At 39.0% G+C, this 57,671-nt stretch carries 59 protein-coding genes, 5 tRNA genes and 1 pseudogene (1 of these 65 running past the window's edge); 35 read left to right on the forward strand and 30 right to left on the reverse strand.

Translation table 11 applies throughout. The features are described from left to right. The 9 genes from LS69_RS06210 to LS69_RS06250 form a co-directional block, all read left to right on the forward strand. Window positions 1-718, forward strand: a 718-nt coding sequence (locus LS69_RS06210; RefSeq protein WP_138123236.1) for a DUF2972 domain-containing protein, incomplete at its 5' end; no start/stop codon positions are given. A 132-nt stretch (window positions 719-850) separates the two neighbouring features. After that, on the forward strand, window positions 851-1,090 hold the full coding sequence (locus LS69_RS06215; RefSeq protein WP_138123238.1) for a helix-hairpin-helix domain-containing protein: 240 nt from the start codon (window positions 851-853) through the stop codon (window positions 1,088-1,090). A gap of 247 nt (window positions 1,091-1,337) precedes the next feature. Further along, window positions 1,338-1,520, forward strand: a complete 183-nt coding sequence (locus tag LS69_RS06220; RefSeq protein WP_138123240.1) for a hypothetical protein — start codon at window positions 1,338-1,340, stop codon at window positions 1,518-1,520. Between the two features lie 452 nt (window positions 1,521-1,972). Then, window positions 1,973-2,401 carry a 50S ribosomal protein L13 gene (rplM, locus tag LS69_RS06230; protein ID WP_138123244.1) on the forward strand — a complete coding sequence of 143 codons (429 nt, stop codon included), beginning with the start codon at window positions 1,973-1,975 and terminating at the stop codon, window positions 2,399-2,401. A gap of 10 nt (window positions 2,402-2,411) precedes the next feature. After that, window positions 2,412-2,801 (forward strand): 30S ribosomal protein S9, encoded by a 390-nt coding sequence (gene rpsI / locus LS69_RS06235; RefSeq protein WP_138123245.1) that lies wholly within the window; start codon window positions 2,412-2,414, stop codon window positions 2,799-2,801. Window positions 2,802-2,832: 31 nt separating this feature from the next. Next, window positions 2,833-2,976 (forward strand): hypothetical protein, encoded by a 144-nt coding sequence (locus LS69_RS10445; RefSeq protein ID WP_194145443.1) that lies wholly within the window; start codon window positions 2,833-2,835, stop codon window positions 2,974-2,976. Window positions 2,977-3,014: 38 nt separating this feature from the next. Further along, window positions 3,015-5,261: an STT3 domain-containing protein gene (locus LS69_RS06240; protein ID WP_138123247.1), complete on the forward strand. Its 2,247-nt coding sequence runs from the start codon at window positions 3,015-3,017 to the stop codon at window positions 5,259-5,261. A gap of 9 nt (window positions 5,262-5,270) precedes the next feature. Further along, window positions 5,271-7,130: an asparagine synthase (glutamine-hydrolyzing) gene (gene asnB / locus LS69_RS06245; RefSeq protein ID WP_138123249.1), complete on the forward strand. Its 1,860-nt coding sequence runs from the start codon at window positions 5,271-5,273 to the stop codon at window positions 7,128-7,130. Continuing rightward, window positions 7,121-7,918, forward strand: coding sequence for a HesA/MoeB/ThiF family protein (locus LS69_RS06250; protein ID WP_138123251.1), 798 nt, complete (start codon window positions 7,121-7,123; stop codon window positions 7,916-7,918). The genes asnB and LS69_RS06250 overlap by 10 nt, the downstream gene beginning before the upstream one ends. 346 nt (window positions 7,919-8,264) lie before the next feature. On the opposite strand, the gene LS69_RS06255 is transcribed toward LS69_RS06250, so the two are convergent. After that, window positions 8,265-8,807: a DUF6033 family protein gene (locus LS69_RS06255; protein WP_138123253.1), complete on the reverse strand. Its 543-nt coding sequence runs from the start codon at window positions 8,805-8,807 to the stop codon at window positions 8,265-8,267. Between the two features lie 181 nt (window positions 8,808-8,988). Here LS69_RS06255 and LS69_RS06260 point away from each other — a divergent pair, with 181 nt between their 5' ends. Beyond that, on the forward strand, window positions 8,989-10,017 hold the full coding sequence (locus LS69_RS06260; RefSeq protein ID WP_138123255.1) for an SAM-dependent methyltransferase: 1,029 nt from the start codon (window positions 8,989-8,991) through the stop codon (window positions 10,015-10,017). 388 nt (window positions 10,018-10,405) lie between these two features. On the opposite strand, the gene LS69_RS06265 is transcribed toward LS69_RS06260, so the two are convergent. The 14 genes from LS69_RS06265 to LS69_RS06330 all read right to left on the reverse strand — a co-directional run bounded on the left by LS69_RS06265 (window position 10,406) and on the right by LS69_RS06330 (window position 25,208). Further along, on the reverse strand, window positions 10,406-10,963 hold the full coding sequence (locus LS69_RS06265; protein ID WP_138123257.1) for a methyltransferase: 558 nt from the start codon (window positions 10,961-10,963) through the stop codon (window positions 10,406-10,408). A 25-nt stretch (window positions 10,964-10,988) separates the two neighbouring features. Beyond that, complete coding sequence (locus LS69_RS06270) at window positions 10,989-11,456, reverse strand: PepSY-like domain-containing protein (protein ID WP_138123259.1); 468 nt, start codon at window positions 11,454-11,456, stop codon at window positions 10,989-10,991. A gap of 431 nt (window positions 11,457-11,887) precedes the next feature. Next, on the reverse strand, window positions 11,888-14,104 hold the full coding sequence (locus LS69_RS06275) for an endonuclease MutS2 (RefSeq protein WP_138123261.1): 2,217 nt from the start codon (window positions 14,102-14,104) through the stop codon (window positions 11,888-11,890). Continuing rightward, a complete protein-coding gene (locus LS69_RS06280; protein ID WP_138123263.1) occupies window positions 14,088-14,465 on the reverse strand; it encodes a hypothetical protein in 378 nt (125 codons plus the stop codon). Before LS69_RS06280 ends, LS69_RS06275 begins: the two co-directional genes overlap by 17 nt. After that, the gene (gene murC / locus LS69_RS06285) at window positions 14,465-15,805 is read right to left on the reverse strand and encodes a UDP-N-acetylmuramate--L-alanine ligase (protein WP_138123265.1); all 1,341 of its coding nucleotides are present in this window, start codon (window positions 15,803-15,805) and stop codon (window positions 14,465-14,467) included. The genes LS69_RS06280 and murC overlap by 1 nt, the downstream gene beginning before the upstream one ends. Continuing rightward, window positions 15,796-16,938 (reverse strand): succinyldiaminopimelate transaminase, encoded by a 1,143-nt coding sequence (locus LS69_RS06290; RefSeq protein WP_138123267.1) that lies wholly within the window; start codon window positions 16,936-16,938, stop codon window positions 15,796-15,798. The genes murC and LS69_RS06290 overlap by 10 nt, the downstream gene beginning before the upstream one ends. After that, complete coding sequence (locus LS69_RS06295) at window positions 16,938-18,620, reverse strand: DEAD/DEAH box helicase (RefSeq protein WP_138123269.1); 1,683 nt, start codon at window positions 18,618-18,620, stop codon at window positions 16,938-16,940. The genes LS69_RS06290 and LS69_RS06295 overlap by 1 nt, the downstream gene beginning before the upstream one ends. Window positions 18,621-18,673: 53 nt before the next feature. Beyond that, window positions 18,674-20,146: a hypothetical protein gene (locus LS69_RS06300; RefSeq protein WP_138123271.1), complete on the reverse strand. Its 1,473-nt coding sequence runs from the start codon at window positions 20,144-20,146 to the stop codon at window positions 18,674-18,676. 2 nt (window positions 20,147-20,148) lie between these two features. Continuing rightward, window positions 20,149-20,862: a lysophospholipid acyltransferase family protein gene (locus tag LS69_RS06305; RefSeq protein WP_138123273.1), complete on the reverse strand. Its 714-nt coding sequence runs from the start codon at window positions 20,860-20,862 to the stop codon at window positions 20,149-20,151. Further along, window positions 20,846-22,297: an SH3 domain-containing protein gene (locus LS69_RS06310; RefSeq protein WP_238699205.1), complete on the reverse strand. Its 1,452-nt coding sequence runs from the start codon at window positions 22,295-22,297 to the stop codon at window positions 20,846-20,848. The genes LS69_RS06305 and LS69_RS06310 overlap by 17 nt, the downstream gene beginning before the upstream one ends. Next, window positions 22,294-22,950, reverse strand: coding sequence for a phosphoribosylformylglycinamidine synthase subunit PurQ (gene purQ / locus LS69_RS06315; RefSeq protein WP_138123275.1), 657 nt, complete (start codon window positions 22,948-22,950; stop codon window positions 22,294-22,296). The genes LS69_RS06310 and purQ overlap by 4 nt, the downstream gene beginning before the upstream one ends. Window positions 22,951-22,953: 3 nt before the next feature. Next, window positions 22,954-23,190 carry a phosphoribosylformylglycinamidine synthase subunit PurS gene (gene purS, locus LS69_RS06320; RefSeq protein ID WP_138123277.1) on the reverse strand — a complete coding sequence of 79 codons (237 nt, stop codon included), beginning with the start codon at window positions 23,188-23,190 and terminating at the stop codon, window positions 22,954-22,956. A gap of 9 nt (window positions 23,191-23,199) precedes the next feature. After that, window positions 23,200-23,916, reverse strand: coding sequence for a phosphoribosylaminoimidazolesuccinocarboxamide synthase (gene purC / locus LS69_RS06325; protein ID WP_138123278.1), 717 nt, complete (start codon window positions 23,914-23,916; stop codon window positions 23,200-23,202). A gap of 11 nt (window positions 23,917-23,927) precedes the next feature. Beyond that, window positions 23,928-25,208, reverse strand: coding sequence for a S41 family peptidase (locus tag LS69_RS06330; protein WP_138123280.1), 1,281 nt, complete (start codon window positions 25,206-25,208; stop codon window positions 23,928-23,930). A 169-nt stretch (window positions 25,209-25,377) separates the two neighbouring features. Here LS69_RS06330 and LS69_RS10450 point away from each other — a divergent pair, with 169 nt between their 5' ends. Next, on the forward strand, window positions 25,378-25,518 hold the full coding sequence (locus tag LS69_RS10450; protein ID WP_194145444.1) for a hypothetical protein: 141 nt from the start codon (window positions 25,378-25,380) through the stop codon (window positions 25,516-25,518). Between the two features lies 1 nt (window position 25,519). Continuing rightward, window positions 25,520-25,699, forward strand: a complete 180-nt coding sequence (locus tag LS69_RS06335; RefSeq protein ID WP_138123282.1) for a hypothetical protein — start codon at window positions 25,520-25,522, stop codon at window positions 25,697-25,699. Here LS69_RS06335 and mnmG read toward each other — a convergent pair. From mnmG to LS69_RS06365, 6 genes are all read right to left on the reverse strand, one after another. Then, window positions 25,646-27,562: a tRNA uridine-5-carboxymethylaminomethyl(34) synthesis enzyme MnmG gene (mnmG, locus tag LS69_RS06340; RefSeq protein WP_138123284.1), complete on the reverse strand. Its 1,917-nt coding sequence runs from the start codon at window positions 27,560-27,562 to the stop codon at window positions 25,646-25,648. The two genes, LS69_RS06335 and mnmG, sit on opposite strands and share 54 nt — an antisense overlap. A 180-nt stretch (window positions 27,563-27,742) precedes the next feature. After that, a complete protein-coding gene (locus LS69_RS11095; protein WP_275050964.1) occupies window positions 27,743-29,860 on the reverse strand; it encodes a methyl-accepting chemotaxis protein in 2,118 nt (705 codons plus the stop codon). Between the two features lie 497 nt (window positions 29,861-30,357). After that, complete coding sequence (locus LS69_RS06350; protein WP_138123286.1) at window positions 30,358-31,104, reverse strand: phosphate ABC transporter ATP-binding protein; 747 nt, start codon at window positions 31,102-31,104, stop codon at window positions 30,358-30,360. Continuing rightward, the gene (locus LS69_RS06355) at window positions 31,082-31,972 is read right to left on the reverse strand and encodes an ABC transporter permease subunit (protein WP_138123288.1); all 891 of its coding nucleotides are present in this window, start codon (window positions 31,970-31,972) and stop codon (window positions 31,082-31,084) included. The genes LS69_RS06350 and LS69_RS06355 overlap by 23 nt, the downstream gene beginning before the upstream one ends. Before the next feature lie 9 nt (window positions 31,973-31,981). Further along, complete coding sequence (locus LS69_RS06360; RefSeq protein WP_194145446.1) at window positions 31,982-32,818, reverse strand: ABC transporter permease subunit; 837 nt, start codon at window positions 32,816-32,818, stop codon at window positions 31,982-31,984. Between the two features lie 2 nt (window positions 32,819-32,820). Continuing rightward, window positions 32,821-33,708, reverse strand: a complete 888-nt coding sequence (locus LS69_RS06365; RefSeq protein WP_138123292.1) for a phosphate ABC transporter substrate-binding protein — start codon at window positions 33,706-33,708, stop codon at window positions 32,821-32,823. Between the two features lie 104 nt (window positions 33,709-33,812). Between LS69_RS06365 and LS69_RS11100 the strand changes: the two genes are divergently transcribed. From LS69_RS11100 to LS69_RS06390, 6 genes are all read left to right on the forward strand, one after another. Beyond that, window positions 33,813-33,935, forward strand: a complete 123-nt coding sequence (locus LS69_RS11100; protein ID WP_275050965.1) for a hypothetical protein — start codon at window positions 33,813-33,815, stop codon at window positions 33,933-33,935. Window positions 33,936-33,962: 27 nt separating this feature from the next. Next, window positions 33,963-34,952 carry a cation transporter gene (locus LS69_RS06370; RefSeq protein ID WP_138123294.1) on the forward strand — a complete coding sequence of 330 codons (990 nt, stop codon included), beginning with the start codon at window positions 33,963-33,965 and terminating at the stop codon, window positions 34,950-34,952. A gap of 290 nt (window positions 34,953-35,242) precedes the next feature. After that, entirely contained in the window at window positions 35,243-35,656 is a 414-nt protein-coding gene (locus tag LS69_RS06375) for a hypothetical protein (protein WP_138123296.1), read from the forward strand. An 8-nt stretch (window positions 35,657-35,664) separates the two neighbouring features. Continuing rightward, window positions 35,665-36,024 (forward strand): flagellar motor switch protein FliN, encoded by a 360-nt coding sequence (gene fliN / locus LS69_RS06380; protein WP_138123298.1) that lies wholly within the window; start codon window positions 35,665-35,667, stop codon window positions 36,022-36,024. Further along, entirely contained in the window at window positions 36,021-36,605 is a 585-nt protein-coding gene (locus LS69_RS06385) for a hypothetical protein (RefSeq protein WP_138123300.1), read from the forward strand. The genes fliN and LS69_RS06385 overlap by 4 nt, the downstream gene beginning before the upstream one ends. Next, window positions 36,592-37,410, forward strand: a complete 819-nt coding sequence (locus LS69_RS06390; protein WP_238699207.1) for an energy transducer TonB — start codon at window positions 36,592-36,594, stop codon at window positions 37,408-37,410. The genes LS69_RS06385 and LS69_RS06390 overlap by 14 nt, the downstream gene beginning before the upstream one ends. 147 nt (window positions 37,411-37,557) lie before the next feature. On the opposite strand, the gene LS69_RS06395 is transcribed toward LS69_RS06390, so the two are convergent. From LS69_RS06395 to LS69_RS06405, 4 genes and pseudogenes are all read right to left on the reverse strand, one after another. Then, a complete protein-coding gene (locus LS69_RS06395) occupies window positions 37,558-38,469 on the reverse strand; it encodes a beta-1,4-N-acetylgalactosaminyltransferase (protein WP_342747945.1) in 912 nt (303 codons plus the stop codon). A 123-nt stretch (window positions 38,470-38,592) separates the two neighbouring features. Further along, window positions 38,593-38,784 (reverse strand): annotated as a pseudogene (locus LS69_RS11155) (hypothetical protein); the annotation flags it as partial. Further along, window positions 38,781-39,908 carry a glycosyltransferase family 4 protein gene (locus tag LS69_RS06400; RefSeq protein WP_138123306.1) on the reverse strand — a complete coding sequence of 376 codons (1,128 nt, stop codon included), beginning with the start codon at window positions 39,906-39,908 and terminating at the stop codon, window positions 38,781-38,783. The gene LS69_RS06400 and the pseudogene LS69_RS11155, both read right to left, overlap by 4 nt. Beyond that, window positions 39,905-40,969 carry a glycosyltransferase family 4 protein gene (locus LS69_RS06405; protein WP_138123308.1) on the reverse strand — a complete coding sequence of 355 codons (1,065 nt, stop codon included), beginning with the start codon at window positions 40,967-40,969 and terminating at the stop codon, window positions 39,905-39,907. The genes LS69_RS06400 and LS69_RS06405 overlap by 4 nt, the downstream gene beginning before the upstream one ends. 423 nt (window positions 40,970-41,392) lie before the next feature. On the opposite strand from LS69_RS06405, the gene LS69_RS06410 reads away from it, so the two are divergent. The 3 genes from LS69_RS06410 to LS69_RS06420 are packed head-to-tail and all read left to right on the forward strand — an operon-like array spanning window position 41,393 to window position 45,077. Continuing rightward, window positions 41,393-42,349, forward strand: a complete 957-nt coding sequence (locus LS69_RS06410; RefSeq protein WP_194145447.1) for a glycosyltransferase family 2 protein — start codon at window positions 41,393-41,395, stop codon at window positions 42,347-42,349. Window positions 42,350-42,365: 16 nt separating this feature from the next. Next, window positions 42,366-43,919 carry a class I SAM-dependent methyltransferase gene (locus LS69_RS10850; protein WP_238699209.1) on the forward strand — a complete coding sequence of 518 codons (1,554 nt, stop codon included), beginning with the start codon at window positions 42,366-42,368 and terminating at the stop codon, window positions 43,917-43,919. Then, on the forward strand, window positions 43,920-45,077 hold the full coding sequence (locus LS69_RS06420) for an FkbM family methyltransferase (RefSeq protein WP_238699212.1): 1,158 nt from the start codon (window positions 43,920-43,922) through the stop codon (window positions 45,075-45,077). Window positions 45,078-45,247: 170 nt separating this feature from the next. Here the strand turns inward: LS69_RS06420 and rny are convergent, their stop codons facing one another. From rny to LS69_RS06445, 5 genes are all read right to left on the reverse strand, one after another. After that, entirely contained in the window at window positions 45,248-46,819 is a 1,572-nt protein-coding gene (gene rny / locus LS69_RS06425) for a ribonuclease Y (protein ID WP_138123312.1), read from the reverse strand. Between the two features lie 181 nt (window positions 46,820-47,000). Continuing rightward, window positions 47,001-47,636: a 5-formyltetrahydrofolate cyclo-ligase gene (locus LS69_RS06430; RefSeq protein WP_194145448.1), complete on the reverse strand. Its 636-nt coding sequence runs from the start codon at window positions 47,634-47,636 to the stop codon at window positions 47,001-47,003. After that, a complete protein-coding gene (locus LS69_RS06435) occupies window positions 47,618-48,223 on the reverse strand; it encodes a hypothetical protein (protein WP_138123316.1) in 606 nt (201 codons plus the stop codon). The genes LS69_RS06430 and LS69_RS06435 overlap by 19 nt, the downstream gene beginning before the upstream one ends. 64 nt (window positions 48,224-48,287) lie before the next feature. Beyond that, complete coding sequence (locus tag LS69_RS06440) at window positions 48,288-50,240, reverse strand: TonB-dependent receptor (protein WP_138123318.1); 1,953 nt, start codon at window positions 50,238-50,240, stop codon at window positions 48,288-48,290. Continuing rightward, window positions 50,237-50,488: a hypothetical protein gene (locus LS69_RS06445; protein ID WP_138123320.1), complete on the reverse strand. Its 252-nt coding sequence runs from the start codon at window positions 50,486-50,488 to the stop codon at window positions 50,237-50,239. Before LS69_RS06445 ends, LS69_RS06440 begins: the two co-directional genes overlap by 4 nt. Window positions 50,489-50,637: 149 nt before the next feature. Here LS69_RS06445 and LS69_RS06450 point away from each other — a divergent pair. From LS69_RS06450 to LS69_RS06515, 14 genes are all read left to right on the forward strand, one after another. Next, window positions 50,638-50,713 (forward strand) — tRNA-Thr (locus LS69_RS06450). A 51-nt stretch (window positions 50,714-50,764) separates the two neighbouring features. Beyond that, window positions 50,765-50,849: transfer RNA gene (locus tag LS69_RS06455), tRNA-Tyr, on the forward strand. 8 nt (window positions 50,850-50,857) lie between these two features. Next, window positions 50,858-50,934 (forward strand) — tRNA-Gly (locus LS69_RS06460). A 62-nt stretch (window positions 50,935-50,996) separates the two neighbouring features. After that, window positions 50,997-51,071, forward strand: a tRNA-Thr gene (locus LS69_RS06465). A 111-nt stretch (window positions 51,072-51,182) separates the two neighbouring features. Further along, the gene (gene tuf / locus LS69_RS06470; protein WP_138123322.1) at window positions 51,183-52,382 is read left to right on the forward strand and encodes an elongation factor Tu; all 1,200 of its coding nucleotides are present in this window, start codon (window positions 51,183-51,185) and stop codon (window positions 52,380-52,382) included. Window positions 52,383-52,390: 8 nt separating this feature from the next. Beyond that, window positions 52,391-52,561 (forward strand): 50S ribosomal protein L33, encoded by a 171-nt coding sequence (gene rpmG / locus LS69_RS06475; RefSeq protein ID WP_034290214.1) that lies wholly within the window; start codon window positions 52,391-52,393, stop codon window positions 52,559-52,561. 22 nt (window positions 52,562-52,583) lie between these two features. Further along, window positions 52,584-52,659: transfer RNA gene (locus LS69_RS06480), tRNA-Trp, on the forward strand. A gap of 31 nt (window positions 52,660-52,690) precedes the next feature. Next, entirely contained in the window at window positions 52,691-52,870 is a 180-nt protein-coding gene (gene secE / locus LS69_RS06485) for a preprotein translocase subunit SecE (RefSeq protein ID WP_138123324.1), read from the forward strand. A gap of 24 nt (window positions 52,871-52,894) precedes the next feature. Beyond that, a complete protein-coding gene (gene nusG / locus LS69_RS06490) occupies window positions 52,895-53,419 on the forward strand; it encodes a transcription termination/antitermination protein NusG (RefSeq protein ID WP_194145452.1) in 525 nt (174 codons plus the stop codon). 22 nt (window positions 53,420-53,441) lie between these two features. Then, entirely contained in the window at window positions 53,442-53,867 is a 426-nt protein-coding gene (rplK, locus tag LS69_RS06495; RefSeq protein WP_138123328.1) for a 50S ribosomal protein L11, read from the forward strand. Window positions 53,868-53,891: 24 nt separating this feature from the next. After that, on the forward strand, window positions 53,892-54,596 hold the full coding sequence (gene rplA / locus LS69_RS06500; RefSeq protein WP_138123330.1) for a 50S ribosomal protein L1: 705 nt from the start codon (window positions 53,892-53,894) through the stop codon (window positions 54,594-54,596). 92 nt (window positions 54,597-54,688) lie between these two features. After that, a complete protein-coding gene (gene rplJ, locus LS69_RS06505; protein WP_138123332.1) occupies window positions 54,689-55,171 on the forward strand; it encodes a 50S ribosomal protein L10 in 483 nt (160 codons plus the stop codon). Window positions 55,172-55,188: 17 nt separating this feature from the next. Continuing rightward, window positions 55,189-55,563 (forward strand): 50S ribosomal protein L7/L12, encoded by a 375-nt coding sequence (gene rplL, locus LS69_RS06510; protein WP_138123334.1) that lies wholly within the window; start codon window positions 55,189-55,191, stop codon window positions 55,561-55,563. Window positions 55,564-55,634: 71 nt separating this feature from the next. Further along, window positions 55,635-57,671, forward strand: partial view of a DNA-directed RNA polymerase subunit beta/beta' gene (locus LS69_RS06515; protein ID WP_194145449.1) — the 5' portion only. Its footprint extends 6,609 nt past the window's final position; 2,037 of the gene's 8,646 nt are visible here — the first part of the coding sequence; the start codon lies at window positions 55,635-55,637; its stop codon lies off the right edge, out of view.

A 57,671-nucleotide genomic window follows, 5' to 3' on the forward strand; every position in this document is an offset into this window, starting at 1 on the left:
TTGGAGAGGTGCAAGCATACAATTTTATAAGCGACTAGAATATCTTAAGAATCTTACACACATAGAATATATAGATATGAGTGAAATCTCTAAAGACAAAGCTTTTGAGACTTGGACAAGGCTTGCCAATCAGTTTGGCTTTACTCCACCTAATGAAGCGGATAGAGATATTTTTGAGGAGAGGATTAATAGCAACACGGGAGAATTTATGCACTTTCCTGTAACTCTATACGCACATTCTAACGATGTAGATAAAACCGCACAAGATTTGATGAGCTTAAACTTAAAGGGTGGGATTAAAATCGCTCTCACTTTAAAGCAAAGAATTACGCGAAATAGAGACGACTTTACAGATATTACCTCTCTAATATTTGAGATTCCATTAAAATACGATGAAATCAGAATCTTAGTAAAGACAAAAAACTACTCTCAACTTATAGAAAATCATAAGCTATTTTTGCGCGTTAAAAATTTTCTTATCGGATATATGAAAGCCTACGAAAAAGAGCTTGAAAAAATCAAAAACGCTCACATCACACCCAAACAGATTATCGAATATCTTGCGAAAAAAGAGCATACGCAGTTGCGCAATGTAATTAGAGATTCTCTAAAAAAATCACTTTTAGATGTGCAAAATAAGCGTCCCGACATTGTAGCATCTTGGAAATACTATCAAGCGTTTGAAAAAATGTGTGAGGAGATGGATAAAGAAGTGTAGAGTAGGCGGATTCTTCTTGTTGTGTTATAAAATGTAACAAAAGAAGTAATTTTATCTCTTATATTTGCTAAAAGCATTGGAATCTTTGGGGAATTAGATACAATGAAAAATCTTTAAAATTAAGGAGAAAAGATGAAGTTTCTAGTAGGTCTGTTCTTAATGGCTTCCTTGCTGTTTGGAGCAGTGAATCTTAATACTGCAAGTAAAGAAGAATTAATGAGTGTTAAAGGAATCGGAGAAGCAAAAGCGCAAGCGATTATAGAATATCGCTCCAATAAGCCTTTTAAATCTGTTGATGAATTAAAGCAAGTTAAAGGGTTTGGAGAAAAGACTTTAGAAAAACTCAAAGGAGAGTTTGTTGTAGAGGAGTGAGGGCAAGGATAGCTTGGCAAGAAAGAGGTGAAAAAGGGAATTTGAATAAAAATCTAGAGGCATAGGAATCTGCTAGAATCCTTTTTTTGGGGGGGGGGTGAAATTTATCTCTTTGATGATAAAAGCCAACAAGCAAAAACCTGAAAGGGTGGAATCATTAATCTGAATGAAATATTGGATAAAACTTCACAAAAAATTGACAAAACAACCATGAAATTTCGCACAATTTACAACACAAGGAAATCCAATGCGATACAAAATGTTTATTGCTGTCTTAGCTGCAGGTTTTATGGTCTTAGCCAATCTAGATTCCACTCCGACAGAAGAAAAAATTGATTTGCCACAACAAGTGCAAACAAACAATTCTAATACCACCCAACCTGCACAAAATATTCCAATACAAAATCAGCCCACTCTGCAATCTGTGTAGAATCCACAAACACAGAGTATGTCTTATCCGAATAATTCAGAAATTAACCCCAATGTTTCTTTGTAAACCATTTTTGATAAAGTGCATCAAATGTATCCCGGAGCGTTTATCACCGATATAGGTTATAAAGGTTTTGGCTATGAGATTGAGATTAATGATAATTTGGAATTATATTTTGACGGGAGTGGTCGTTTGATTGGGTAAAAGTGGGATTATAAAGGATTGAAATTTAGGCGGATTCAACAATAGAACGCAAGAGAGATTTTATCAAGTCGCACGATAATTTTGCCTTTATTCCAAATGATTCGGGGCGGTTGGTTGTTTTTGCTACATTATTTTTATTAAATATCACTTAATTTAAGAAAAATTTTATAAAGTTGCGCTATAATCTCACCTTTATTCCAAAAGAAATTTTGGATTCTAAGAAGTAAATTATTATGAAAGGTAAAGTTATGAATATTACCAAAATGGCAAAAGCCAATGAAATTAAACGCGATTGGGTTGTTTTGGACGCCGAGGGCAAAACATTTGGTCGTCTCATTACTGAAATTGCTACACTTCTAAGGGGTAAGCATAAACCATGCTATACACCAAATGTTGATTGTGGTGATTTCGTAGTTGTGATAAATGCTCCTAAAGTCAAATTTAGTGGAATGAAACTAGAGGATAAAGAATACTTTACGCATTCCGGATATTTTGGTAGCACAAAGTCAAAAACACTTCAAGAAATGTTGGAAAAACACCCAGAAAAACTCTACAAACTCGCTGTTCGTGGTATGCTTCCAAAGACAAAATTAGGTCGCGCAATGATTAAAAAGTTAAAAGTCTATTGCGATGCAAATCACCCACACAGTGCGCAAGTTTCCAAAGAATCAAAATAAGGATTAACAAATGGCAAAAATTTATGCAACAGGAAAGAGAAAGACAGCAATCGCAAAAGTATGGCTAACTCCCGGAAGCGGTAAGTTGAGCATTAACCAAACAAGCCTTAATGATTGGTTGGGCGGTCATGAAGCAATTAAGATGAAAGTTATGCAGCCTTTGCTTTTGACAAAGCAAGAAAAAAGCGTTGATATTATCGCAGTTGCTTTTGGTAGTGGCTATTCTGCACAAGCAGAGGCACTAAGACACGGAATCTCTAAGGCTTTGGCACTTTATGATACGAATTTCAGAGCTATCTTGAAGCCTAAAGGTTTATTGACTCGTGATTCTAGAGTGGTAGAGCGTAAGAAATACGGAAAACGCAAAGCAAGAAGAAGCCCACAATTCTCAAAAAGATAATTCCAAAAGACTTCATTTCCAAAAGCTTATTTTGCTTTTTGGAAATTGTTTTGGGGAAGTTCCCCCTTATTTTTGGGTTGTTTTCAGCCTTTTGTTGGTATATGGCATTCGTGCGATTCTATCCAAATATCCAACAAATGCTGAAATCACGACCGAGAGAATCTTGCGAATCTAAGATTTGCTTTTATGAATCTTTCTCCAAAAGAATCCTAAATGACTATCCGACCCTTTTGTGAAGCACCTTTAAAACTTAAGTTTTTAAAAGCCCAACAAAGTCTTTTCCATTTCTTTTTTATCCTCACTCTATGTTGTGTGCATTGGGGATTGCATTTTGTGGATTTTATTTTTCTCCAATCCCCTCAAAACTTCTTTGAAGGCGCATTGATTCTTACTTCAATGGACGCTTATTATTATGCCAAAGGTGTGCGTGAATTTCTTTCTCTACTTGGCTTAGGCTGGGATTGGAGAGGAGTTTTTGACGCATTTTTATCTTTGCACCCTTTGGCGATACTTGGTGGAATCCTTGCCAAAATGACAAGTTTAGATTTTGCCCTAAGTTGGAGTAGTGTGATTTTTAGCACAACTACGGCAGTTGCATTGTATTGGCTAGTCTATCAAATCCTTGCACTTTTAAACTTCGCAATATTTAAAAAAAAGCAATCCCAAAACACAAGCCAATATCCGCTGGATTCTCCATTTCTAGCACCGCTCATTTTAGCGTTTTTAGCATTTGTGGGAAGTTTGGTTGCGATTTTGTCGCCTAGTTTTTATCAACGCGTGGGTGTTGGATATTTTGATACTGATATGTTATTGCTCACTTTTCCTCTGTTGGCTTTAGTGTGTTTGTTACGATTTTTGGGGCAAAAGCGTCTTTCTTTGGCGTGGCTTGTATGGTTTGGAATCTTTAGTTATTTGGCGGTTATTTGGCATAACGGCATTCAGAATCTTTTGCTTTTGGGGTTTTTGTTGTTTGTGTGTTTGGAGGTGGTGAGATTTGTTCAGTTGCGCACAATCTCGCCCAAAGCCCTTATACTTGCTTCCACATTTTTGATTCTTTTGACGCCTGCGCCCTTTAGTTTGTGGGTGTTTTTTGTGGTTTTGTTTGGAATCTCAAAACGCCCTAAAAATCTGTGGATTTGGCTCATTTTCACTTTGATTTATGCGGCGATTTTTGGGCTTTTGAATCCTGTGTTTGCTCAAATTAACGCCTATCTCTTTGGTGCGACACAACACGCAAACACTTATATCTACGCTTCTGTTGTTAAGACAATCTTAGAAACTAGCCCTACAAGTTGGGAGATATTCATCAATCGAAGTGGGGGAATCGTGCTTTTTGGAATCGCATTTTTTGGCTTTGTGTGTTTTGGGGTTTATGGGTTTTGCGTGAAGTTTTGTTTGCGCTGTGTTGTTTTGTCTCGCAAAAAACCAAAATCCGATTCCCTTGCAGATTCCACAGAAGATATGCAGATGGATTCCAAAGAATCCGAAAGTGTTGAATGTTTTTTTGAAATCTTCCTTTTTCTTCTGCCTTTTTGTGTTTTAGGCTTTGGTTCGCTTATGCTTGGTGCGCGTTTTAGTCTGTTTTTGATTCCAATGATTGCTTTAGGATTCGCTGTTTTTTGCTTTGGAATCCTAAAATTATATGGGAGATTTTTTAGTCCAATTTTGATTGCAAATAGCCTAATTGTCGCGCTTTTAATCGCAAGTTTGCATTATCAGATTCCTCAACCCATTTTGACACAAGCGGAAATTAAAGCCTTTAAGGAGTTGGATTCTAAGTTGAATCCCCAAGACATTCTTTTATCGTGGTGGGATTATGGATATGCGTTGCGGTATTTTACTAAAGGGCAAGTTTTGCTTGATGGGGCACGACATTCTGGTGTGGTAAATTTCCCAATCGCTAAGATTCTAATGAGTTCTTCGCCTACTTTGTTTTATAGTTTTTCTTCTCACCTTGCCCAAGCAATGCAAACGCTGCCCACCAAACAATGGAATCAAATCTTTGAAGTCTTATCGTTGCCTTTGGGAGCGAATGCGTATTTACAGAGTTTAGAAGTGGAATCTCCAAAATTTGAATTAGTAAATGGGGCAAAAGTTTATTGGGTTTTACCTTTGCGTATTTTGCCATTATTGGCAAATGTTAATGTTTTTGCAAATGTGGATTTGGAAAATGGAAAAGTCTTGCAAAAAGATTTTTTTATGTTTTGGGATTCTACGAAAAATGCGCCCAATATCGTGCCACAAGCGACGATTGATTTTTATAATGACTTTTATATAATGCAAAGCAATGCACAAAATCCAACAAATTTAACACAAGTTAATTTTGGTAAAAATTCATTCTTGTTAAGCAATCATTATCTAAAAAGCAATATGATTCAAATATTGCTTTTTCAAAATTATCCTAATGGGATAAGTGGAATCAACAATGGCAATATTGTGCGTATTTTGCAATTGAATTAAGGAGTAAAAATGTGTGGAATTGCGGGAGCGTTAAACTATCCCAAATTTTCTTTAGATGAAATTTACGCGTTAATGCGCCATCGCGGACCCGATAGCAAGGGTGCATTTTGGGATTCTACTCTGCGGGGATTGTTGCAGTTTTTCCACGCGCGTCTTAGTATTCAAGACTTGAGCACTTTGGCGCACCAGCCTATGATCTTTGAAGATTTATGCCTTGCTTTTAATGGGGAGATTTACAATCATCTAAGTTTGCGTGAAGGATTGGATTTTGCATTTCAGACGCATAGTGATACAGAAACGCTTTTAGGGCTTTTTTGGCAGCATGGCGAAAGTTTTTTGGAGCGTTTGAATACATTGGACGGTATGTTTGCTTTCGCACTCTATGATAAAAAAAATCAAAAGATTTATTTCGGGCGCGATAGAATGGGCAAAAAACCGCTTTTTTATTACAAAAAAGATTCTAAATTTGCCTTTGCGAGTGAGCTAAATACCTTGTGCGGAATCCTAAAGCGCACCAATGATTTGCAAGTGGATTTTGGCGCACTAGGATTCTATCTGCAAAGTGGATTTTTTTATCAAGATGGCGCACCTTATAAGGAAGTGTTTTCTGTCCCAAATGGACATTATGGAATCCTAGATTTAAGCACTTTTGCACTTGTTTTTAAGCCTTATTTTTCTTTGGAATCCTTGTATCAGTCGCCTAAGATTACTGATGAACAGGAGGCTGTGAGGATTTGTGAATCTCTCTTGAAGCAAAGCATTCAAAACCGCATAGAATCTTCGGATTTGGAAGTGGGAGCATTTTTGAGCGGGGGGATTGATAGCTCTTTGATTGTGGCACTTGCTTCAGAGATTAAGCCCAATCTGCGCACTTTCACGATTAGTTTTGAGGGGACGCATTTTGATGAAACACCTCTTGCGGAGAAAACCGCATCACGCTACCATACGCGGCATTCTACGCTAAAAATCTGCACAAACCTAGTCCAAGATGTGCCTAAGATTTTGCAATCTTATGGGCGTCCTTTCTTTGATAGCTCCGCGATTCCGAGCTTTTATGTCGCAAAAGCAGCGAAAGAACATTTAAGCGTCGTGCTAAATGGAGATGGGGCAGATGAGCTTTTTGGCGGTTATCGTCGTTATGTTGGGCATTTATTGCTACCCAAAGTCGTGCCTTTTGGCTTTTTGCAAGACTTCTTGCCAAATCCAAAATCCAAACAATCTCTTTATAATTATCTGTATCGCTTGTTGCAAATGGCAAACGCCTATAAGCGGAATCTCGCGGAGTATTATCTAGCAGCCAGCACAGATATTTTTGTGGGATTTTATTCTTTTGAAAGTGTGTATTGGCAGGGATTCCAACAAGATATAGAAAGGGTTTTTAAGGGCGAATCTTCGCCGCTTTCTCAAATGTTGCTTTTAGACGCTAAAAACTTGCTTTTGTGCGATTTGTTGCCTAAAATGGATATTGCAACAATGGCGCATTCGCTAGAGGCGCGTTCGCCTTTTATGTCAAAAATGCTTGTAGAGTTTGCGCCAAAGCTTAGCGATTCTTTAAAAGTGCATGGTATGACGACGAAGTATTTGCTGCGACGCTTAGCGCAAAAGTATTTGGACGATGAAGTCGTCAATGCGCCTAAAAGAGGCTTTGAAGTGCCGCTTGTTAGTTGGGTTGAGGGTGAGCTAAGGGAGCTGATTTGGGATTCGTTGCATTCCTCGCAAATCGCACAAGAATTTCTGCCCAAAAGCAAGATAGAATCGCTTTTGAACGCGCCACAAAAATATAGTTGCGAGAAACGAGCAAAAATGCTATGGAGCTTGTTTGCGCTAGAAATTTGGAATCAAAAACTTAAGGAAAAAGAATGGAATTAACAAAAGAAGAATTGGAACGATACAATCGCAATATTTTGCTAAGTGGAATCGGACAAGAGGGGCAGAAGAAGCTAAAAAATGCGCGTGTGTTTGTCGCTGGAGCTGGAGGGCTTGGCTCGGGCGTGTTGTATTATCTTGCCGCAGCGGGTGTAGGCGCGGGTGAGCGGGGATTGCTTGGGATTTGCGACGGAGATGTCGTGGATTTGAGTAATTTGCAGCGACAAGTGTTGCATAATATGCAGGATTTGGGAAAAAACAAGGCGGATTCTGCCTATCAAAAGTTAATGGCTTTGAATCCAAATCTGAATTTGCAAGTTTTCCGTGAGAGGCTAAATGTGCAAAATATCCGACAAGCCATTGCGGAGTATGATTTGGTGATTGAAGCGACCGATGCGTTTAGTTCTAAGTTTTTGCTTAATGATGCGTGTGTGTTGGAGGAAAAAACTCTCATACGCGCAAGTGCCTTGCATTTTAGTGGGCAAGTGATGAGCATTCAGCCTAAAGTGAGTGCGTGTTATGCTTGTTTGTTTGATTCTCCGCCAAAACACGAAATGCCAACAGGGGCAAGTGTCGGAATCTTGGGAGCTGTGGCAGGTTTGTTTGGTGTGATAGAAGCAAGTGAAGCGATTAAAATCATTACCGGCGTAGGGGAGCCATTGTTTGACAAAATGCTTATTTGCGATGTGCGCTCACTAGACTTTCGCAAGATTGCCATTAAGCGCAATCCACATTGTCCTATTTGTGGCGAAAATGGAATCGTGAGTTTGGATTCTGCGCGGTATGAATGAGGAAATCGGCAAGAGGTATCTTTATGAGGTGCACGAAGCGCAACGAAGCAATCCATAATTTAAACTAAAAGCAGATTCTACTGCTTGTCATTGCGAGAGTTTTGTAAAAACTCGTGGCAATCTACACTTTAATTTCTCTATTGTAGAATCCACTTTATTTGAGATTATGGATTTACGCTGAAGCGGGTGAAATTCGTTTCACAAATTGCACACCCGAAGTCTTGCGACTTCTCATAATGGCGGCTGGTTGCTAACATTGTGGATTGCCACGCTCGTTTTATTCATTCGCAATGACGATAAGAAATTAAGAAGCGATGTAGAATCTCAAAATCAAGGATTTGTAGTATCACGATTCAATATCAAGCAATGATTTGCTTTTGATTTCTATAGAGATTTTTTCTTTCTCCTTTGCTTTTTCTTTCATCTCTTCTTCTTTGGCTTTTTTCGCCTTAGTTTCTTGTTCTTTTTGTATTTCTTTTAGGCTTTCCATAAGCTTTTCTACAAATGACTTTTCTTCTTTTTTGCTTCCGCTTTCTGATATTGCCCAGCTACTTAATCCGCCATCTTCGTCGATAATAAATCCACTTGCTTTGATTTTGCCTCCTGTTAGTGTGGTGATTGGTTGGCTTTTTATTGTTTCGTTAATGTCGTAGATGAGGGCTTCATACTTCTCTCTCGCCTCTTTGTTTGTCGCCATTTGCTGCAAAATATTTGGAGCAATGGTTAGGTTATTTGTCCCTTGCCCTCCGCCTCCATTAATGTTTAAGTCTTTGAATTTACTTTGCAAATCACTTAAAACCTCCGCCGCATTTGTGCTTTCAAACTTCTGTGCTTTGGCGAAATCTAATGCCGCACTAGATACCCATTCACCATGAAATGAAACTGCCATTTTATTTCCTTAAATTAATTTAAGTAATAATTATACCCCCCCCCCCCCCCATAAAATTTCCTTAATTGCAGTCAATAGGCATAAATTCTAATCGCCTCTTGAAACGCAAAATTATCTACGATTTTCAGTAAATTTTAAGTATGTATTGCTATAAAGGACGCAAAAAATCAGGAATCTTTTAATGGAATCGCAAAGCTTTGGTTGTTTTATGCAGGATTGGTTGTATGGGGAGAGGGGCTATTATCGCAAAGTGCGCGTGGGAAAAGCAGGGGATTTTTATACTAATGTCAGCGTGGGGAAGTTTTTTGGCTATGTGTTGGGATTTTATTTGCAGGGGATTTTAGAATCCTTAAAGGGCAGAATCGCGATTGTGGAAATTGGGAGTGAAAAGGGCGATTTGATAGCGGATATCGCGGAATTTTTGACTTTAAGAGAAGTGGAAAATGTAGAGTTTTGGACGCTAGAGCCTTTAAGTGAGTTGCAAGGAATCCAAAAGGCAAATTTTAGGGAAAGAATCCAAAAAGAGCTTAAGAGTGCTACGCAATTTAGTGATTTAGAAGATTTTGGCGCAGTATTGTTTGTGAGCAATGAATTGCTTGATGCGTTTGCGTGTGAATTGGTGTTTGGTGAGGAAATGGCGTTTGTAGAGGAAAGTGCGCTAGATATGGAGGGAGGGCGTAAAGAAGTGCGATTCAAAAGGGCAAGTGCAGAGATTTTGGAAATCGCTAGAAGTGCGAATATAGAGATTGGTGAAATTCCGCTCGGCGCGACAGAATTTGTAGAAAGCCTTGCAAAATGCGCCAAAAAATGGCTGTTTCTAGGCTTTGATTATGGAGAAATGAATGCGCGGAATGCCTTTTCTTTGCGCACATTTTCTAAGCACCAAACGCAAAACTTCTTTCCTAATCCTTATGTCAAAACTTGCGATTCCAAACTTTTGGGATTGTTTGGCGAGGCGGATTTGACTTATGATGTGAATTTTGCGTTTTGGCGGGAGGTGTTCTCGCGTTTTGGGGGCGTGGAGTGGTTTATCTCTAGGCAGAATCGCGCGTTAGTGGATATGGGGCTAGATAAAATGTGCGAATGGTATATCGCACATTTTGGATTAGAGCATTATATGGCACAAAGTGCAAGTTTGCGCACTTTGATAGCTCCGGGTGCAATGGGTGAGCGATTCTTTGGATTCTGCTTTGCTAATTTTGAGGCTTGAAAGATTGTATCTCTTTTGCCTTGCGGATGCAATTCTTCTAAAACTTGCGTCATTAACAATTCAAACTCACTACGAGATTCATCAATGCAAGATTGTATGGAATCTACTCAATTGACATTACTTCCCCTATTTTCAAGGGATTTAATGGCTTCAAAACTATTTTTAGTGTTAATGCAAGATTCCATTGCTAACTCATTTGATATAAATTTTTGTGCTTAGCGTGGGTCCCTGGTTGATTGAGCGAGAAGTAAAGTTGTTTCGCTTTTGCCAAATACATATTCATATTCTCCATCGCTAGATTGGATTTCAAGAATTTGCACTTCGCTAACAGCTAGAACAGGTGCTTTAGCCAATCACACCATTATGTTGTTATTGTGAGGAATGAATTTTATTTCTTGCAATAGTACACAAAAGCTGGTGGGAGATTGTCCCATACAACTTCTGATTTTTTAGTCTCACTAAACATTCGTTGTTTGTAAATTTGCTTGTAAAATCTATGCGCACCCATCGTTGGCAAAAGATAAGCAAAAGTAGCAAAATAGCCTTTAGGTTTCAATGCGCGATAGATATTTTGCAAAAATTTTCTTTGCGCTACTTGATTCAAAAGTGCCCACGGAATCCCAGAAACAATAACATCAGCTTGAAAGATATTTCTTTCTTGCATAATAGATGGTAAGAACTCTACAGAATCTACGACAATATTAAGGTTTGGGAATCTTGCTTGGAGTTTGTTTGCAGCTTTTGGATTAATTTCAATAGCAAGAAAATGTGCGTAAGGATTTTTGCGCAAAATCACTTCTGTAAAAGCCCCCGTGCCCGGTCCAATTTCAATTATATTAGTAGCATTTTCAAGATCAATATTTCTCGTGATAACTTCAGCTAAATGCCTAGAGCTAGAGCATAAAGCACCTGTATGTTTGAGATTTTTTAAATAATGAAATAGCAAGTTTATTCTCCAAGATTAGAATGTTTTAATCCCATTTTTGTCCAATGAAATTGCCATTATGATCAAAAAACAATTCCAAATTATCATTGATTTCAACTTCATAGCCAAAACCCTTATAATCTATATCGGTGATAAATGCGCCGGGATACATTTGACGCGCTTTATTTAAAATAGTCTGCAAAGAAGCGCCATAATTTCCTCCTGTGTAGGAAGCATTTGGCATTGGCTGATTATGAGGATTTTGTGTTTGTTGCGGTTGTATCACATCGGGTTGGTTTGGCACTAAGGTATTATGGGATTGGATTGGCACTTGTGTTACGACAGAATCTTGGTTTGGAGTCTGCGGCTGCGTTTGTGGGTTTTGCGCGGGTGAATTTTGTATTTGTGCGTTTTGGTGTGTTGTTTGTGGCATATTGATAACCTCTTCTGTTGGGAGAGAGTTAGCAGATAAGATAGTGCTTAAAATAAGCGGGATAAAAGCTTTTTGTTTCATTGTTATTTCCTTGCATTTCAAGATTATTTTGCGATGATTCTAAATAATTTTTGTTAATTTTTTATGAAGATTTGTCAAGCATTTTGTTAAGTTGTTTATGTTTCGGTAAAGAATTTAGAGACTAGCGTTAATCAAGACAACTTTAGCTATTAGTTTAGTCTTTTAAATCAATATTTTCCAGACAAGAGATTTGAATTTTGTTAATGCCTATTTTTTACCACACATTTCAAGGACTTTTCTTATATTATCAGAGTAACAAACCATAGAGTTGCTTATCTACAAGTAAGGAAGCATTTAGGTTTGTAAGATAGTTTTATTTATCTTGAATCTCTTATCGGATAGATTCCCCGAGTAGATTCCATTTTGTGCGCAATTATGGATTGCCCATTAAAAAATACTTGTCTGAAAGAATGTAAAGATGCAAATAAGAGTTAAAGCTTGACGATTTTTGCGCCAAATCCTCCGGCTTTGGGTGGTGCGTCGGTAAATGCAACTACTTTGGGGTGGGATTTGAGAAAATCTCGCACGACTACAGATAGCCGCCCTGTGCCGATTCCATGATAAACTAACACTTCATCAAATCCGGCAATCAAGCTATTGGAGATAAATTCATCAAGCTTTTCTATCGCTTCTTCTGCGCGTAAGCCGTGCAAATCCAACACAACACTTGCATTTTGTGGCGTTTGGACTTCAATCTTGGAGCTAGGCGGTTTAGGAATGTTGCCATAAGGCTTGATTTCTTTTAGTGAGACTTGAATCTTCATTCCATCATCTAGTTGAATACGCGCCTTGTCCTTGTGTAAGCTTAGCACGATTCCCCGATGATTGCGGTATTTTATGCGCGAGTTAATCGCAAAAGTTTGCGCTTCTTGTGCAGGTTGTGTGGGTGCGGGATTCTTTTCTCGTGCTTCTTTTAAAAGCTTATGGGCAAAGTTGATTTGGCGATGAATCGCCTCTTGGGATTGTTCTTTAATTGCTTTTTTAGCGGCATTGATTGCCTCGGCGAAGTTGGATTCTAGTTTTTCTTGTGCTGTGGCGTAGGTTTGTTCTAATGCCTCTTCTTTGTTTTTTAAATGGGTGATTTTTTGCTTCAAGTTCGCATTGTTTTGTTGTGCTTCTAAAATCTCATTTTGCAATTTCATCTCTAAGCGGGAAGAATTTTCAATCAACGCATTAAGCTTTTCTTTATCTTCTCCATAAAGGGCTTTTGCCTCTTTGACGAGAGATTTTGGGATTCCATAACGCAAGGCAGTTTCAAAGGCATAGCTTTTGCCAATCGTCCCGCTTAGGAAGCTGAAAGTCGGCATTTCGCGTTCCTCATCAAAGAGTGCCGCGAGAAGTTGCACACGAGAATCTCCTGCCATAAGGGCAGCGAGGCGTTTATGGTGTGTTGTGATGATGATTTTGTTACCCTTTTGCATAAGGTTTTCTAGCAATACCTTAAACAGACTTGCCGCCTCATCACTATCTGTGCCAAGCTCAATCTCATCAACGCCCAAAATCCCGCCGCTATCTCTTAGGATTTGGCTAAACTGCAACATACGCCCACCAAAGGTAGAAATATCATTCTTGCTGTTTTGTGGGTCTTCTAAGATAAGATTTAGGTGTTTGAAGCTACCAATGCTAGATTGGTGTGCATTAATCGGAAGCGGGATTAGGTGTTTTGATAGAAAAACCGCACTTAAAATAGATTTTAGGAGCATTGTTTTGCCTCCTGCATTGACGCCGGTTATCATCAAGACTTGCTCTCTAAAGTCAAGGCTAATGGATTTGGGATTCTTTAGTGCGGGGTGGCGAAATTCGCTTAGAATAATCGCAGAATCGTTGGGCTTAGGTGCTAAAAATTCCAAGCCTAAAGAACGCGCAAAATATAGTCGTGCTTGATAGCTATCAAAGCGGTCAAATTCTTTGTTGATGAATCCTAAAAAAAGCAAATGTTTCGTAAGAACGCTAGAGATTTCGCGTGTGATATGGAGGAGTTGCTCTTCTTTTCTGTTGTTGAGTGCGTTGTATTGGTCTTTTAGATTCGCAATGCTTTGGGGCAAAACATAAAAGAATCCTGTCGCAGAACGATGAATGATTTGCCCCTTTAAAATATGGTGGAATCCCGCTTTAAGAAGTAGGCATTCTTCGTCGTTGATAAGGTGGATTTGTCTATCTACAAGGTAGGCTGTGAGTTTGTTTTGGTTTAGGATTTGATTTAATGCCGATGCGATTTCTTTTTTGACACGCTCCATTCCTGCATTAATGGAATCCAATTCTAAATAAATTCCTGTTTTGAGGTTGCCATTTTCCAAGAAAGATTTAGAGATTTCTAAAATCGTATCGGGGATTAGGATTTGATTCCACCACTCATAGAGGATTCCCTCGCATTTAAGGGTTTTAAGATAGCTAAAATAGCGGATAATTTTGACAAATTCAAAGATTTCATCAAGCTTTAAAAATCCGAATTTCTTTAGTAGTGCAAGTTGCGAATCTAGGTTTTGCACGGGTTTTGGAGGCGTAAATTCTAAGTCTTCTAGGGCTTGAATGTAACGCAGGTGGATTTTGCTATCTCCTTGCAAAAACAATTCTTTTGGACGCGCCAAAAAGCCTTCAAAACTCTTGAAAAACTCTTCTAAATCTAGTTGTTTAATGAGAGGTAGCATTTTTTAATTGACACGCTTTGAGTGGAATCGTTACGCGGTAATAATCGCTTTCTTCTTTGCCCATTAGCGTGAGTGTGCCGCTAATAAAGTTGAAGCTTTTATTGTTTGCTTCAATCGTGTGTGTGCCAACTTGGCAAATCAGACTTTTGCCCTGCAAAAAAGAATGCGCCAAATCATTAAGAGTATCTTCTCGTTTCTCTTGGAAAAAGTTAAAAATACCAATACCTAGGGCAAGTAGCAACAACAAAATCCCAAAATACACGCGCATTTTGCGACTGATAATATCAAACTTGGAAAGGAGTTGTGCTAAAAACGCCAAAAGCGCAATCACAACAATAAAAAGAATCCAAAAACGCACCATTAGATTCCGCCTCTAAGTGCGTAAGTAAGATTCCCTGCATTAAATCCAACAACGATTCCATTGTCCAAGCGTTCTAGGGTTTGGTTGTCTTTTTTGAGTAAAAGCGTCTCGCCCTCACGCACGACACAATCCGCAAAAATAGGCGTATAACGCGCAAAAAGACTTTCAAAATCAAGAGGAATCGCATTTTCTCCCACAGCATATACAGGCAAAATCACTAATTTATCCACACCTGTAAAGCATTCCACAAAACCTTGTAAATTGTCAATCACGCGCGAATATTTGTGGGGTTGCCAAATCGCAGTGAGAGGCTTAATGGAGTTGAGATTCTGATAGGTTTTGAGTGCTTTAAGCGTTGTGGCAATTTCGGTTGGGTGGTGCGCATAATCATCAATAATGGTGCATTTGCCATGTGTTAAGAAATCAAATCGTTTCTTGATTCCGCAATAGTTTTGAATGTTTTTAGAAATTTCTTCTAAAGGAATCACTTGCGCGGCTGCAAGCACAGCAAGTGCCGCGTCAATTGCGATATGTTCGCCCAAACCATACACTTGAAAAGTTCCATAGTCTTTGCCCTCGCAGACTAAATGGAATCGCGTTTTTGGGATTCCATTTTCGCAAAAGTAAGAAATCTCACGCAAATCTTGGCTTGGATAAAGCCGAATGCAAGGCTTTTTTAGGTCTTTTAATGTGCCCAAAAAGGAATCTTCCGCGTTAAAAATGCAAATTCTAGCAAGATTTAAAAAATCCTTGTAAGCCTTGTGGAATTGTCGCAAATCGTGCGCATAAGTCTCCATATGTTCTGGTTCTGCATTGGTAACGATTGCGCAGGAGGGATTGCATTCTAGGAAGCTTTTATCGGATTCATCAGCTTCAAATACGACACGATTGCTTTTGAGCGCACGCGTGTTGGAATGAAATTCTTTGCTCTCCGCGCCAATGAGCGCACTTGCGTCCTTTAAAATTGCGCTTAAAATCGCAGTTGTGGTACTTTTGCCATGCGCACCTGCAACAGCAAAAACTTCTTTGTCTCCTAATATCATTTTTAGGGATTCCTTGCGCGAAAGCACGGGGATTCCTTGTTCGTGCGCGGTTTGTAATTCAATATTGTCAGGCTTAATAATAGCAGAATGAATCACCAAATCTTGTTTGCAAATGGCTTCCTTTGTGTGGGGAATGCTGACTTTGATTCCCATTTGCTTTAATTCTTTGGTAACGCAACCCTCTGCAATATCTGAACCGCTGACTTCTGCACCTTGTGCGCGTAGAAACTTCGCAAGGGCGGAGATTCCAATCCCGCCAATCCCAATGAAGTGAATTTTTTTAGCCCCTAAAGCCACTTTTGCAACCTTAAAAGAGAATCTTGAATAATGGATTCTTCATAAACCAAAGCAAGGCGAACGAAATTTCGCCCCGGATTTTCTCCATTTTTATCTGTTCTTGAAAGAAAGCTTCCCGGCAAGACTAGGATATTTTCTTTGGCTAGAAGATTCTTCGTCCATTCTAAATCGTTTGAGACGGGAAGCCATACATAAAAAGTCTCTTCTGGAATGCGTAAATTTGGAATCTTAGAGCTTAGAATCTCATATGCTAAGCGGAGATTTTTGGCATATTGGGCGCGTGAAAATTCCGTGTGTGTTTCCTCGTTCCAAGCAAGCGTGGCTGCCGCTTGTAAGGGCAGAGGAGAAGCGCAACCTACATAAGTGCGGTATTGCAAATAAGGCTTCAAAATCGTAGAATCTCCGGCGATAAATCCGCTTCTAAGTCCGGGTGCGCTGGAGCGTTTGGAGATGGAATTGAGAGCTAAGATGTTTTTGAAATTCTCATTTCCCACTTCAAGAGAGGCTTGGAGTATGGAAGCGGGTTTTTGGTTGCTATAAATTTCGCTGTAACATTCATCGTTAAGAAGCAAGAAGTCAAATTCAAGCGCATTTTGAACCCAAACTTTTAATTCTTCTAGGCTTAAAGTCGCGCCTGTTGGGTTGTTAGGAGAGTTTAGAATCACCAAATCACAAGTTTGCATTTGCTCCTTTGTAAGGCTGGGCTTGAAGTTGTTTTGGGGGGTGAGATTCATATAAATGCTTTTTGCCCTACAAGCAAGTGCTGCGCCCTCGTAGATTTGATAGAAAGGATTAGGGTGCGCTAGGGTTGGGTTGGGTTTGTCAAAGAGGTAAAATTGCGGGAAGTTAAACAATGCTTCGCGCGTCCCAAAAGTTGGAATCAGCTCATTGGGCTTGAGTGCGATATTGAATCTACGCTGCATAAAGCCTCGCATAGAATCTTTGAGGGATTCTTCCCCTGCGGTTTTTGGGTATTTGTTTAAGGATTCCACATTTTCTTTTAAGGCTTCACAAATACATGCTGGAGTTTCAAACTGCGGTTCGCCAATCGTCAAGGAAATGCGTCTGCCTTCGGTTTGGATTCCGCTAATGAGCAAATTTAGCTTTTCAAAAGGATAGGGTTGAAATTCCATTATGATTTCCCGTTGTGGTTTTTGGAATTTTTAGATTTTTGGCTTGGTGCGCGGTTTTTTGAGGAATTACGATGATTTTTAGACTGGGATTTTTGGCGCGATTCTTTGTGAAATTCTTGAAAATTCCAATCCTCTGAATCTCTTTTGGAGCTTTTTGGTTTCTTGTTATGATTCCAATCTTTCCCATAGTTTTTGTTGTTTCTTCTGTTTTTTGCGCTGTCTTTATCGTTGTTTTGTCGTTCTCTGCGAGGATTCCCCTCTAATTGCATTTGCATGGTTTTCAAATCCTTTTTGTTAAGTCCGATTTTGTTAGGTCCTAAGACTTTGGAATCTTGCAATACCATAGAAAGCAGTTTGCAAACTAATTGCGTCATATCTGCGTGTGAGCGGATTTGCTCATAGATTCGCAATGCGTCGTCGCTGATAGTGTGTTTGAGGATTTTGTCTAGCAAATTGGAATCTTGCTTGTCCATTGCGTCTTGAATACTTGGAATCTCGTATAGTTCAATACTTGCTTTGGTGTTTTCTTTGATTCTGCGAATCTCTTTAAACTCTAAAGGTGTCGCAAGTGTGATTGCAATGCCCTTTTTCCCGGCTCTTCCGGTGCGTCCAATACGATGCACATAGGATTCGGGATTGAGCGGGATATGGAAATTAAACACATGGCTTACACCGCTGATGTCTAGCCCACGCGCGGCAATATCGGTCGCGACAAGAATATTAATGCTAGAATTTTTAAAAGCGTTAATGGATTTGAGGCGTTCTCTTTGTTCCATATCTCCGTGCAATGCTCCTGCTTTGTAACCGCGAGAAAGTAGGCGTTCGGATAAAATATCCGCTTCTTTTTTCATACGCGTAAAAATGATTGCCTTGCTTGGAGTTTCGCTATCAATGAGGCGCACAATCGCATCTTCGCGCTCACTTTCGTTAATAATATAATAGCGTTGGGCGATGTCTTGATTAGTCGCATCTTCGGGCGTTACTTTGATGAGCTTTGGATTATTAAGAATCTTTTGAGCTAAATGTTTAATAGGAATTGGCATTGTAGCAGAGAAAAGGAGAGTTTGACGCGCATTAGAAAGATAGGTGAAAATCTCTTCTATATCATCTAAGAATCCCATATCCAGCATTTCATCGGATTCGTCTAATACAACCACGCTTGGGGAGAAGTTTTTAAGCCGTTCGTTGCGCAAATGATCTAGCAATCTTCCGGGTGTCGCGATGATGATTTGTGGGCGTTTTTCTAGTAATTCAAGTTGTCTGCGAATAGGCTGTCCGCCAAAAAGCGAGACGGTGCGCACTTTGTTGTATTTGCCAAGTTTAAAGATTTCATCGCCTACTTGCATTGCAAGTTCTCTTGTGGGCGTTACGACAAGCACTTCAATTTCGCCATTGTGTTTGAGGCTGTTGATGAGAGGCAATCCAAAAGCGGCTGTTTTGCCCGTCCCTGTTTGCGCTTGTGCAATCACATCTAAGCCATCTAAGATGATTGGAATTGCCTCTTGTTGGATTGGGCTTGGTTCGCTAAAACCCGCTTCTTTAATGCCGCGCAAAATGCTTTTTTTCAAGCCAAAGGATTCAAAGCCCTTAGCAGAATAAGAGTTTGGGGCAAGAGTTTGGGAATCTTGCGCTTGTTGTGTCTGTCTTTTGGCGGGATTTTGTTGTTTTGTTGTTTTGTTCATTGTGTTACTTTAATTTAAATTCATTTGTGATTATAGCATTAAAACGCGCAATATCACTCTAAAAAGCCGAAGCGATTTCCGCTAACTTGTTTGGAGATGATTTCAAAGGAAGTTTGCGCATTGGCTTTAAAGGCTTTTGCTTCTTGAATCAGTCCTTCGGGATTCTCCCAAATATGCGCACTATCAATGTAGATTTTTTCAAAGGTGATTTCATTAATCAAAGAGAAATACAAAGTGCGCTTATAGGCGGTTTTAACAGAATAAAGCTCATTTTGGCATAGAATCTTAAGTTTTAGATTCGTAGATTCTTGCTCATCAGTGGTTACGATGAGGAAATATTTTCTTTGCTTCTTTTTGATTTTGTTGATATAGTGATAAAGCAATGTGTCTAGCTCGTTAAGCTTGTCTTTATTGAGGTGTTCTAAATATTGTTCAATAAAATAAGTCATCGTAGGCACGCGGTCGTTGTTGGCATTTTTGAAAAAGTTTTTCTGCAAACTCACGGATTTTAGGATTTTGTGATAGATTTTATCGTTTAGAATCGTGATACAAATATCCAACCCGCTTTTGATTTTTTTGTAGATTCTCTCATGTGTTTTTTGGTAAAGCTCGGTGTAGATTTTGAGATAATGCTCTTCAAATTGTTCTTTTAAATGCAGAAGTCTTTTGCAAAGATTGCTATTGAAGTTTTCGCTTTCCCCCATTTTTTTTAGCTCTAATTGCACTTTTTCTAGTTTTTGTGAGTTTTTCTCTAAATCTACTTTGGATTGGATTCTGCGCTGAAGCAAGAGAATATCGCTTTTTAAGGCGTTGATTCGTTTTTGGCATAGATTGGCGGTGTCTTTTGCATTATTAATCGCTACGATAAGGGCTTGATAATGGCATTGTTGAGCTAAAAAATGCTCTTTGAAGACATTTTCAACATTGACTTTTTGGTAGCGCGTAAGACCTGAAAATGCGGATTCTAAACGCGTCATAATTCCGAGTTCTTCAATAAAATCGTCTTTGGGAATCGTTTTGTCGCTATAAAGTAGGTTATCTAGCGTTTTGGCACTGAATCGCTTGAGGTGCGTGTAGTCATAGAGGAATTTGTCTTTTGGCAAGTGCAAATCGTTTAAAAATGCGATGGCGGAAAACTCTTGAGAAAAGTATTTTTTGAGGGATTCCATAGGCTTTATATCTACGGCAATTTCTCTGATTTTTTGGTAGTCAGTTGTTTTGTAGATTTTTTGAACGATTGCGTCGCGTTTGTTGCTAAGGAGTGTGTCGAGTTGTTCATCTGTTTCGTGATGCCAAAACTCGGATTCTGAAATCATAGAATGGTTGCCAAAGTCTTGGTATCTTGACGCTTTGCAGTCTGTAACTTGTCCTGCTTCATTGCAGCGAAATTCTACAAACATATCTACAGCGGGAATCACTTTTTTATCATGCCAAGTTTCTTTGGTAAATTCAAAGAGTTTTCTTGAGAGATTGATCACAGCACCTTTGCCATTGCTGCTTAGGTAACGAACGATTTTTCCGTGCATTGCTAACCTTTGGAATCTTGATTGGGGATATTTTGGGATTGTGCATACATTTTAGAATATTCTGTTTGCATTTGTGTTTTGAGGTCTTCAAACCAATGTTCGCCTTGTGGTATAAAAGCCGGTAGATATTGCACACTAAAAGGTGTGTTTTGGAATTTTAATGCACCAATATCAAGGCATTTGCGTGTGCCACAAACTACAACGGGCTGGACTTTGAGGTTGAAGCGTTCGATGAGAATCTTCGCTCCACTTTTAAAGGGCAAAAACTTCTCTCCTCCAAGACTGCGTGTGCCTTCTGGAAAGATACATAGGGTGCGGTTGTTTTCTAATCTATCCTTTGCTTCTTTGAGCAAAAATACAAGCTCCTTTTTGCTCTCACGATTGATAAGAATCATTTTGGGGGCTTTGAGTGCGTGTCCGTATAAGAAGGGCTTTCCAAGCTCTTTTTTGGCAATCCAACAAAGATTATTAGGGTGGATTGCTTCTAGGAAAATCACATCCATAAAGCTTTGGTGGTTGAGAACTAGAATCTGCGCACTAGAGTCTAACGCACCTTGAATGTTTGTGTGCACACCAAAGAGTTTGAGGAATCCTCTAGCGGTGATTTGCCTCAATTTGCGTTGTGCGTTTGGGAAAAGATACATCAAAGCAATCGTGCAAGGAATGAAAAGCAGCGTGTAAAGAACCGCGCTAATAGCTCTAATTTTGGAGATCATCGCGTTTTACCCACCCTATACGATCGTCTTGCAAAAGCACTTTGTAATAATTGCTCCGTTGTCCCAAAATCTCTACTTTTATTGGCTCTTGCGTGGTGAGAATGATGGTGGAATTAAAGGTTGGTTGGATTCTAAGAGAAGCGTTTGCTTTAAGCGTAGCGGAGGTTTTGAGTGTGAGGAAATAAAACAACACTCCAAGTGCAATAATACCAAGCAAAACAAAAATCAACTTTCTTTTATACAAATACAAACCAAAAAACAAAATAGCAAGAGAAGCCATAGAAGCGATTTTAAAAAATTGGTGATTGTTTTTGGGCTTGATGTCGCTTTGTGTGCTAACTCTATCTTCAATCGCGATATTATCCACTAGCAATTCTGTGTATTTAGAAGTTTTTGTATTGAAATAATCAAAACGAATCGTGTTTAAGTCTTTGGGGACGATTGCATAGTAAAAAGCCTCTGCTTGTTTATAGTCGCCACTTTTGCTTTCAATGCCTTGTTGCGTGTAAGATGCTAGATGAAAATCAAAGAGATTGCCCATTGTGCTTTGGAATTGAAAAACCGCAAGATTGTGCTGCGTGTCGTAGTTAGTGATCTTTGTATCTAGGATTTTCAAATCTTGTGCGAGGACTTGACAAAAGCTTCCTTGCCGTTCTAGCTTAATGGCTTTGCCACTGATATTTTGTGTGCTTTCGGTGGCTTCTCCCTCGTCAGTATTAACGCTGATTTTGATTTGAGGAATCGTATAGTTTGGTTGCTTGATTTTAAAATAAAAGGTGTTTCTTAGGCTAGAATCTTCTGTGTTGAGATTCCAGCTTTCATTGGGGTTTAGAATCTCTACACTTGCTTCTTGAATGCTGTTTTCAAACACAAATTCCGTTTTGATTGTGGAATAATTTGTCAGCACGAGAAGCTTCAAATCCAAAGAAATCACTTGATGAACATATAAAATATCCAAAGGAGGATTGAGAATCTCTAAATAGACATTTTTAGCAAGAGAATTAATAGGATAGGGGTTTTCATCGGTTTCTTGTAAAGTGTCTTGAGGGTTTGGGGTTTGAAATGTGGAATCTTGAGATTCTTGGGGTTGCGATTCTTGATAGAGAGATTCTAAGTTGAGGTTGGGTGTAGAATCTTGCGAGAGAGGAGCGGGGTTTGGCGTTGTGGAATCCTCTTCAAAATCATTTTGCAAATCCCTATCCAATGCTTTTTGTAGATCGTTTTGCAAATCTTCTTCAGAGATTGCATTGGGTAATGCGTGATGTGTTGCACTCTCTAAAGCAGAATCTTGTGAGGCAGAATCCTCCATAGGATTTTGCACATTTTGAGGGAACATTCTTGTTTCGCTCACAGGGGTTTTTTGCGTCTCTACTTCCTGCGCGATTCCATAAATGCTAAATCCAAAAACAAAAGCTAATTGTATAAAAATTTTCATAGAACCCTTACGAATCCTTCTAGCATTTTTAAGCCAATGTCTTGACCGAGTGTTTTTTCTATGGCGCGTTCAGGGTGTGGCATAAGCCCAAAGACATTTTTTTGTTTGTTGCAAACTCCAGCGATATTGCTCACAGAACCATTGGGGTTTTCAACATATTCTAGCAAGATTTGGTGGTTTTCTCTAAGCTCTTCTAAGCCTTTGTCGTCAATATAATAGTTTCCATCAGCGTGAGCAATAGGAATCTTTACAATTTCGCCCGGAAGGAATTTGCTTAAAAACACATTGTCGTTGTGAATCACTTTGAGATTGGAATCTTTAGAAATGAAATGCAGGTTTTCATTGCGTTTCATTGCACCGGGCAATAATCCGCTTTCAAGTAAGATTTGGAAGCCATTGCAGATTCCAAGCACATATCCGCCTTTATCTGCAAACTCTATTACGGCTTTCATAATAGGAGAGAATCGCGCGATTGCCCCGCTACGCAGATAATCTCCATAGCTGAATCCACCGGGTATGACGACTAATTTTGTGTCTTTTGGCAGGGAAGTTTCTTTGTGCCATACGATGGTGGTGGGTGCGTCTAAAAGCGAAAAGGCGTATTCCACATCGTATTCGCAGTTTGTTCCCAAAAATTGTAGAATCGCAATCATTTTTTACATCTTTATTTGATAGTTTTCAATCACGGTGTTAGCCAACAAGGTTTCACACATAGATTCCACTTCTTTTTTGGCATTGGCTGTATCATTTCCTGCAATCTCTAGTGTAATCACTTTGCCCACCTTGACACCTTGCACACCTTGATAGCCTAGAGATTCTAAAGCATGGTGGATTGCTTTGCCTTGTGGGTCTAACACGCCCTCTTTTAGCCCTACAATGACTTCTACTTTCATTTTTTCTCCTTAAGTTTGGATTCTTTTTAAAATCTCTTCGTAAGCCATTTTGACATTGCCCAAATCTTGTCTGAAGCGGTCTTTGTCTAGTTTTTCTCGTGTGTCTTTATCCCAAAATCTGCAAGAATCCGGTGTAATTTCATCAGCAAGTAGAATCGCACCGCTAGAATCTACGCCAAATTCTAATTTGAAATCCACCAAGATTAGATTTTTTTTGTCAAAAAACACTCTTAGCACTTCATTGACTTTACGCCCGATTTTGCGCAACTCATCTAAGGATTCTGTGGATTTGACGCATTGGAGAATCAGTGCGTGTTCATCGTTGATGAGCGGGTCGCCAAGTGCGTCGTCTTTATAATAAAATTCCACCAAAGTAAAAGGCAAGGATTCCCCCTCTTTGATACCTAGACGCTTACTTAAGGAGCCGGTTGCAACATTGCGGACAACCACTTCAATAGGAATAATCTTCACGCGTTTGCAAAGCATTAAATCTTCGCCTATGGTTTCAACGAAATGTGTTTTGACACCATTTTGCTCCAAGAGTTTAAAGATTTCTGTTGAAATTTTGCAGTTTAGAATCCCCTTGCCTTGCTCACTTCCCTTTTTTTCTGCATTAAAGGCGGTTAAGTCGTCTTTGAATTGGGAGATAATTAGATTTTCATCGTCTGTTTTGAAAAGTTTTTTGCCTTTTCCCTCATACATCATTTCTTTTTGCGCTACTTGCATTTTTACTCCTTTTATAGAACTTTAAAGATTTTCAGCACATCAATGGCACTTTTAAGCTGAATATCTTGTAGCACCTGTTTATGTGTGATTGTATTTTTAGAATCTTTCGTTTTTTTGTCTTTGTTGGATTCAACTTTTGCCAATTCTCCCTCTAAATGTTTTTGTAAATCCGCTTCTTTAATGCTAAATCCGCTGTTTTCATCAGGCACGATACCGGGAGCGACTTCAATATCGGGAGTTACCCCAACGGCTTGAATCGTGCGACCACTTGGCAGATAATAACGCGCAATCGTCAAGCGCAAGGCTTCTTTCTTTTCTGTGGGGAGAATAACTTGCACACTACCTTTGCCAAATGTCCCCTCGCCGACTAATACCCCGCGTTTATTATCTTGAATCGCTCCCGCGACAATCTCACTCGCACTCGCGCTTCCATTATTGACAAGCACGACAAGCGGAATCTTGCCATAAGGAGTGCGGTTTGTCGCGCGATAAACGATGTTTTCATCTTTGATTCTGCCTTTTTGAGAAACGATGATTCCCTCCTTGATAAACAAATCGCTTAATTCTACTGCTTGATTCAATAATCCACCCGGATTGTTGCGCAAATCCAACACAATACCATCAATAGTTTTGAATTTCTTTAGCTCTTCTTCTACGCGTTTGCTGACATTTTTATCAAAAGAAGTTACGCGCAAATAAACATAATTACTCTCTTCAATCCCTTTTGCATAGACGGATTCTACTTTGATATTGTCGCGAATAATATCAAAAACAAGAGGTTTTGGCTCATTTTTGCGCACGATAGTGAGCTGCACTTTTGTATTAGGTTTGCCACGCATTCTATTGACCGCGTCGTCAATACTCATATTCAGCGTGCTTTCTTCGTTGATTTTTAGGATAATATCGCCGCTCTTTAGACCGGCTTTATCGCCCGGAGTGCCTTCAATAGGAGCGATAATCGTGAGCGCACTTTCTTTGAGGGCAATCGTGATACCAATTCCGCCAAATTGTCCATCAGTTTGGATTTTTAAGTCTTCAAACTTCTTTTCGTCTAAATAAGCAGAATGGGCGTCAAGGTTTGACAAAAGCCCATCAATCGCCTTATCTACGATTTCATTCAAACTTAATTCATCAACATAATATTTTTCAACCGTGCCAATTACTTTGCGCAGTTTATTGTAAGCATCAAGTCGGGATTCGTCCTCTGCAAATGCGATATTTTGCAACAATGCAAAACACAATAAACTTGCAAGAATCGTGTAAAAAAAGCTTTTGAAATTTAATTGCTTCATAAATCAACCTAAAATAAAGTTTAGCTTTTGATTCTAGCGCATTCTCACTTAAAGTTTAAATAAAATAAATATATTAAGTTTGTTTTAAGATAAATTAAAGGGTAGATTTGCAAGTTTTGCATACTAAAAGGTGTTACAATGGAATCTCGCCTTTCGTCATTGCGAGTGAGTGAAACGAACGCGGCAATCCATAATCACGCATAAAGTGGATTCTATAATGGCGAGATTCTTTAGTGTAGATTGCCACGAAGTTGTGCCAACTTCCCGCAATGACGCAATAGCAGAATCGCAGGTTTGTTTGAGGTTATAGATTGCTACGAGATTCTAACGAATCCCTCGCAATGACAAAAGGCAATACTTTAACGACTTCTCACGATGATTTGCTAACACACGATTCTACTACCACAGAATCTCGCAATGACAAGCTACATAGCCCATTATCCTTTAGTCTTCTTGTTGTGCAAATGGATATAAAGTTGCAAGACTTCTAAACTCGCAGGGGTAACCCCGCTGATTTCACTCGCTTCAAAAAGGCTTTTGGGATTGAATTTTTTGAGTTTTTCAATCACTTCTAAACTAAGTCCCGGAATCCCATCAAACACAAAATTTGGCGGAATCGCAATGCTTAGCATTTTGTCCATATTATTGATAAGCTCTTGTTGTTTTTGGATATAGTTCGCGTATTTTGTCTCTACCAAAATTTCCTCTAATGCGCGTGGAGAATAGTGTGCAAATGGGGATTCTACAATCTCATTGATTCGCAGAAGTTTTTGCAAATCAAAACTGCGACGACTCACAATCGTGCTCCAAGTCGTTTTATCGCTGATTTTTTCTTCCCCAATGGAATCTAGAAACTTTAGAATCTCTAGCGTTGGCGTAATGGGCGTATTGTTGAGCCATTCTAAGCCTTGTTGAATGTGTGTTTTATCTTGCAAAAGCACATTGAAATCTTCCTTGCTCATTAGTCCTAGCGTGTGTGCTAATTCTCCTAGTCTAAAAACCGCGTTTCCCTCGCGCAAAAGGAGGCGGTATTCCGCGCGTGAACTAAACATACGATAAGGCTCTTTTGTGCCCTTGGTAACCAAATCATCAATCATTACACCAATGTAAGCCTCGCTGCGTTTGAGTGTGATTTCTTCTTTGCCTTGCGCACTTAATGCCGCATTGATACCCGCGAAGATTCCTTGCGCTCCTGCTTCTTCATAGCCTGTTGTGCCATTGATTTGCCCGGCGCAGTAGAGATTCTTTAGCTTTTTGGTTTCTAGGGTATGTTTTAGCTCGGTTGGGTTAATATAGTCGTATTCAATCGCATAGCCATAGCGCACAATCTCTGCATTTTCTAAGCCTTCAATGCTATGAATCATTGCTTCTTGCACATCAAAGGGCAGGGAGCTTGTCAAGCCATTGATATAATATTCGTTTGCTTCTAATGTTTGTGGCTCTAAGAAGAGTTGGTGTCGCTCTTTGTCTGCGAAGCGATTAACCTTGTCTTCAATGCTTGGGCAATAGCGTGGTCCTATCCCTTCAATCTGCCCGGTAAATAAAGGTGCGCGGTGGAAGTTTTCGCGAATGATTGCGTGGGTTTTGGCGTTTGTGTAGGTTACAAAGCAGGGGAGCTGGGTGGGGTTAAAGGTTTGATTGCCAAGTTCTTTTTGTGTTTGGCGGCTAAAATAGGGTGCGGGAGTATCGCCAAAGTGCTTTTCTAGATTTGTAAAATTAATGCTACTTGCCTTGATTCTCGCGCAAGTTCCGGTTTTGAGTCTGCCAATCTCCATTCCAAGTTGTTCCCCAAATTCGCGCAAATTTTTCCCTAACGCAGAAGCTGGAGGTTCTCCGGCTCTGCCATTGCTAGAGGTGTTTTCTCCAATATGAATTTTGCCTCGCAAAAAAGTGCCTGTGGTGAGGATAATCTTACGCGCAGAATAAGATTTGCCAATAGAGGTTTTTAGCCCAATTACTGCGGTTTTTTCTTCATTGAGTGTTAGGGATTCTACGATTTGTTGGGTTACTTCAAGATTGGGCGTGTGATAGCAGAAATCACGCGCAAGAATCTTGTATCTATCCATATCAATTTGCGCCCTAGTGCCGCGCACTGCGGGACCTTTGGAAGCATTAAGGGTGCGGAATTGGATTCCGCTTTTATCGGTAATATATCCCATAACACCGCCTAAGGCGTCAATTTCTTTAACCAAATGCCCCTTGCCAAGCCCTCCAATAGCTGGGTTGCAACTTGCCGCACCGATTTGCTCTACAAGCATTGTAATAAGTAAAGTCTTGCACCCCATTTTTGCCGCTACAACAGAGGCTTCAATCCCCGCATGTCCCCCACCAATCACAATCACATCATAATCCATTTTTTGCCTTAAACTGAAATTTTTGCGCAATTATAGCTAAATTTGGGAATGTGTTGCGCGGTGGCGCAATCTATAATGCAGAACTTCGGGAAATTCTACAATGGAATCCTTAAATAGAAAAAAGTGAGTGATTTAGGCTTAAGCAAAGCCTAAATCGGTGAAGTTAGAATCCTTAAATGATTAAAATTTCTTTTTATGCGCATCGTCAAGCATATTTTTGGTGATTCCATTAACATTTTGAGCAATGTCATTTGTAATGTTTGCAACTTCAACATTTTCGTTTGTAACGCCTTCTAGTTGGACGATTGCTTCATTGATTTGTGAGATTCCTTGCGCTTGTTCTCGGATAGATTCGCTCATCTCGCTAACGCTTTGGACAAGCACATTTACATTTGCTTCAATCTCGCCTAAGCTTTTTCCTGTTCTTTCCGCTAGTTTTCGAACTTCATCGGCAACAACCGCAAATCCTCTACCATGTTCTCCTGCTCTTGCCGCTTCAATCGCAGCGTTAAGAGCTAGGAGGTTGGTTTGGTCTGCAATGTCTTTAATTACGCCCACGATTCCCTTAATATCCTCCGCCTGTCTTGTTGCATCGCTTGTTTTATTGGAGACATTTTCCATAGATTGACTGATTTCTTCTACTGCTGCCGCGGATTGTTGGAGAGAACTTGCTTGAGAGTGTGAGCCTTCCATTAGCTTTTGCATAGATGATTCCAATTCAGAAGCTTGATTTGCGAGTTCTTGGGCAAATCCCGCACTTCCTCTAAGCATTTTACGAATCTCTTCACCTAATGTGTTGGTTGTAACTTCCACACTTCCGTGCGCATTTTGCACTTCGGTGGTGAAATCTAAGCTTTTGTAGGCTTCAAAGACGCGATGAATCTCATTCATATCGCTTCCGATTTTGTTTTGCAAGACTTCTAGCATATTGTTAAGCACATCTTTGAGGTTTGCTAGTTGAGGGTTGCTAGGTTGTTGCGTGATTCTAGCGGTTAAATCTCCGCTTTCAACTGCTCTTGCTGTTTGTGCAGATTGTTCAATCGCTTCTTCATCGGTTTTAAGCGAATCTTGTGTGCGCTTAATGTTTTCATTGATAAGTCTGCCCATCGTTCCTAGTTCGTCATTAGCACGAATCTTGATGTAATGCACATCTTTGCTTTCGTGGTTAAGGAATTTAAAGAATTGGTCCAAAGTATTGACAAGCACAGGAAGGCGTCTGCCGATATTTTTTTGGACATATACATAAACAAGCAACATTGCAAGAATGACAAATATCAAAGAAGCAGTCGCAATGATAATTTCCAAACGATACAAAGGAGCTAACACGGATTCTTCTGGCGCAATAACGGCAAATGAGAAGTTTGCTGCACCGCTTGAAGTTGAGAAGCTATCCACAGCGGCGTAACTTTCTACACCTGCAATCGTGCGGTATCTCACAACGCCTGTCGTATTGGCTTTAATGGTTCTATCTAGCTCTTGAACTCCCGGGTGTTTGTTTATATCAGAAAGACGCTTAAGCAAGATTTCTTTGTTTTTGTTTGCAATGATATTTCCTTCGGAATCAAAGAAAACTTTCAACTCGTTATCAAATAAGCTCTCTGCTCTGTTGTCCATAAATTCTAATATAGAATGTTCGGTATTAATGATAAATCCAATCACGCCGACGAGTTGTTTATGGTTGTTGAATAATGGAAGCGTTAAGGAGAAACCGATAAATTCGTCTTGTTCTATTTTGATTTTCGTTGCGCGCCCAAAGAAAACTTCATTGCTACCATATTTGCCTTGTTTTACGGCATTTTGAACTGCCATGAGATTGGTGATAAGGGAATCCGATGGCTTTTTATGTACAACACCGCCTTTGGCGTGTGTGTCATTATCGTAAAGCAACATTACAAATTCGCCACTTGGTGTTAGATTCATAGGGTCGTTTTTGAAGTGTGCTGGAGGGTTAACCAAATAAAGAAACGCATAATCTGCGTATGAAGAGCTATCAAAAACCCCCTCTAAGACACTTTCAGTCCTAGCTAAGTTCATTTGTGAGGGGTCCATTGTCTCAAAAACATAATTCAACACCGCCGCACCTGCTTGTGTTGTAGTGATGACTTCTTCTAGAATCCCGGAAATATATTCTCCATCGCCTTCTGCCGCCTTTGCAATGATACTTCTCGCATCGCGTTCCATATTGTTTCTTACAATGCTTGTAATGATGACGGAAAGGATAAGCACACCGACAACAAACAACATTCCAATTGCTGTAACTAATTTAGTCTGCAATTTCATATTACTTAAAAATCCCATAGAATTTCTCCTTAGCTGCTTAAATTATTTTGTGTAGAATTTTTCAAGGGGAAAATTATATATTAAATTTTTTAAAATTAAGATAAAATCAAAAGAAAATTTTAAGTAGTAATAAGCAAAAATTATGAAAAAATTATAATTAATTAATGTTTTAGAATCTGCTTTGGAATTGATTTTTCATAATGGAATCTGATTTTGATTTGCGCATTATAGAATCTAAATTTATAGAAACTTACGCTAAAATATTTTTAATCATTATACTTTTTTGGAAATAATGGAGAGTATTAAGGGCGAGATTTTTTATTGTCATTGCGAGAAGTCGTTAGACTTCGTGGTGTGCAATTTATGAAACAAATTTCACCCGTTTCAGCGCAAATCCACGCTTTAGAATTTCGCCATTATAGAATCTATTTTGGTTTAATTTATGGATTGCTTCGTTACACTTCGTGCGTCTCGCAATGACGCATAGCAAAGTGCAAGGTAGAATCCTTGCAAGACTACTGCACTTGTTCCAAAGCAGCTTCCAAAGCCTTCTTATTTTTTGGCATTTCTAGGATTTGGCATGTGCCATTTTTGGTTTGCATAATTGCTAGAGAATCCGCGATTCTTAAGGCTTGGTCAATATTGTGTGAAATCATCACTAAAGTGTGTGTGCGTCCAATCTCTACTAAAAGCTCTTCAATCACCCTTTGGGAGCGCAAATCCAACGCGCTTGTTGGCTCATCAAGCGTTAGGATTTTTGGCTCTAAGCTTAGGATTCTGGCCAAAAGCAACCTTTGTTGCTCACCGCCAGAGAGGCGCAAGGCATTTTCTTTTAGGCGGTTTTTTAAAGAATCCCAAAGTCCCACTTGCATTAAGGATTCACAAATTTTTTGTTCAATTGCGTGTTTGTCTAGTTTTGTAAGCAAAGAAAGGGGTAAGCTTAGGTTTTTTTCAATGCTTAGATTAAAAGGTTGCGGGGATTGGAAAAGCATTCCGATATTTTTGCGCAAAACCTCCAATGGAATCTCTTTAATGTTTATCATTTGGTTAGAATCCAAATTCGCATAAATCTCGCCAAAAACTTCCCCGCCCATTTCTTCACAAAGACGATTCAAACAGCGCAAAAAAGTGCTTTTGCCACAGCCGGAAGCTCCTAAAAGCGTGAAGATTCCGCGTTGTTGAATCTCTAAGTTGAGTTTGGAGAAAATTTGCTTCCCTCCAAAAGCAACGCCTAGATTTTTAATTTTGAGACTTACAGACATTGAATTTCCTTTTTGAGATTCTTTTCAAAACCATTCCAAAAAGCAACAAAACGCCACACAGACAAAGCAAAACCAAACTCGCACCCATTGCATTTTGTAGTTCTAGTTGCGTTTGGTAGTTTTGGGAGTTGTAATAAATATAAAACGAAAGCGATTCAAATCTACCAAAAAGCCCATTGGGCAAACCTGCATTTGCCACTGCACCGACAAACATTACAACTGCCGTATCTTCTGCTACGCGACCGAGTGCTAAAATCGCCCCGCTTAAGATTCCATTACGCGCTTGTGGAAGTAGTAAATACCATAGAACCGCGCCTTTTGGGATTCCAAGTGCACGAGCATTTAGCATTAAGTCTTGTGGCACAGACAAAAGGGATTCTTTTGTGGTTGTAATCAATGTCGGCAAGACAAGCAATGCAAGACAACACGCAGCAAGCAAAAGACAACTATTCGCTTGGGGTAAAAAGTGGTTTTTAAGCCACAAAATACTTAAGAATCCAAACAAGCCCATAATCACGCTTGGAATCCCTGCAAGAATATCCACCATCGCCCCTAAAAGCCATTTTTGGAAAGGAGAAGCATAAAAGCTGAGGTAGATTCCACAGCCAATGCCCGGTGCAACTGCGAGCAAAAGGCTTAAAATCACAAGCCAAAAAGTGCCAATAAGCGCAGGAAAGATTCCATGAAACACTGCAACTTTGCCCAAAATCGCGCCCAAAGGTGAGGTGTTGCCAAAAAACAACTTCAAATCCAATACAGAGATTCCGCGCCAAAGCACCCAAAGCAACAAAGATAAAACCACCAAACCCACAAACACTGAACCTAAAATGCTTAAGAGATAAAGAAATCTTGCCATGTTGCGCTTCATTGTAGAATCCTAGAGATTTTGGGAGTTTCTATGCAGGATCCCACGCGCAATCAAAGCCAAAAATGCATTGATGAGAATCAGCAAAAATCCAGAAATAAAAAGTGCGTTGTAGGCGTTCCCGATAGATTCGTTAGCGGTAATTAACGCAATGTGCGCACTCAAAACGCGCAAGGGTTCAAAAAGCGAAGTCGCAAAAATCAGCGCATTAGAAGAAAGCATAAGTGCAATCATCGTATCGCCAAACGCGCGTCCAAATCCGAGCAAAAACGCCCCAATCAACACGCTTTTTGCCTTTGGAATTACGACAAAAATTAGTGTTTCAAAGCTGTGCATTCCAAGTGCTAGTCCATTGAAATATTGGTGCATAAAAGGTTTTTTAAGCCCGGATTCTAACAATAAAATCATTGTCGGTAGAATCACAAAACTCAAAACGCAAATACACGCAAGGAGATTCCGCCCACTTCCGCCAAAAGCCTCTCGTAAAAGTGGCACAAGCAAAAATAATGCGCCAAAAGCATAAAGCACGGTGGGAATAGAACCCATTAAACGCACGAGAAAGCTTAAATAGCCTTGCAAAATTTTGTTGATTTTGGATTTTGGGGGTAAAATCAAAAAACTTGCAACACCCAATGCTAATGGAAATGCGACAAGCAGTGTGCTAAAGCTTAGCGTGAGGGAGTTAGCAAGCATTGTCAAAACCCCAAATTCATTCGCTTTGGGGTTCCAACCAAAATGCAAGGTTAAGCTAGGATTGGACGCAAGCGTTTGCAGCCCAAATCCACCAATCACGATAAAGAGTAGGCAAATACCGCTTAAAGCAATGATTGTCGCTAAAGTCGCAACCAATCTCATTTGGGAAGTGGAATATATCCTGATTGTTCGATAAACTCCGCGCCATCTTCAGAGTAAATATAATCGACAAAAAGCTTCGTAAGTCCTTGTGGTTGCCCTTTGGTATTCATATATAAAAGTCTGCTGATAGCGTAAGCACCCTCTTTGGTTTTCTCTTGATTTGGCTCTACCCCTTCAAAAGAGATTCCTTTAATGCTATCATCTAAATGCCCGATTCCGACATAACCAATTGCGTTTTTATCTTGAGCAATCGCAATCTTCATCGCTCCATTGGAGCTTACGACATTCGCAGATTGTGGAATCTCTGTGTCTTTGTTTAAGCCTTTGGATTCAAAGGTGTCGCGTGTGCCACTGCCATCTTCTCGCACATAAAGATTGATTGCGCCCTCACTACCGCCTAGCTCACTCCAATTTTTAACCGCGCCGCTGAATATTTGACTTGCTTGTTCCTTGGTGAGATTAGAGAGAGAATTTTCTTTATGCACAGCAATCGCCACGCCATCAACCGCAAAAGGGAAAGAAATGAGATGGTATTTTTCAATTTCTTGTGGTTTGAGTGCGCGTCCTGTGTTACCAATATCCGCCAAACCCTCACCGACTTTTGTGATTCCCGCACCTGTGCCACCTCCTGTAATCGTAATCGTAATATTTGGATTAGACGCCATAATTGCTTCGGCAGCCTTTTTCATCACGGGGATATGAGCTGTGCCACCAGCAATGTCAATCTTGCCATTTTGATTTGCAAAAATCGCTAGGGCAGCACTTGATGAAGTGGAATTAACTTGAGATTCCGCAGAATCTTTAGAATCAGACCCACAACCGGCAAATGCGCCAAATGTGAGCAACAAAACTGAAGCCGATAAAAGCGTAGAAACTTTTAGCATTTTTATTCCTTTATTGTGAAGTTTGAAAAGCCAAATTTTAATTAAAATGTCTTTAAAATTATCTTTAAGTTTTTTGGTTGGAATCTCTCCTTAAAGGATTCTGCTTGGCGGGTGTGTGCCACGAACTGCATTGTATTCCTCGCAATGACGCAGTAGTGATACGATGGAGTTTATGCGGAATCCCAAAAGTGCAAATAAAAAGCAAAAATCGCAAAAATGCGTTATAATTTTTCCAAAACTTGAGGCTTCTTTAAATGAAATTACAAATCCCCACAGAAAATTATGGCAAAAAAGTGCGCCAAAATTCCCCGCAACCCTTGCAAGTCGCGCAACCTATGTTGGCAAACAACAAACAAGAGCAATTTGTGCTAAAGGTTTCTATGTATAGTGCGCTTCTTTTGGCGATTTTAGGAATCGCTTTTGGGTTAAGCTTTAAAAGTTCCGCGATTGTGTTTGATGGAATCGTTGCCTTAGTGTCGGTAGGTTTGGGGCTTTTGAGTGTGATAACTTCGCGCTTTGTCTATCGTGAAGACGATGATGTGTTTCAATACGGCTATGTGCGCTTTGAACCTATGGTGAATCTTTTTAAAAGTCTGATTCTTATCATCGTCTGCGTTTATGCTTTGATTGGTGGAGTGGAAGATATTTTAAATGGAGGCTACACGCTTCAAATTGATGGCGCGGTGCTTTATACGCTTTGTGCTTTTATATTGTGTTTGGTTGTTTTTGTTTTTACTCGCTTTTTTGCTAAGCGGTTGGATTCTGAATTTATTGGGGTGGATAATGTGGAATGGAAGATTGATTGTGTGCTTTATTTTGGGGCGTTGGTTGCGTTTGGTGCGATTGTATGGTGGGATAGAGAACAGCAAAGCCTATGGACACATTATATCGACCCGATTCTACTCGTGCTTTTGAGCTTGTTTTTGGCTTGGACGCCTGTGCGGATTTTCCTCGCGAATCTCAAAGATTTGATGATGATTGCTCCTCAAGAGTTAGATAATAAAATCACGGAGGTTATGGAATCTATAAGTGTGGAATATGGGTTTGAAGACTATGATACGCATGTCGCCAAAAGTGGGCGATTTTTTATGATTGAAGTTAATCTCCTAATAACGGATTCTAATGCCAAAATGAGCGTGGGAGAAATGGATATTATCCGCAACAAAATTGAACAATCTTTGGAGATACCAAGTTATAAAATTTGGCTACTCGTAAGCTTCACTGCAAACCCCAAATGGCTTTAAGTGCCGCTAAGAGGATTCTACAATGGCGAGATTCAAAAGCGTAGATTTGCGCTGAAGCGGGTGAAATTTGTTTCACAAATTGCACGCCACACTCGCAGACGCTTGTTTGCAATGATAGCGGATCTACAAAGACGCATGTAGAGTAGGCAACACAAATACAAAGTGGATTCAAAACTAAACGAATCCAATAAAAAATCACAATAAAAAACATAATTTACAGCAAAGATAAATAAAATTTGGCTATAATGATTTTTTATGAATTTTGTATAACTTAAAATTTAAGGCACTTTATGAAAGGAATCATTGAAAAGGCATTTATTCAAGCCATACAAGATACGCTTGAAAAAACGCCAATGCGTTGTAATGATAAGCTCACAAATGGCTATCTCTCTAGCATTGACCTTATCTTTGAGGACGACACCAAAGGAACGGTTACTTTTGTAAGCTCTAAGGAGTTTTTGAATATTTTATCCTTTGGATTATTTGGAGAAGACGCGCAAGACGACTTGACTTTTCGGGATCTTTCTCAAGAATTAGCCAACTTGACGATTGGGCTTGGGAAAGTGCTTGCGATTAAAGAGGGGAAAAGTTTTAACATCAAAACACCACGAGTATTTGGCTATGGCGAGTTTCAAGATAGACAATACAATCACTTGGATTTCACGCTTGAAGGCGCACCATGCTCGTTATTTTTGCATAGATAGAGGGAAAAATGCCAGCAGATGAATTTACACTAGCGAAGATTCAAGCACCCAAACAAGAGGACTTAGCGCGATATTTAGACGGGATTATGAATAATTACAGCGGACTTTTGGATATGGGGGTGATTTTCAAATCCGAGCTTGGCTCTACAAAAGTGCCTTTATTGGATATTTTACGCTTTGAAAAAGGTTCTATTATTGATTTGCAAAAACCCGCAGGGGAGAGTGTGGAAATCTATATCAATGGGCGGATTATCGGCAAGGGTGAAGTGATGGTGTATGAGAAGAATCTAGCGATTCGTGTGAATGAAATCCTAGATTCTAATGCGATTGTTTATTATCTGACAAGAGAGAGTATCGGCACGGTATGAGGGTGGTTTTTGCACTTTTGTGCGCCTTGTGCTTGAATGCGTTTTGGCTAGGTGGAATCCTAGAGGCAAACACAAATCAAGAAAAGTTGCATTCAGAAAGCATTAATGCTCCAGAGCTTTTGGGGAGAAAGTCGGATTCTAGTTTGCAAGAATTTGCGTTTGAAACCGGGAAATCCCCGCTTGATAGTATGAATATGTTGCAATATCTTGGTGTGATTTTGCTCCTTGTTGGGCTTTTGATGTTTTTGTGGATTATCAAGACGCGCCTTAATAACCCGCAAGTTAAATTAAATAAGGCAAGTGCATTGGGTGCATTGTTTGACAAAAAGAATCCACAAAGTGCTGTGCAAGTGGAATCTATCGTCGCTTTGGGACTCAATAGTAAGCTTGTCGTGTTTGAAGCTTATGATAAGCGGTATTTGGTGATTATCAGCCCCAATGGTGCGAAATTAGTGGATTCGTATAGTTTAGGAGCAGAATCCGCTATGAAAGCCCAATCTAATGCAAGAAAGGAATCCCAGCAAAACCAAGAAGCGTTTAAGGAATTATTGGAACAAGAGTTGCCAAGTGAAACAAAATAGTTTTGTCGCGCTGTTGTTGTCTTTGACAATCCATGCGATTCTGCTTATGCTTGTGTTGTGGGAGTTTCGTTCCGATAAGTTTTACCACCCTCCGCATATGGGGCGCAGTGATGGTGAGCGTGTGAGTCTGAAGCATTTTAGATTCTCACAAGGCGGGGAGATAAGCGACAAAGAAAATAGCGGCGCAAATGCTCAAGGAAGCGTGCGCGAACAAACGCCACCACAAGAGAAATCGGAATCTGCTTTGACGCAAGAAGCCCCAAAAACACAAAAACAATCCCAAAAGCCAAAAACTCCCACCCCAAAATCCACAAATCAAAAACCCAAATCGCAACCCAAACGTGTCCCACAATCCACACCTAAGAGTGGAAGCGAATCTCTAGTGCAAAGCTTAGCAAGACCGCCAACAAGTATGCAAAACGCACCACAAACGCCCTCAATCTATGATTTTGGCAAAGATATGTCTAATCAAGATATAAAAGACCTTTATGGTGAGGAGTTTGGTTCTCTTGATGCGGAACAAAGGAAGTTTATCAAGGATAATTTAAGCGGAATCGGGAGGGTTACGCAAAGATATTTGAAATATCCGCAAATCGCTGGTAAAATGGGGCAACAAGGGGATAATATCGTGGAGTTTTATCTCCACCCAAATGGCGACATATCCGACCTTAAACTCCTCACGCCTAGCGGATTTAGGCTGCTAGATGAAAATAGTATGCACACGATTAGAATCGCTTATAAAGACTATCCATATCCGAGCGTCAAAACTAAGATTCGGATACGGGTGATGTATCGGGTGTATTAGGATTCTATGCGCATTGTGTCTATTGCTGCGAAGCTTTTGTAAAAGGCGATGGTAACCATAATTTTGTATGAATTGGATTCCGCCACTCGTTATTGCGAAGCCCCCTTGGGGCTGCAGCAATTTATGGCTTTAAGTTGTAGCGTAATGCTATTTTGTCAAGTCAAACCTGCTGTAAAGCTTAAGAATATAGTCTTTATCTAGCAGTTTTGGGTCTATTTCTGTGCCAATAGCTTCATCTTGGAAGTCCTCTAATGCAATACGATTCTTTGGTATATAGTTTCTGTGTTTTTTTACCCATGCGAAATGATGATTGCAAAATTCAGAGCGATAGACCTTGTGGTAGGAGTCATCTATCTTGGCTTCATAGGAATCATAGCCGTTTGCCATAGCATCAAGTTGATCTCTAGTTGGCTTCCCTTCTATCACTTGTTGTCTCCATTTTGTGATATTTGTTCCAACAATCCATTCATAATACTTAAAATTATCATCGTGAAATCTCACAATCTGGTCCCCAGCCCTATGATAAACTCCACATCTATTAAGCCCAAGATAGATTTCAGCTTCTTTAACAAAAATATCCATCCTTGAAAGGGCTAACATATCGTTTGGGCTCTTGAGGAGGTAAAAACTCTTATAAAGCTTTTTGGCGTCATAAATATGATCCACATCAATCTTGATAAACCATTCTCCTTTTGGAATAAAAGACAGCACAAAATTGCAATAGTTATAAAATTTATTTTCTAGTTTGGGCGGGTTCTTGATAATCACTTGATAAGGATATTTGACAGGGATAAAGCTAGGATAATCTTTGCAAAATTCTAAAATAATCTCCTCACTCCCGTCATCGCAATCATTATAGCCAATCACTCCTCTTTGGATCGCAGGTAATATAGAATCTAAACTTGCCCTAAGCGTTCTTGCTTCGTTTTTAACTCTTATAAAACCCCAAGGATTTAACGGAGATTTTGGATTTTGGGAGTTTTTATCAAAGCTAAAGAATCCCAAATGACGCACACTAGAATCAGCCTTAAGATTATCTTGCCCCCCCCCCTCATTAATTAGAGAATTTAGGCTATAAGCTTGATTGGATTCTACAAAATAAGGTTTGGAAAACTTAGAAGCATTAGAGATTCTTAAATCCTCTTGTGTGATAGGAAGATTCTGCGCATTGGCAAAGTTTAGGACGAGGAAGTCCTCGTTGGAAAAGGCGTTGATAGAATTCACACTATGCTTTGGCAAGTAAGAATCCACCTTATCAAGCGTAATTGTAAAGATACGATTTTCTATTTTTTGTCGCAATTTTGTGCGCCAAGATTTAATGGGAATAAAAGCGCAAAGAATTTTAGCTAAATATCTTTTTAATTTTTGGTTCATTTGGAATCCTTTTGCAGTGAAATTAGAAAATCATAGACATTTTTGGCAATATTCTTGTAATCCATTTTTTCTTTTGCGATTTGAAAAACCACTTGTTTTTTGGCGATTAATTGTTCTTTGGGGGTTTGCAGGATTCTCTCTATCGTTTTTGTTATTGCATTAGAATCGTGTGCGCTAAAAAACGCATTGGATTCGTCAAAAAGCCGCAAGTATTCTGGTAAATCGTTTATCAATGGAATCACGCCATTTCCTGCGTATTCCATAATTTTCATTGGACTTGAGACGCTATAAAGCGGGGTGTTTGGGATAATACCTAGCCCTATGTCGTAAGTGCTTAAAGTTTCCAACATCTGCAAAAGAGGTAGCGGAGGGTGTAGCACGATTCGTTTGTCTTGGGTTGCGATTTGGGCGATTGCCTCTACTTCGGGATTTTTGCTTGGGCTAAAAATATCCAATACAAACGCACCTTGTGCTTTAGAGATTGCTTCTATGATTTGTGCTAATTCGCGGTTTTGGTCTATGGAGCCTGTATAGATGAGTTTGAGAGGCTGGTTTATTTTGGCGGTATTTTGTGTGATTTTAGTGGTATTGAGATTTTCAAAGTCAATGCCGCTTGGAATACAATGGATTGGAATCTTTAAATCGGGCTGGAAAATCTGCTGGAGTTGTGGCGTCATCGTGAGATAAGCAATACATTTTGCAAGGATTCTATTATGCAAAAAATATTTGATTTTATATTCTATACTTTTGCGCCATATTGCTTTTTTGTCTCTTTTTGCCTCATAGATTCGGCGGTAGTCGTGCGGAAAAGTCTCCCAAAAAATGATTTGTTTATGAAAGGGCAAAATTTGTTTTGCGATTCCATAAAAATTGCGCACGATAATGAAATCATAATCCAGCAGATTCCCTCCTAGATTCATAAGGTTTTGGATAAACTTCCTGTGCTTAGTAGAATAGGGCAGGATAAAGCGATTCTCCTTAAAGCTTGGGGGGCAGAGTTTGGAATCTTTGGTAAAATACGCACAATGCACCTGCGCGTATTCTAAAAGGTATTTTTCAAACACACCTAAAATTGTTACTTCTTGTTCATTGTAGGGTTTATCGGTGATACAGAGAATTTTCATAATATTTCTTTCCATTGAGTTTTAATATGTTCTTGGGTAAAATTCTTAGATATCCTCTCTCGCGCCTTTCCCCCTAGTCTTTTTCTTAAAAGCTCATCTTCCATTAAGAGTTGGAGTTTCGTGGCAAATTCTTCTATATTATTATCCGGGATTAGGAATCCACTCTCTCCGTCTTTAAGTATTTCACTTGGACCATTTGGCACATCAAAGGCAACAGAGGGTAGCCCATAAGCTCCAGATTCTAAGAGAACCATAGGAAAAGCTTCATAGTGGCTGCTTAGAGCATAAATACTAGCTTGAAGGTATTCCTCTTTGATATTTTTAGTAAAGGATTTTAAGAGGATAGAGTTTTCTAACCCTAAAGTATGGATTTTTTGGTAAAGGATTTCTTTTAATTCCCCATCTCCTACTATATGAAGTTTCCATTCTTTTAAATGGGGGATTTTAGTAACTAAGCACCAAATATCCATTAATCGAAAAATGCCCTTTTCTTCGGATAATCTTCCCATGAATAAAACAACTTTTTGTGCAGGATTGGTTGTGATTTTAGGAAAGTCCTTTACGAAATTCGGAATAACCTTAATGTTTGAATGGAGTTTTGCCCATAGGTGAAGTTGTTTAGAGCTTAGAATAACTAGGGTATCAAAAAGGCGAATTCTAGGTGGCAAAAAAGGAGTCTTGTAAAGATATTTTTTAAAACCTGTTTCGAAATTCCCGTGATAGAATCGAATATAAGCAGTATTCCTAGCTTTAAAAAATGGGAATAAGAGCTGATGAACAATCACAAAATTTTGGGAATCTTTAGGTAGGAGCTTATTAAAGCGATAGGAAAATTTCAGTTTGTCTAAAAAGCTTTTGGTGGAAAAGTCCGCATAAAGTTTGCTAAAGTGGATAAGAGAGATTTCTGGGGGCATTTCAAAAGCTGGGGATTCTTCTTTGGTGGTGCAGCTAATAATTGTGATTTTATAATCTTTAGCCAATAAATAGCATAGATTTGCCACTACCCGATTAATCCCGCCAACACTTGAGATGTCTTTAACTACCATAAAAATATTTTTCATCTAACTTCTTCCTTGCCAAAAGCTATTATATCCATAAAGCCAAGCCTTTTAAAGCTTGTTACTTTATCATATAAACCAATAAAAATTAATTAAATGCTGAAAAGGTTTATTAGATGGGAAAACGAGAGAGTTATGATGAAAACTTCTATCACTACTCAAACACAAAAATAATCCCAAAGGTCAAAAACTCCCACTCCAATGGTGATATATCCAAGCGTAAAAACTAAGATTTGGATTTGGGTGATATATCGGATAAGATAGTGAAGTTTTGTATTGATTTTAATCATAATAATCTGTATAGTTCGCTCCATAATATTTTATTGTATTAAGGAGAAAAATAAGAATGAAATTGGGTTTGCAATATTTAAGAAGTGGCTTTGGCTTTTAAAATAAATAATTTATATAGATAAGGAGAAAATGTTAATGCAAATTAAAGTTTCTATTATCATACCGGTTTATAATGCAGAAAAATATCTTATAGAATGTTTGGAGTCTTGTGTTAATCAAACCCTAAAAGAAATCGAAATTATTGCGATAGATGATTGCTCGACAGATTCGAGTTTAAGTATTTTAAGGCAATATTCTCTAAACAATGAGAAGTTATCAATTATTGCACATACAAACAATATTGGGGCAGGAGGTGCTAGAAACAATGGAATCCTTGCTGCCAAGGGGGAGTATGTTGCCTTTATGGACCCAGATGATTTTTATTATTCTTCAGATGTTCTGGAGAGACTTTATACAAAAGCAAAAGAAAATCAAGTAAGTATTTGTGGCGGTTCATTGGTGAGGCTACGAGATGGAGTAATACAATCTCACCACAACGATCCCTTTTTCTTTAATAAAGAGGCATTATTGAGCTATCAAGATTATCAGTATGAGTATGGATATACTCGTTTTATTTATGTGAGAGATTTTTTGATGCAAAATAACATCTTTTTTCCAAATTATAGAAGATATCAGGACCCTCCATTTTTTATTAAGGCTATGGCGATAGCTTCAAAATTTTATGTGATTTGTGGACCTGTTTATGTGTATCGTGTGTATCACAAAGATATTGAATGGACAGAAAGCAAGGTTATAGATGTGATTCATGGATTATCTGATTGCTTGAAATTATCTTTGCAATATAACTTAGATAATATATATATATATATTGTTAAAGATTGTATTTATTCAAGGCATTTTATAAAAAAAACATTCAGAGCTTTTTCTAGGAATCCAAAAGTTCAAGATGAGATTCTAAAGATGTTAGACATCATTGAATATTCAGTGATTCATAAGTATAATGTGAAGTTTAAACTCAAACCAAGATTTTTTTATCAAAAAATTAAATTCTGTTCTTTTTTGCGCAAAAAGATAAGGTTTGTGCATTTTTAAAAAATAAAGGCAAATCATGAAGAATTTGAGAATTTTCCCTCGTTTCATCAGAAAAAGGATTTTAAAGAAGCTAGAAGAAAAAGAGAGAGTAAAATTAAACAATCAACTTAACAAATCCATTAAGGATTTTTTAGAGTTTGGCAATGTCGGTGTTGATGAAAATAATGAATTAATTATAAGTTTAACCTCATATCCCAAGCGAATCCCGTATATTAGCTATACCTTAATCACATTATTACAGCAAGATTTAAAACCTAAAAAGATTCTTTTGTGGTTAAGTAAGCAAGAGTTTCCAAGATTAGAACAAGATTTACCGAAGGAGGTTTTAGGGCTTAAAAAGTGCGGGTTGGAAATTAAATGGTGTGATAAGAATTTATATGCCTTTAAAAAGTTAATTCCGGCTTTAAAAGAGTTTCCAGATTCCATATTGGTTAGTGCCGATGATGATGTGTTATATCCTAGAGATTGGCTTAGCAAACTCTATAATGCTTACAAAGAAAATCCAAATTATATCCATTGTCATAGGGCACATAAGATAACTTTTGATAAACATGGCAATCTTAATCCTTATATACAATGGGAGCATTGCATTGATTCCCATACAACAACCCCCACATTTTTAAACTTTTTAACAGGCGCGGGAGGGGTTATATATCCTAAGAATTGTTTTTACCAAGACATTTTAAAAGAAGATGTTTTTATGAAACTTTGTCCTAAAGCAGATGATATTTGGTTTTGGGCAATGGCGGTTTTAAATGATGTTAAAATTAATGTTGTTGAGGGGAATATTAGGAGGATTGAAACTAGTTTTATGGATTTTGGTGAAGTTGGACAGCTTTATGATGATAATCAAAAACAAAATGATATTTTATTAAAGAACATTTTGGACGCCTATCCAAAGTTAAGAGAGCAAATCAGATTTGATTCTAGTGAGTATTGGGAGAGTCGCTACAAGAGTTATGTGAATAATTCTACAACGCACGATTTATCTGTGCGGGGGGGGGGGCAATTAATAGGTGCTTCTGGTGCGGGAAGTTATAATAATTTGGCAGTTTTTAAAGCAGAGATTTTAAATGCGTTTGTGAAGGAGCATAGTGTGCAAAATGTTTTGGAGTTTGGTTGTGGTGATGGTAATCAGCTAAAATTAGCAAAGTATCCATACTATGTTGGGCTTGATGTATCTAAGACGGCAATAGAATGCAATGTAAAACAATTTGCAAATGATACTACAAAACAATTTTATGTAGTGGGTGATTATGATTTTAGAGGGAAAGAGGCAGAATTAAGCTTGTCTCTTGATGTGATTTATCATTTGATTCAAGATGAGGTATTTGAAGACTATATGCACAATCTTTTTGAGTCTTCTAGCTGCTTTGTTGGCATTTACGCTTCAAACAAAGAAGAACCATATAACTCGCATGTAAAGCATAGGAAATTTAGTGCTTGGATAGAGCAAAATGCTAAAGAATGGAAGCTTTATCGGTTTATCCCAAACAAGTATCCATTTAACGAGAAGAATCCCAATCACACTTCATTTGCAGATTTTTATTTTTATAAAAAGGATCAATAGATGTTAAAACAAAGAAATCAGCGTTTTGATAAAAGTGGAAGATTGATTAAAGATAAGTATTATCTAGGAAATCTTTTAGTGTTTAAGTATATTGTGTCTTACCCCGATGCACCAAACGATTTTCCAAGTGCTACAACTTGGCTGTTTGGAATTTTGCCTTTGGGAAAAATCAATATAACAAGCGAAATGCTCCTAAGTAAAAGTGTGCGGGGGGGGGGGCGTAAAAGTAAAAAATATTTTCTTGATGCCTCACACCCTATGGCACAAGATATAGCTAAAAGCACCTATCAAGACAATGTAAAGGAGAATATAGAGAGGCTTTGCGCTGGTTTAGATGAACAAAGCGTTCAATGCGTTAATAGAATCCTTGCAAGATTAAAGATGTCTTATAGCGTGAAAGATAAGAGAATATATCGCCTGACTTCAGAAGAAAAAGAGGTATTGCAAGAAATTGAGCAAGAATTTTATCCTAATATTATCCCCCTTAAAGATTGTTATTTTTATAATGGATTCTTTTTGCCCAAAGGGGATTTGGTGGAGTTTGGGGTGAGCGTGTTTTGGCACAATCATGGATTGACAAATATTAAGCACTGGGATAGAATCGCAGATAAAAATATCATTGATGTGGGCGGCTTTATCGGAGACAGCGCACTCATTTTGCAAAAATATACAAAAGCAAAAATTTATTCTTTTGAGGCTTTGAGCGACAATTATGATTTAATGCTAAAAACTATCATTCTAAACAAAACAGACAAGATTATTCCAATCAAAAAAGCATTGGGAGCGGAGTTTGATAAGTTAAAAATTTACAAATATGGTTCGGGTTCAAGTATGGCAATAGCAAAGAGTGAGGATTACGAAGAGGTAGAGGTTATAACTTTGGATTCTTTTGTGCAAGAAAATGACATTAAAGTAGGCTTCATCAAAGTGGATATTGAGGGTTTTGAAATGCCATTTTTGCAAGGCGCATTAGAAACGATAAAAGCTCAAAAACCTGCAATGCTGCTAAGCATTTATCATCAAGCAAGTGATTTTTTTGGCATTAAGCCATTTTTAGAAGATTTGGGATTGGGATATAAGTTTAAGGTATATAAGCCAATAGATAGGAGTGTATCTGGAGAGACTTGTTTATTTTGCGAGGTGGATTCTGAATCTTAGGGTTTGGCTTGTTTGATATGTTTTTATGATGTTTATTTATAATTTTTGTTTAAATTGTAAACCATATCACCGCTACTCGCTTTACGCGGAGTTTTTAAGATTAAATACTTTTGAAGAAGTTAGATTAAAATAGTGATAGTTTTGCCTCTTTCCGTTATGGTATAACTCTTTCACTCCGCCACTGCATACGCCCTAGTTTCGCGTATGACGCTTACTTTGACTTCGCCGGGATATTGCACTTGCGATTCTATATCTTTGGCGATTTCTTTGGCAAGGACATAGGATTCTTCATCGCTAATATCCTCGGATTTGACAATCACACGCACTTCACGCCCTGCGTTTATCGCATAGGCGTGGAGGACGCCTATTTTGGAAGTTGCGATTTTCTCTATTTCACTGACGCGTCTTAGGTAGTTTTCTAGCACTTCGCGTCTCGCGCCCGGACGCGCCGCAGAGAGGGCATCAGCAGCACAAACCGCCGCGGCTTCTATGCTTTTAATCTCCTCATCGCCGTGATGAGAAAGAATTGTATTAAGCACCACCGGGTGTTCGTTGTAGCGTCTTGCGATTTCTGCGCCAAGCTCCACATGTGTGCCTTTGAAGTCGTGCGTTCGGGCTTTGCCGATGTCGTGCAGCAATCCCGCACGTGTAGCAAGCATACAATCCCCGCCAAGTTCCGCAGCAATCAATCCTGCTAAATTTGCGACTTCCAAACTATGCGCCAAAGCATTTTGCCCATAACTCGCACGATAGCGCAGCCTGCCAATGAGCCTTTTGATTTCTGGGTGGATTCCATTAAGTCCCAAATCTAGCACGACGCGTTCACCCTCTTGATAGATGTTTTCTTCAAAATCTTCAAAGCATTTTTGATAAATCTCTTCAATCCGCGCGGGTTGAATCCGCCCATCTTCTACTAAGCGGTTGATAGTTTCTACCGCAATTGCGCGTCGGTAGAGGTTGTGGGAGCTAACGATAATCACATTGGGTGTATCATCAATAATAATATCCACGCCACAAATCATTTCCAAACATTTGATATTGCGCCCCTCTTTGCCGATGATTCGGGCTTTTAAATCATCATTTGGCAACACAATCGTATGGATAAGTCTCTCTGCGGCAAACTCCCCCGCAAAGCGCGAAGTGGCGACGGCTAAGATATAGTTCGCTTTGGCTTTGGCTTCTTCTTTGGCGTTGAGTTCTTGTTCTCTAATGATTTTGGCGCATTCTCGCTTCACTTCTTCTTTGGTGCGTTCTAAAAGCATAGTTTTCGCTTCGTTTTTGGTTAAATGTGCGACTTTGGAGAGATTTTGCGTAAGTTCTTCTAGTTTGCGTTGGTAGGTGTTTTTGATTTTTTTAAGTGCGTCTTGCTCTGCAAAAAGCGCGTTGCGGTCTTTGCTAAGCATTTGTTTCTCATTTTCAAGCTTACAAAATTCTCTTTCAATGCGCTGCGATTCTCTTAGCTTTTCTTTTTCAAAAGTCAGCAGGTTTGATTCATATTCCTTGAGGATTCTAGCACCCTCTCTTTCGCATTTTTCTTTGGTTTCTATTTCAATATCTTTTGCTTTGATTTTGGATTCTTGGAGGAACTTCTCCGCCTCGTATTCTATCGCCTTTGCCTTTGCTTTGGCTTGTTCTAGCAAAACTTCAGAGTTTGCGCGTGAGAGTTTGCGAGAAATAAGATAACTACCGCCTCCCGCAATCACAGCAGATAATATAGAACCTGTAACAACCCATGTAATCATTATTATGTCCTTAAAATAGTTGGGAGCAAAGAATCTAAGCAATCCAATTTATTATAGATTTGGAGAAATTTATGATTTAAAATTTGTAAGTTTAAACTTGCTACCCTAAACTTCAATGATAATTTTTTGTTTTATATTTTTTGAATCTTTTGAAAGTTTATTTTACTCTTTTTTTGTTTAATCATAGGTTAAGCAATGGTTTGTGGGATTCCGCAATAGAATCTGGAAAATGGCATTGCTGTGGCGTAATCAACAAATCTCCCCTAATATCATAATCTTGCGTGATGATGGTTTTGGCGTAGTTGAAATGGCGACAGATAAAAAGAATCTTTGGGGATTGGTGCGTGTTTTCTCTAGAAGCAAAAAACCTATCATACATTCCTTTTCCAAATCCTACGCGCCTAAAGCTTTTATCTATTCCAAGCACAGGGACGATAGCGCAGTCTATTTTGAGGTGCAAACAAGAATTGCTAGATTCATACACGCCAAAGGTCTTTTTGTGCAATGGAAGCCGAAATTTCACAGCTTTGAAACTCTCACCACACATCAAAGGACAGCAAACGCGAATCCCTCTTTGTCTGCGGAAGAATCCTAAAAGCTTCCTCGTATCAAACTCCAAAGGAAGCGGCAGAAAGAAAAGCAAATTCATCGGTCGTTTATGGTGGCGTTTGTGGAATCCTATTTCTTCTTGCAGGATTTTTTTAAGGTGTTTTTGGATTCTATAATCTAGTGCGTAAAGATTCCCGCGCAATTTGGTTTTTTGTAAGTTTGCTTTGAATGTTTTGCGATAAATTGCTTTTAGGTTTTCTGATTCCAATTTCGCGATTCCATTTGAGAAAAAGATTTTTTAAACGCGCAAAAAAGCGTGAAAAATACAGCACATTGTAGCAAAACTAGCAAAAAATGTATGTAGTAAATTTGCGTTTTCTTATCTAAGATTCCAAAAATTTCCAAGATTCCATAGAAACAAAACGCGATTCCTAGCCCTAAAATATAGCCGAGTTGTTTGCGCTTATCTAGCTTAGATAGAATCGTTTTGTGTGCGAAAATCAGCGTCTCTGCGCGTCCTAAATAATCCCCAAAAATAAAGGTGATTTGATAAAGCGTGTAGATAAGAAGCGCACCAAAAAGCGTATTAGGAAAGAGCAAATAAGCAAACAGATACAAAAACGGCACGATTTCTAAACATAAAAGAATTGTGCAATAAGGCTTGATTTGCAGAATCCTCGCATAAAAAAATGTCAAAATCCACGCACACAAAGCAAGTGCGATTCCGCCAATGGAATAGACTTTGGGATTCAAAGGGGCATAGATGATAAAAATCGTCCCCAATGAAACTCCCAAAAAGAGGGAGTTTAGGAGTTTATAGACAAGGTAGAATCGCAAATGGATTTTAGGATTCATCGTGCTTTGCTTTGGGCTGGATTTGGGTTTTTGGAATGGTTTTGCTTCATTTAGGAATCCTTGCTTACCAAGTGTATTTTATCCCGCCACCAAAGACGCGTTCAAACTCATAAGGATAATATCCGCCACTTACAACAATCGCGTTTTTATGGTCTGTGAGATTCTGCACATAGGCGTAAATTTCAAAACTTTTAAGCGTATAACTCGCATTTAAGTTTAGGCTTTGGTAGTTTGGGGATTTGGTTAGACGATTGTCAAAATCATTATAATCATACATTTTAGAACCATATTTATAGGAGATTCCAAGATTAAGCTGTGCAATAGGCAAATAATTTAGACTTGCACTTAGTGTGTGTTTGGAAACTCCCGGAATCGTATTGCCTTGATATGCGCCACTTCGTATTGTGGAATCCACATAAGCATAGCTAAGACGCGAATAAACTTGTGAGCTAAAATGCGTGGTGAAGTTCGCCTCACCACCGATTCGGCGTGTTTTTCCTAAGCTTTTGTTTTGAAAGGTTATTGCCTCATAATACGCTTCATCTTTGCCGTTGATATAAAAAAGATTCCCGCTTAACTCGTGGATTCCGAAGATAGTCTTTGAGCCGATTTGATAGGTGTCAAAAGTCGCAGTATCCATGAGGGGATTTAAATTGCCTTGCCAATCAAAAAAATAATCCACATTTGGCACGACAAAACTGCGAGAATATGAGGCAAAAAGCGCGGTTTGAGGGGTTAAATTGTGGTGGATTCCAAGTTCCCCGCCCCACAAATTATCGCTTTGGGATTCGTTTGTCTTAGAAATCACTCTTTGCGTGGAGATTCCAGCGTTGATTGTAGAATCCCCGAAATATTTTTCACCATTAAGATAGAGCAACATACTATCAACTTGCGCCTTTGCGCCTGTGTTTTGCAGTCGCTCGTCTTTTTTGAGCGTCCCGCCAATTTCAGCAAGGTAAGAGTTGTTTCTGTAAGAGGAGTTGAAGTCTCCAAAGAATCCCTTGCCATCGTATTGGTTGTTGAAGTTGATATATTCGCTTTCACTGCGATTCCCGCCAAAATTCACATCAGTTATAATTCCAGAATCGCTAAAATTTGTGAAGCCTAAACTATAAAGCAAATCCCAACGCTTTTGGTGCGTGAAAGTATCTCCGCCCCAAGCAGAGGGCAAAGGGGCAAGTGTCGGGTCTTTTTCAAATTGCGCTTTGGTGAGTGGGTTTGCATACTTTATCGCGTATTTGGAATAGTTGAGGTTGGATTTGAGAAGTGTAGAATCACTTGCTTGATAAAATGCAGTGATTCCGCCGTTTTTGTTATAACTTCCGTCTTTTTCCTCACTTCCTTGCGTGATTTTCCTTGAGCCTTCATTGTGCTGGTATTGTCCATACACTCCGATATTCAAAGTATCTCTAACTTCTCGCGCGAAAAACTGCGAGTTTAGCGTGTCATAACTTGCATAGCCAACATTAAGTGCGCCACCTTTGGTGCGTTTGGTGGTGATTTTTAGGATTCCACTTGTTGCGCCATTGCCATATTTGGTTGTGCCTTTGCCCTTGAATATTTCTATTTTTTCAATAGAATCTAGCGGGATAGAGCTTAGAGAGACGGGTGCGCTATCAATGTTGTCTAAACGCATTCCATCGACAATAATGGCGAGGTTTTTATGCCCATTTTGTCCAAACCCGCGCAAATCAATGTTTGCAGTGTAAGGATTGCCGTAGTTTGTCGTGATTTTAAGTAGAGAATGGGTGTTTAAGAAGTCATAGATATTTCGAGCATTGGATTGTGCAATCTCTCGTGCGTCAAATTCTTCTTTGAAATCCGCATTCTCCACAAACTCTTGTCTGTGGGCGATAGAAAGCTTTAAATCTTGAGATGCGACAAGATTTGACTTTTCATTAAGTGCGACATTTTGGCTTTGCGCTAGAAGTGCGCTATTGAGTGCCAAAATCGCAGCAAGAGAAAAGTATCGCTTTCTAAACCCTTTAGGATAAAGATTTTTGTGGCTGTGTTTCATTTGGGAAACCCTTGATATTTAGATTTTTGCAAAGATTTTGAATTTGGAAATCCAAAAAGCCAAATGTCAAACGCTAAATGGAGCGATGAGATTCTGTCGGAATCCCGCGCCAACTTCCTAAATCCAAAAATCTTTAGCAAGTTGGAATTATAGCCAAAACATTTACGGAATAGATTCTCTGAATGTTGTTTTTGCGGGGTTAAATTTAGGTAGTTTGGGTGTGTGGTTTGGGGGCTAGAGTTTTGCATTGCAGGATTATCAGGGATTGGCGATTCTTAAATGAGATTCTAAAAATTTAATGGAGGGATAGAATTTTGTAAAATTTGCGTAAAAGTATTGACAATTAAAATAAAAGATAGTAGAATCTCATCTCATTTTTATGAAAAATGTAAAAAATGCTGGCGTAGCTCAGTTGGTAGAGCAGCTGCCTTGTAAGCAGCAGGCCGGGGGTTCGAGTCCCTTTGCCAGCTCCATATTTTATATAATTTTTCAGTGTTTGACCAGTTTTATTGATAATATTTTGGGGTGAGATACTCAAGTGGCCAACGAGGGCAGACTGTAAATCTGCTGTTTATGACTTCCGTGGTTCGAATCCACGTCTCACCACCATAAGCCATGCGGGAGTAGCTCAGTTGGCTAGAGCATCAGCCTTCCAAGCTGAGGGTCGCGGGTTCGAGCCCCGTTTCCCGCTCCATACTGGGAGCTGATTCTACGAAATCTTAAATTTTAATCAGCAAAACACTTTTAGATTATTATGCCCATATAGCTCAGTGGCAGAGCACTTCCTTGGTAAGGAAGAGGCCGGCGGTTCAATCCCGCTTATGGGCTCCAGTTTTTCAAAGATTGTGATGGAATTGTAGAAAATGTTACGATTCTTAATTTTAAAATTGGTAAAAATAGGGTAGAATTACCGCTATTTAACTTAAAATTTAGGAGAAGCTTATGGCTAAGGAAAAATACGTCAAGTCTAAACCCCATGTAAATATCGGAACTATTGGACATGTTGACCACGGCAAAACAACTTTAAGTGCTGCGATTTCTGCTGTTCTATCCACAAAAGGTCTAGCAGAATTGAAAGATTATGATAATATTGATAACGCTCCAGAAGAAAAAGAGCGCGGTATTACCATTGCAACTTCACACATTGAATACGAAACAGAAAAACGACACTATGCGCATGTGGATTGTCCCGGACACGCCGACTATGTTAAAAATATGATCACAGGTGCGGCACAAATGGACGGCGCGATTCTTGTTGTTTCCGCTGCAGATGGTCCTATGCCACAAACGCGTGAGCATATTCTTTTGTCTCGCCAAGTAGGTGTGCCTTATATTGTTGTTTTTATGAATAAACAAGATATGGTAGATGACGAAGAATTGTTGGAGTTGGTAGAAATGGAAATCAGAGAGCTTTTATCAAGCTATGAATTCCCTGGAGATGATACACCTATCGTTGCAGGTTCAGCACTCAAAGCACTAGAAGAAGCAAAATCAGGCACTCTAGGCGAGTGGAGCGAAAAAATTATGAAGCTTATGGACGCAGTAGATGAGTATATCCCAACTCCAGAGCGTGAAACAGATAAAACTTTCTTGATGCCTATTGAAGATGTTTTCTCAATCGCAGGTCGTGGAACCGTTGTTACAGGAAGAATCGAAAGAGGTATCGTAAAAGTTGGTGACGAAATTGAAATCGTAGGAATCCGCCCAACACAAAAAACAACCGTAACAGGCGTTGAAATGTTCAGAAAAGAACTAGATCAAGGTGAAGCGGGTGATAATGTTGGGGTTCTATTAAGAGGAACTAAAAAAGAAGAAGTAGAAAGAGGTATGGTTCTATGTAAGCCAGCTTCTATCACTCCACACAAAAAGTTTGAAGGTGAAATCTATGTTCTTTCTAAAGATGAGGGTGGAAGACATACACCATTCTTCAATGGTTATAGACCACAATTCTATGTTAGAACAACAGATATTACAGGATCTATCGCATTGCCAGAGGGCGTAGAAATGGTAATGCCGGGCGATAATATCAAAATTACCGTTGAATTAATCAACCCTATTGCGCTTGAAGACGGAACTCGCTTTGCGATTCGTGAAGGTGGTAGAACCGTTGGTGCGGGTGTTGTTACAAAAATTATCGAATAGGCTAAGTTATGGCTAAAGGTAATCGTGTAAAAATCGGACTCAAATGCTCTGAATGCGGTGACATTAATTACAGCACTGTAAAAAATGCAAAAACCACAACAGAAAAACTGGAGCTTAAAAAGTTCTGCCCAAGATTAAATAAACATACAATTCACAAAGAAGTGAAGTTAAAAAGCTAAGGGGATTCCCCTTAGTGATTATAGGTCAGTAGCTCCAATGGTAGAGCGTCGGTCTCCAAAACCGAATGTTGGGGGTTCGAGTCCCTCCTGGCCTGCCATTTTTTGGAATAAAGAGAGACAAACAAAGTTATGAAAAAACTGATTACCTATTATAGATTATCCAAAGAAGAACTATCTAAAGTTATCTTTCCTACTAAAGAACAAGTGAGAAATGCTTTTATTTCTGTCGTTGTTGTTGTAACGGTTATTGCTCTATTTTTGGCGTTGGTTGATTTCATACTTGGTGGTTTTGTTTCAAGTATTTTATAATTATTTTAGGATTTGTTTATGGCATTGTATTGGTATGCGATTCAAACATATTTTGGTAGCGAACAAGCTGTAAAGCGTGGCATTGAGAATCTTGTCAAAGAACATCATTTGGAAGAAAGAATCACTGATATTGTTGTTCCTACAGAAGATATTATTGAAGTAAAGAATAACAAGAAAAAAATTAGTGAGAGAAGCCTCTATCCGGGATATGTTTTCATCAAAGTAGATTTGGATACCGCATTGTGGCATACCATTCAATCTTTACCAAAAGTTAGTCGCTTTATCGGTGAGGCAAAAAAACCTACACCTTTAAGTGAAGCAGACATTAATCATATTATTGAAAAAGTGCAGAATCGTGCAGCTCCAAAACCAAAAATTATTTTTGAAGCAGGAGAAGTTGTCCGAATCATTGAAGGTCCTTTTGCAAACTTCACAGGCACGGTAGAAGAATATGATATGGAACACAGAAAGTTAAAACTCAATGTTTCAATTTTTGGTCGCAGCACTCCGATTGAAATACTTTATTCACAAGTGGAAAAAATAGTTTAACAACTAAAAACAAGGATAAGTTATGGCAAAGAAAATTATTGGCGAACTTAAGCTTCAAATCCCAGCAGGAAAAGCAAATCCATCGCCACCAGTTGGTCCAGCATTGGGGCAACGCGGTGTAAATATTATGGAGTTTTGTAAGGCATTTAATGAAAAAACAAAGGATATGGGAAATTTTAATATTCCTGTGATTATCACGGTTTATCAAGATAAAAGTTTCACTTTTATTACAAAAAAGCCCCCTGTTACTGATTTAATCAAAAAAGCAGCAGGAATCCAAAAAGGTTCAGACAATCCTCTAAAAAACAAAGTAGGGAAGCTTACAAAAGCTCAAGTTTTGGACATTGTTAAAACCAAAATGGACGATTTAAATGCGAATACAGAAGAAGCGGCAGTTAAGATTGTCGAGGGAAGTGCTCGAAGTATGGGCATTGAAGTTGTAGATTAATAAAGACGCGTTGGAGTATAGAATATGGCAAAAAAATTAACAAAAAGAATGCAGAATTTAATCAACAAAGTTGATTGCAAAAAGATATACGATATTACAACCGCTTCTGCAACGGTTAAATCTCTAGCATCTGCTAAATTTGATGAAACGGTTGAAGTTGCATTGAGTTTAGGGGTTGATCCAAGACATGCAGATCAAATGATTCGTGGTGCAGTTGTATTACCCAATGGAACGGGTAAAAGTGTGCGTGTAGCGGTTTTTGCAAAAGGTGCTAAAGCAGACGAGGCAAAAGCAGCGGGTGCTGATGTTGTGGGCGATGATGATTTGGCAGATCAAATCAAAAATGGAGACCTTAATTTTGATATGGTAATCGCAACACCAGATATGATGGCACTTGTAGGTAAAGTAGGGAGAATCCTAGGACCTAAAGGATTAATGCCAAACCCTAAAACAGGCACCGTTACAATGGAGATTTCCAAAGCAGTAAGCAATGCAAAAAGTGGGCAAGTTAATTATCGTGTGGATAAGAAAGGTATCGTGCATGCTCCTGTTGGCAAAGCAAGTTTTGATGCTAAAAAGCTTGAAGAAAATATCATCGCTTTAGTGAAAAACATCAACAAGCAAAAACCAGCAAGTGCTAAAGGTAAGTATATTAAAAATGCGACTTTATCTTTAACTATGAGTCCATCTTTGACACTAGATGCCCAAGAATTAATCGATATGAAATAATTTATTCTTGTTTTTATCTTAGACTGATGACTATGGGGGCGAATGCTTAAAAATTACCCTATATAAGTCTTTCGTCTGAAAGGAGGTTGAAAATGACAAAAGCAGAAAAGACTGCTCTAATTGAGAATCTTACCGCCGAATTTAAGGCGTCTAATGCGATTGCGGTTTGCGATTATAAAGGCTTGACCGTTAAGCAATTGGAATCTTTAAGGGCTAATGCAAGAGGACAAAGTGTTAAGGTTCAAGTAATTAAAAACACACTTGCGTTAATTGCGCTTAAAAATTTTGGTGTTGAGGGATTAGAGTTAAAAGAGAATAACATTTTTGTTTGGGGCGAAGATCAAATTTCACTAGCAAAAACAATTTGTAAATTCTCAGATTCTGTGGGTGGTAAGCTTGTGGTGAAATCAGGCTACTTTGAAGGTCAAGTTGTAGATGCAAAACACATTGAAGCTGTTTCAAAACTGCCTTCCAGAGAAGAACTCATTGGTATGTTGTTGTCCGTTTGGACTGCTCCTGCTCGTTACTTTGTTACAGGGTTGGATAATTTACGCAAACAAAAAGAAGCGCAATAAAATTTTAGGAGAAAATTATGGCAATTTCAAAAGAAGATGTATTAGAGTATATCGGTAATCTTTCTGTTATGGAACTTTCAGAGCTTGTAAAAGCTTTTGAAGAGAAGTTTGGTGTTTCTGCAGCTCCAACGGTTGTAGCGGGTGCAGTTGCAGGTGGTGGCGCAGCGGCTGCTGAAGAAAAAACTGAATTTGATGTAATCTTGACAGATAGCGGCGATAAGAAAATCAATGTTATCAAAGTGGTTCGTGAAGTAACAGGTCTTGGGCTTAAAGAAGCAAAAGATGCAGTTGAAAAAACTCCATTTACCGTTAAAGAAGGCATCAAAAAAGAAGATGCTGACGCGATTAAAGCTAAATTCGAAGAAGCAGGTGCGAAAGTCGATATTAAATAATTTTAGGGAGATTTTTTGTCTCCCTTTCATTTTTCTTCCAAAATTCTACATTGATATATGAGGTAATAAATATGCCAGTAAGTTTAAAATCCGGAAATAGATTAAGAGTTGATTTTACTAAAATCCCTCAAAATATTGCGGTCCCGAATCTGCTCCAACTACAAAGAAATAGTTATGATAATTTTTTGATGGCGCAAGATAAAGGAGAATCGGGGATTGAAAAGGTTTTTAAATCTATTTTCCCAATACATGATGCACAAAATAGAATCAGTCTTGAATATGCGGGTTGTGAATATGGTAAGCCACGCTACACCGTTAGAGAGGCTATGGAGAGAGGTTTAACTTACTCGATTCCCTTAAAAATAAAAATCCGATTGGTGCTTTGGGAGAGAGATGAAAAAACAGGAGAAAAATTAGGCGTTAAGGACATTAAGGAACAAAGCATTTTTGTGCGAGAGATTCCATTAATGACTGATCGCACAAGCTTTATCATCAATGGCGTAGAACGCGTGGTTGTGAATCAGTTGCACAGAAGCCCCGGGGTTATTTTTAAGGAAGAGGAATCCACGAGTGCTTCTAATAAGCTTGTTTATACAGGACAGATTATCCCCGATAGAGGTTCGTGGCTTTATTTTGAATACGACGCTAAAGATACGCTTTTTGTGCGTGTTAATAAGCGCAGAAAAGTGCCTGTTACGATTCTATTCCGTGCATTGGGCTATTCACGCCAAGATATTTTGAAAATGTTTTATCCTCTTTTGAGCATTAAATGCAAGAGTGGCAAATACCTAATTGCGTTTGATCCTGAAGAGTTTGTTGGGCGTGTAGAGTTTGATATTAAAGACCCAAAGGGTAATCTAATTATCGCAGCAGGTAAGCGTCTAACAGCAAAAAAAGCAAAAGCACTCAAAGAAGAAAAGCTTAATATGATTGAATATCCAGTAGAGATTCTAATGGAACGCTATTTGGCAGAACCTATTATGGATAAAGAAAGTGGGGAAATTTTATTTGATTCCTTGACTTTGTTAGATGAGAGCAAACTCAAAAAACTAGCAGAACTCAATATCAACGATTTTGTGATTGCAAACGATTTGGCAGTCGGCGTTGATGCTTCTATTATTAATGCGTTTATTGCTGATGCGGAATCCCTAAAGCTATTAAAGCAAACCGAAAAAATTGACAATGAAAACGATTTGGCGACGATTCGTATTTACAAAGTTATGCGACCGGGAGAGCCTGTTACGAAAGAGGCGGCGAAACAGTTTGTGCAACAACTCTTTTTTGACCCTGAACGCTATGATTTAACGCGTGTTGGGCGAATGAAAATGAATCACAAACTAGATATTGGGGTGCCAGATTATGTTACCGTGCTAACGCATGAGGATATTATTAAGACCGTGCGTTATTTGATTCATGTTAAAAACGGGCAAGGACGCATTGACGATAGAGACCATTTGGGGAATCGTAGAATCCGTGCCATTGGTGAGTTGTTAGCGAATGAATTGCATACAGGTTTAGTGAAAATGCAAAAAGCAATTCGTGATAAGCTTTCTACTATTAGCACAGGATTAGAGGAATTAATGCCGCATGATTTGGTGAATTCTAAAATGATAACCGGTGCGATTTTGGAATTTTTCACAGGTGGGCAACTTTCACAATTTATGGACCAAACCAATCCGCTTTCAGAAGTTACGCATAAGCGAAGACTTTCTGCCTTGGGTGAGGGCGGTTTAGTGAAAGAGCGCGCAGGATTTGAAGTGCGTGATGTGCATCCAACACACTATGGCAGGATTTGCCCGATTGAAACTCCAGAGGGGCAAAACATTGGTTTGATTAATACGCTTTCTACCTATGCAAAAGTCAATGAATTAGGATTTATTGAAGCACCTTATCGCAAGGTTGTTGATGGGAAAGTAACCGATGAAATTGTTTATCTGACTGCTACGCAAGAAGAGGGCGCAGTCATCGCACCTGCAAGCACGATTCTAACGAGCAATCAAACCATTAAAGAAGAAATGATTGAAGTAAGAAAAGATGGCGAAATTGTGCTTATGGAATCCAAAAAAGTAGATTTGATTGACTTGAGTCCTAGAATGGTTGTTGGCGTT

This window comes from Helicobacter sp. MIT 05-5294, assembly GCF_000765675.1.
Classification (GTDB): Bacteria; Campylobacterota; Campylobacteria; order Campylobacterales; family Helicobacteraceae; genus Helicobacter_D.

Coding starts and splice junctions, on each gene's coding strand:
- LS69_RS06215 (WP_138123238.1), top strand. CDS start 851: ATGAAGTTTCTAGTAGGTCTGTTCTTAATGGCTTCCTTGCTGTTTGGA.
- LS69_RS06220 (WP_138123240.1), top strand. CDS start 1,338: ATGCGATACAAAATGTTTATTGCTGTCTTAGCTGCAGGTTTTATGGTC.
- rplM (WP_138123244.1), top strand. CDS start 1,973: ATGAATATTACCAAAATGGCAAAAGCCAATGAAATTAAACGCGATTGG.
- rpsI (WP_138123245.1), top strand. CDS start 2,412: ATGGCAAAAATTTATGCAACAGGAAAGAGAAAGACAGCAATCGCAAAA.
- LS69_RS06240 (WP_138123247.1), top strand. CDS start 3,015: ATGACTATCCGACCCTTTTGTGAAGCACCTTTAAAACTTAAGTTTTTA.
- asnB (WP_138123249.1), top strand. CDS start 5,271: ATGTGTGGAATTGCGGGAGCGTTAAACTATCCCAAATTTTCTTTAGAT.
- LS69_RS06250 (WP_138123251.1), top strand. CDS start 7,121: ATGGAATTAACAAAAGAAGAATTGGAACGATACAATCGCAATATTTTG.
- LS69_RS06255 (WP_138123253.1), bottom strand. CDS start 8,807: ATGGCAGTTTCATTTCATGGTGAATGGGTATCTAGTGCGGCATTAGAT.
- LS69_RS06260 (WP_138123255.1), top strand. CDS start 8,989: ATGGAATCGCAAAGCTTTGGTTGTTTTATGCAGGATTGGTTGTATGGG.
- LS69_RS06270 (WP_138123259.1), bottom strand. CDS start 11,456: ATGAAACAAAAAGCTTTTATCCCGCTTATTTTAAGCACTATCTTATCT.
- LS69_RS06275 (WP_138123261.1), bottom strand. CDS start 14,104: ATGCTACCTCTCATTAAACAACTAGATTTAGAAGAGTTTTTCAAGAGT.
- LS69_RS06280 (WP_138123263.1), bottom strand. CDS start 14,465: ATGGTGCGTTTTTGGATTCTTTTTATTGTTGTGATTGCGCTTTTGGCG.
- LS69_RS06290 (WP_138123267.1), bottom strand. CDS start 16,938: ATGGAATTTCAACCCTATCCTTTTGAAAAGCTAAATTTGCTCATTAGC.
- LS69_RS06295 (WP_138123269.1), bottom strand. CDS start 18,620: ATGAACAAAACAACAAAACAACAAAATCCCGCCAAAAGACAGACACAA.
- LS69_RS06300 (WP_138123271.1), bottom strand. CDS start 20,146: ATGCACGGAAAAATCGTTCGTTACCTAAGCAGCAATGGCAAAGGTGCT.
- LS69_RS06305 (WP_138123273.1), bottom strand. CDS start 20,862: ATGATCTCCAAAATTAGAGCTATTAGCGCGGTTCTTTACACGCTGCTT.
- LS69_RS06310 (WP_238699205.1), bottom strand. CDS start 22,297: ATGAAAATTTTTATACAATTAGCTTTTGTTTTTGGATTTAGCATTTAT.
- purQ (WP_138123275.1), bottom strand. CDS start 22,950: ATGATTGCGATTCTACAATTTTTGGGAACAAACTGCGAATACGATGTG.
- purS (WP_138123277.1), bottom strand. CDS start 23,190: ATGAAAGTAGAAGTCATTGTAGGGCTAAAAGAGGGCGTGTTAGACCCA.
- purC (WP_138123278.1), bottom strand. CDS start 23,916: ATGCAAGTAGCGCAAAAAGAAATGATGTATGAGGGAAAAGGCAAAAAA.
- LS69_RS06330 (WP_138123280.1), bottom strand. CDS start 25,208: ATGAAGCAATTAAATTTCAAAAGCTTTTTTTACACGATTCTTGCAAGT.
- mnmG (WP_138123284.1), bottom strand. CDS start 27,562: ATGGATTATGATGTGATTGTGATTGGTGGGGGACATGCGGGGATTGAA.
- LS69_RS11095 (WP_275050964.1), bottom strand. CDS start 29,860: ATGGGATTTTTAAGTAATATGAAATTGCAGACTAAATTAGTTACAGCA.
- LS69_RS06350 (WP_138123286.1), bottom strand. CDS start 31,104: ATGTCTGTAAGTCTCAAAATTAAAAATCTAGGCGTTGCTTTTGGAGGG.
- LS69_RS06355 (WP_138123288.1), bottom strand. CDS start 31,972: ATGAAGCGCAACATGGCAAGATTTCTTTATCTCTTAAGCATTTTAGGT.
- LS69_RS06365 (WP_138123292.1), bottom strand. CDS start 33,708: ATGCTAAAAGTTTCTACGCTTTTATCGGCTTCAGTTTTGTTGCTCACA.
- LS69_RS06370 (WP_138123294.1), top strand. CDS start 33,963: ATGAAATTACAAATCCCCACAGAAAATTATGGCAAAAAAGTGCGCCAA.
- LS69_RS06375 (WP_138123296.1), top strand. CDS start 35,243: ATGAAAGGAATCATTGAAAAGGCATTTATTCAAGCCATACAAGATACG.
- fliN (WP_138123298.1), top strand. CDS start 35,665: ATGCCAGCAGATGAATTTACACTAGCGAAGATTCAAGCACCCAAACAA.
- LS69_RS06385 (WP_138123300.1), top strand. CDS start 36,021: ATGAGGGTGGTTTTTGCACTTTTGTGCGCCTTGTGCTTGAATGCGTTT.
- LS69_RS06400 (WP_138123306.1), bottom strand. CDS start 39,908: ATGAAAATTCTCTGTATCACCGATAAACCCTACAATGAACAAGAAGTA.
- LS69_RS06405 (WP_138123308.1), bottom strand. CDS start 40,969: ATGAAAAATATTTTTATGGTAGTTAAAGACATCTCAAGTGTTGGCGGG.
- LS69_RS06410 (WP_194145447.1), top strand. CDS start 41,393: ATGCAAATTAAAGTTTCTATTATCATACCGGTTTATAATGCAGAAAAA.
- LS69_RS10850 (WP_238699209.1), top strand. CDS start 42,366: ATGAAGAATTTGAGAATTTTCCCTCGTTTCATCAGAAAAAGGATTTTA.
- LS69_RS06420 (WP_238699212.1), top strand. CDS start 43,920: ATGTTAAAACAAAGAAATCAGCGTTTTGATAAAAGTGGAAGATTGATT.
- rny (WP_138123312.1), bottom strand. CDS start 46,819: ATGATTACATGGGTTGTTACAGGTTCTATATTATCTGCTGTGATTGCG.
- LS69_RS06435 (WP_138123316.1), bottom strand. CDS start 48,223: ATGAATCCTAAAATCCATTTGCGATTCTACCTTGTCTATAAACTCCTA.
- LS69_RS06440 (WP_138123318.1), bottom strand. CDS start 50,240: ATGAAACACAGCCACAAAAATCTTTATCCTAAAGGGTTTAGAAAGCGA.
- LS69_RS06445 (WP_138123320.1), bottom strand. CDS start 50,488: ATGCAAAACTCTAGCCCCCAAACCACACACCCAAACTACCTAAATTTA.
- tuf (WP_138123322.1), top strand. CDS start 51,183: ATGGCTAAGGAAAAATACGTCAAGTCTAAACCCCATGTAAATATCGGA.
- rpmG (WP_034290214.1), top strand. CDS start 52,391: ATGGCTAAAGGTAATCGTGTAAAAATCGGACTCAAATGCTCTGAATGC.
- secE (WP_138123324.1), top strand. CDS start 52,691: ATGAAAAAACTGATTACCTATTATAGATTATCCAAAGAAGAACTATCT.
- rplK (WP_138123328.1), top strand. CDS start 53,442: ATGGCAAAGAAAATTATTGGCGAACTTAAGCTTCAAATCCCAGCAGGA.
- rplA (WP_138123330.1), top strand. CDS start 53,892: ATGGCAAAAAAATTAACAAAAAGAATGCAGAATTTAATCAACAAAGTT.
- rplJ (WP_138123332.1), top strand. CDS start 54,689: ATGACAAAAGCAGAAAAGACTGCTCTAATTGAGAATCTTACCGCCGAA.
- rplL (WP_138123334.1), top strand. CDS start 55,189: ATGGCAATTTCAAAAGAAGATGTATTAGAGTATATCGGTAATCTTTCT.